This is a genomic window from Streptomyces sp. NPDC050988, assembly GCF_044456225.1.
Lineage (GTDB): Bacteria > Actinomycetota > Actinomycetes > Streptomycetales > Streptomycetaceae > Streptomyces.
This window is the reverse complement of sequence record NZ_JBITFQ010000006.1, coordinates 266,946-324,616: the sequence shown is the minus strand read 5'-3', so window position 1 is coordinate 324,616 and position 57,671 is coordinate 266,946. Positions and strand designations below refer to the sequence as shown.

Annotated in this window: 38 protein-coding genes, 3 tRNA genes and 1 pseudogene (1 of these 42 only partly in view); 22 read left to right on the top strand and 20 right to left on the bottom strand. The window is 69.6% G+C overall.

Features of this window, described 5'->3' with window-relative positions; all coding sequences use genetic code 11:
- Positions 1 to 840, top strand: the 3' portion of a protein-coding gene (locus tag ACIBEI_RS17175; RefSeq protein ID WP_398889452.1) for a sensor histidine kinase. 639 nt of this gene lie to the left of the window's left edge; only the last 840 of its 1,479 coding nucleotides appear in the window; its start codon lies beyond the left edge, outside the window; its stop codon occupies positions 838 to 840.
- A gap of 100 nt (positions 841 to 940) precedes the next feature.
- Here ACIBEI_RS17175 and nirD read toward each other — a convergent pair whose 3' ends face one another.
- Genes nirD through ACIBEI_RS17160 form a run of 3 tightly spaced genes read right to left on the bottom strand, consistent with a single transcriptional unit; the run spans position 941 to position 5,183 of the window.
- Complete coding sequence (gene nirD, locus ACIBEI_RS17170) at positions 941 to 1,300, bottom strand: nitrite reductase small subunit NirD (RefSeq protein ID WP_398889450.1); 360 nt, start codon at positions 1,298 to 1,300, stop codon at positions 941 to 943.
- Complete coding sequence (gene nirB / locus ACIBEI_RS17165) at positions 1,297 to 3,903, bottom strand: nitrite reductase large subunit NirB (protein ID WP_398889448.1); 2,607 nt, start codon at positions 3,901 to 3,903, stop codon at positions 1,297 to 1,299. Before nirB ends, nirD begins: the two co-directional genes overlap by 4 nt.
- Positions 3,903 to 5,183: an NAD(P)/FAD-dependent oxidoreductase gene (locus ACIBEI_RS17160; RefSeq protein ID WP_398889446.1), complete on the bottom strand. Its 1,281-nt coding sequence runs from the start codon at positions 5,181 to 5,183 to the stop codon at positions 3,903 to 3,905. The genes nirB and ACIBEI_RS17160 overlap by 1 nt, the downstream gene beginning before the upstream one ends.
- A 507-nt stretch (positions 5,184 to 5,690) precedes the next feature.
- On the opposite strand from ACIBEI_RS17160, the gene ACIBEI_RS17155 reads away from it, so the two are divergent.
- From ACIBEI_RS17155 to ACIBEI_RS17145, 3 genes are all read left to right on the top strand, one after another.
- The gene (locus ACIBEI_RS17155) at positions 5,691 to 6,989 is read left to right on the top strand and encodes a sensor histidine kinase (protein ID WP_398889444.1); all 1,299 of its coding nucleotides are present in this window, start codon (positions 5,691 to 5,693) and stop codon (positions 6,987 to 6,989) included.
- Between the two features lie 52 nt (positions 6,990 to 7,041).
- Positions 7,042 to 7,692, top strand: a complete 651-nt coding sequence (locus tag ACIBEI_RS17150; RefSeq protein WP_055616750.1) for a response regulator transcription factor — start codon at positions 7,042 to 7,044, stop codon at positions 7,690 to 7,692.
- A gap of 138 nt (positions 7,693 to 7,830) precedes the next feature.
- Positions 7,831 to 8,616 (top strand): sulfite exporter TauE/SafE family protein, encoded by a 786-nt coding sequence (locus ACIBEI_RS17145; protein WP_398889442.1) that lies wholly within the window; start codon positions 7,831 to 7,833, stop codon positions 8,614 to 8,616.
- A 31-nt stretch (positions 8,617 to 8,647) separates the two neighbouring features.
- Here the strand turns inward: ACIBEI_RS17145 and ACIBEI_RS17140 are convergent, their stop codons facing one another.
- A complete protein-coding gene (locus ACIBEI_RS17140) occupies positions 8,648 to 9,244 on the bottom strand; it encodes a class F sortase (RefSeq protein WP_398889611.1) in 597 nt (198 codons plus the stop codon).
- 198 nt (positions 9,245 to 9,442) lie between these two features.
- Positions 9,443 to 9,973 (bottom strand): hypothetical protein, encoded by a 531-nt coding sequence (locus ACIBEI_RS17135; RefSeq protein ID WP_398889440.1) that lies wholly within the window; start codon positions 9,971 to 9,973, stop codon positions 9,443 to 9,445.
- Positions 9,974 to 10,523: 550 nt separating this feature from the next.
- Here ACIBEI_RS17135 and ACIBEI_RS17130 point away from each other — a divergent pair.
- The 3 genes from ACIBEI_RS17130 to ACIBEI_RS17120 all read left to right on the top strand — a co-directional run bounded on the left by ACIBEI_RS17130 (position 10,524) and on the right by ACIBEI_RS17120 (position 22,010).
- A complete protein-coding gene (locus ACIBEI_RS17130) occupies positions 10,524 to 14,132 on the top strand; it encodes a LamG-like jellyroll fold domain-containing protein (protein ID WP_398889609.1) in 3,609 nt (1,202 codons plus the stop codon).
- A gap of 106 nt (positions 14,133 to 14,238) precedes the next feature.
- Positions 14,239 to 21,522, top strand: coding sequence for a ricin-type beta-trefoil lectin domain protein (locus tag ACIBEI_RS17125; protein ID WP_398889438.1), 7,284 nt, complete (start codon positions 14,239 to 14,241; stop codon positions 21,520 to 21,522).
- A 23-nt stretch (positions 21,523 to 21,545) separates the two neighbouring features.
- Positions 21,546 to 22,010, top strand: a complete 465-nt coding sequence (locus tag ACIBEI_RS17120) for a hypothetical protein (protein ID WP_398889436.1) — start codon at positions 21,546 to 21,548, stop codon at positions 22,008 to 22,010.
- A gap of 104 nt (positions 22,011 to 22,114) precedes the next feature.
- Here ACIBEI_RS17120 and ACIBEI_RS17115 read toward each other — a convergent pair.
- From ACIBEI_RS17115 to ACIBEI_RS17105, 3 genes and pseudogenes are all read right to left on the bottom strand, one after another.
- Positions 22,115 to 22,991: pseudogene (locus tag ACIBEI_RS17115) on the bottom strand (tyrosine-type recombinase/integrase); the annotation flags it as partial.
- A 491-nt stretch (positions 22,992 to 23,482) separates the two neighbouring features.
- Positions 23,483 to 23,728 carry a hypothetical protein gene (locus ACIBEI_RS17110; RefSeq protein ID WP_351695022.1) on the bottom strand — a complete coding sequence of 82 codons (246 nt, stop codon included), beginning with the start codon at positions 23,726 to 23,728 and terminating at the stop codon, positions 23,483 to 23,485.
- Positions 23,716 to 23,958 (bottom strand): hypothetical protein, encoded by a 243-nt coding sequence (locus ACIBEI_RS17105; RefSeq protein WP_398889434.1) that lies wholly within the window; start codon positions 23,956 to 23,958, stop codon positions 23,716 to 23,718. Before ACIBEI_RS17105 ends, ACIBEI_RS17110 begins: the two co-directional genes overlap by 13 nt.
- A gap of 283 nt (positions 23,959 to 24,241) precedes the next feature.
- Here ACIBEI_RS17105 and ACIBEI_RS17100 point away from each other — a divergent pair, with 283 nt between their 5' ends.
- The 4 genes from ACIBEI_RS17100 to ACIBEI_RS17085 all read left to right on the top strand — a co-directional run bounded on the left by ACIBEI_RS17100 (position 24,242) and on the right by ACIBEI_RS17085 (position 27,636).
- Positions 24,242 to 24,961, top strand: coding sequence for an XRE family transcriptional regulator (locus ACIBEI_RS17100; protein WP_398889607.1), 720 nt, complete (start codon positions 24,242 to 24,244; stop codon positions 24,959 to 24,961).
- A gap of 2 nt (positions 24,962 to 24,963) precedes the next feature.
- Positions 24,964 to 25,434 carry an NUDIX domain-containing protein gene (locus ACIBEI_RS17095; RefSeq protein ID WP_398889432.1) on the top strand — a complete coding sequence of 157 codons (471 nt, stop codon included), beginning with the start codon at positions 24,964 to 24,966 and terminating at the stop codon, positions 25,432 to 25,434.
- A 570-nt stretch (positions 25,435 to 26,004) separates the two neighbouring features.
- Positions 26,005 to 26,478 carry a hypothetical protein gene (locus tag ACIBEI_RS17090; RefSeq protein WP_398889430.1) on the top strand — a complete coding sequence of 158 codons (474 nt, stop codon included), beginning with the start codon at positions 26,005 to 26,007 and terminating at the stop codon, positions 26,476 to 26,478.
- 510 nt (positions 26,479 to 26,988) lie between these two features.
- Positions 26,989 to 27,636 (top strand): NADPH-dependent FMN reductase, encoded by a 648-nt coding sequence (locus tag ACIBEI_RS17085; RefSeq protein WP_398889428.1) that lies wholly within the window; start codon positions 26,989 to 26,991, stop codon positions 27,634 to 27,636.
- Between the two features lie 202 nt (positions 27,637 to 27,838).
- On the opposite strand, the gene ACIBEI_RS17080 is transcribed toward ACIBEI_RS17085, so the two are convergent.
- Both ACIBEI_RS17080 and ACIBEI_RS17075 read right to left on the bottom strand, forming a co-directional pair.
- A complete protein-coding gene (locus ACIBEI_RS17080; RefSeq protein WP_398889426.1) occupies positions 27,839 to 28,765 on the bottom strand; it encodes an aminoglycoside phosphotransferase family protein in 927 nt (308 codons plus the stop codon).
- A gap of 51 nt (positions 28,766 to 28,816) precedes the next feature.
- Positions 28,817 to 29,950 carry a protein kinase family protein gene (locus ACIBEI_RS17075; protein WP_398889424.1) on the bottom strand — a complete coding sequence of 378 codons (1,134 nt, stop codon included), beginning with the start codon at positions 29,948 to 29,950 and terminating at the stop codon, positions 28,817 to 28,819.
- 271 nt (positions 29,951 to 30,221) lie between these two features.
- On the opposite strand from ACIBEI_RS17075, the gene ACIBEI_RS17070 reads away from it, so the two are divergent.
- Positions 30,222 to 31,412: an AAA family ATPase gene (locus ACIBEI_RS17070; protein ID WP_398889422.1), complete on the top strand. Its 1,191-nt coding sequence runs from the start codon at positions 30,222 to 30,224 to the stop codon at positions 31,410 to 31,412.
- Between the two features lie 28 nt (positions 31,413 to 31,440).
- Entirely contained in the window at positions 31,441 to 33,246 is a 1,806-nt protein-coding gene (locus ACIBEI_RS17065) for a VWA domain-containing protein (protein ID WP_398889421.1), read from the top strand.
- A gap of 3 nt (positions 33,247 to 33,249) precedes the next feature.
- Here the strand turns inward: ACIBEI_RS17065 and ACIBEI_RS17060 are convergent, their stop codons facing one another.
- Both ACIBEI_RS17060 and ACIBEI_RS17055 read right to left on the bottom strand, forming a co-directional pair.
- Complete coding sequence (locus ACIBEI_RS17060) at positions 33,250 to 33,678, bottom strand: VOC family protein (RefSeq protein ID WP_398889419.1); 429 nt, start codon at positions 33,676 to 33,678, stop codon at positions 33,250 to 33,252.
- A 452-nt stretch (positions 33,679 to 34,130) separates the two neighbouring features.
- Complete coding sequence (locus ACIBEI_RS17055; protein ID WP_398889417.1) at positions 34,131 to 35,774, bottom strand: M4 family metallopeptidase; 1,644 nt, start codon at positions 35,772 to 35,774, stop codon at positions 34,131 to 34,133.
- Positions 35,775 to 36,066: 292 nt separating this feature from the next.
- Between ACIBEI_RS17055 and ACIBEI_RS17050 the strand changes: the two genes are divergently transcribed.
- Positions 36,067 to 36,480 (top strand): gamma-glutamylcyclotransferase family protein, encoded by a 414-nt coding sequence (locus ACIBEI_RS17050; RefSeq protein WP_398889415.1) that lies wholly within the window; start codon positions 36,067 to 36,069, stop codon positions 36,478 to 36,480.
- 122 nt (positions 36,481 to 36,602) lie between these two features.
- Here the strand turns inward: ACIBEI_RS17050 and ACIBEI_RS17045 are convergent, their stop codons facing one another.
- From ACIBEI_RS17045 to ACIBEI_RS17030, 4 genes are all read right to left on the bottom strand, one after another.
- Positions 36,603 to 38,291, bottom strand: coding sequence for a SpoIIE family protein phosphatase (locus tag ACIBEI_RS17045; RefSeq protein ID WP_398889413.1), 1,689 nt, complete (start codon positions 38,289 to 38,291; stop codon positions 36,603 to 36,605).
- 165 nt (positions 38,292 to 38,456) lie between these two features.
- Positions 38,457 to 40,622 carry a molybdopterin oxidoreductase family protein gene (locus tag ACIBEI_RS17040; protein ID WP_398889411.1) on the bottom strand — a complete coding sequence of 722 codons (2,166 nt, stop codon included), beginning with the start codon at positions 40,620 to 40,622 and terminating at the stop codon, positions 38,457 to 38,459.
- Positions 40,623 to 40,812: 190 nt separating this feature from the next.
- Complete coding sequence (locus tag ACIBEI_RS17035) at positions 40,813 to 41,109, bottom strand: hypothetical protein (RefSeq protein ID WP_398889410.1); 297 nt, start codon at positions 41,107 to 41,109, stop codon at positions 40,813 to 40,815.
- Positions 41,110 to 41,265: 156 nt separating this feature from the next.
- Positions 41,266 to 41,994: a vancomycin high temperature exclusion protein gene (locus ACIBEI_RS17030; protein WP_398889408.1), complete on the bottom strand. Its 729-nt coding sequence runs from the start codon at positions 41,992 to 41,994 to the stop codon at positions 41,266 to 41,268.
- A gap of 210 nt (positions 41,995 to 42,204) precedes the next feature.
- Between ACIBEI_RS17030 and ACIBEI_RS17025 the strand changes: the two genes are divergently transcribed.
- The 5 genes from ACIBEI_RS17025 (at position 42,205) to ACIBEI_RS17005 (ending at position 49,720) form a co-directional block, all read left to right on the top strand.
- A complete protein-coding gene (locus ACIBEI_RS17025; RefSeq protein ID WP_398889406.1) occupies positions 42,205 to 43,092 on the top strand; it encodes a sirohydrochlorin chelatase in 888 nt (295 codons plus the stop codon).
- A gap of 230 nt (positions 43,093 to 43,322) precedes the next feature.
- The gene (locus tag ACIBEI_RS17020) at positions 43,323 to 44,705 is read left to right on the top strand and encodes a deoxyguanosinetriphosphate triphosphohydrolase (protein ID WP_398889404.1); all 1,383 of its coding nucleotides are present in this window, start codon (positions 43,323 to 43,325) and stop codon (positions 44,703 to 44,705) included.
- A gap of 121 nt (positions 44,706 to 44,826) precedes the next feature.
- The gene (locus tag ACIBEI_RS17015; protein ID WP_398889402.1) at positions 44,827 to 46,092 is read left to right on the top strand and encodes an NAD(P)/FAD-dependent oxidoreductase; all 1,266 of its coding nucleotides are present in this window, start codon (positions 44,827 to 44,829) and stop codon (positions 46,090 to 46,092) included.
- Positions 46,093 to 46,138: 46 nt separating this feature from the next.
- On the top strand, positions 46,139 to 48,046 hold the full coding sequence (gene dnaG, locus ACIBEI_RS17010) for a DNA primase (RefSeq protein ID WP_398889400.1): 1,908 nt from the start codon (positions 46,139 to 46,141) through the stop codon (positions 48,044 to 48,046).
- Positions 48,047 to 48,424: 378 nt separating this feature from the next.
- Positions 48,425 to 49,720, top strand: coding sequence for an RNA polymerase sigma factor (locus tag ACIBEI_RS17005; RefSeq protein WP_398889398.1), 1,296 nt, complete (start codon positions 48,425 to 48,427; stop codon positions 49,718 to 49,720).
- 226 nt (positions 49,721 to 49,946) lie between these two features.
- On the opposite strand, the gene ACIBEI_RS17000 is transcribed toward ACIBEI_RS17005, so the two are convergent.
- The 4 genes from ACIBEI_RS17000 to ACIBEI_RS16985 form a co-directional block, all read right to left on the bottom strand.
- Entirely contained in the window at positions 49,947 to 51,875 is a 1,929-nt protein-coding gene (locus ACIBEI_RS17000; RefSeq protein ID WP_398889396.1) for an ABC transporter ATP-binding protein, read from the bottom strand.
- The gene (locus ACIBEI_RS16995) at positions 51,875 to 53,608 is read right to left on the bottom strand and encodes an ABC transporter ATP-binding protein (RefSeq protein ID WP_398889394.1); all 1,734 of its coding nucleotides are present in this window, start codon (positions 53,606 to 53,608) and stop codon (positions 51,875 to 51,877) included. Before ACIBEI_RS16995 ends, ACIBEI_RS17000 begins: the two co-directional genes overlap by 1 nt.
- 169 nt (positions 53,609 to 53,777) lie before the next feature.
- Positions 53,778 to 55,232 (bottom strand): FGGY family carbohydrate kinase, encoded by a 1,455-nt coding sequence (locus ACIBEI_RS16990; protein WP_398889392.1) that lies wholly within the window; start codon positions 55,230 to 55,232, stop codon positions 53,778 to 53,780.
- Between the two features lie 63 nt (positions 55,233 to 55,295).
- Positions 55,296 to 55,604, bottom strand: coding sequence for a YtxH domain-containing protein (locus ACIBEI_RS16985; RefSeq protein WP_200398320.1), 309 nt, complete (start codon positions 55,602 to 55,604; stop codon positions 55,296 to 55,298).
- Positions 55,605 to 55,769: 165 nt separating this feature from the next.
- Here ACIBEI_RS16985 and ACIBEI_RS16980 point away from each other — a divergent pair.
- The 3 genes from ACIBEI_RS16980 (at position 55,770) to ACIBEI_RS16970 (ending at position 56,165) form a co-directional block, all read left to right on the top strand.
- A tRNA-Asn gene (locus tag ACIBEI_RS16980) sits at positions 55,770 to 55,842 on the top strand.
- A 6-nt stretch (positions 55,843 to 55,848) separates the two neighbouring features.
- A tRNA-Asn gene (locus ACIBEI_RS16975) sits at positions 55,849 to 55,921 on the top strand.
- A gap of 167 nt (positions 55,922 to 56,088) precedes the next feature.
- Positions 56,089 to 56,165, top strand: a tRNA-Ile gene (locus ACIBEI_RS16970).
- Positions 56,166 to 57,671 lie beyond the last annotated feature (1,506 nt).

The following is a 57,671-nucleotide window of genomic DNA, read 5'->3' as shown; positions in this document are numbered from 1 at the left end:
GTGGCGATCACCAAGGGGCCGCCGGAGGTACGGAGTCTCGCGGCGACCTTCAACCGTACGGCCGCCCGTCTCGAACACCTCCTCGCCTCCCAGCGCGCCTTCGCGGGCGAGGCCTCGCACCAGCTCAAGACGCCCCTCGCCGCGTTGCGGCTGCGGCTGGAGAACCTGGAGTCCGACATCGCCCTGCACGCCCGGAGCAACCTGACCGCCGCGATGACCGAGACCGACCGGCTCGCCAGGATGGTCGAGGGGCTGCTGGCGATGGCCCGGCTCGACGAGAGTGCGGCGGTACGCGAACAGGTGGACCTGGACCGGGTCTGCGCGGAGCGGCACCGGGCCTGGGCGCCGATGTTCGAGCAGCACGGCGTGCAACTCGTGCTGCTCGGCGACTACGGCGGTCCTGTCCTCGCTCTGCCCGGCGCGGTCGAGCAGATCCTGGACAACCTGTTGTCCAACTCCCTGCGGGTTTCGCCCCGTTACTCCACCGTCTCCATCGACCTGCGCAGGCCCGAGACCCACGAACGCCGCTTCGGCCACCGTCCGGCGGGTCCGGCCCGCGTCGAACTCCACGTCACCGACGAGGGTCCCGGCATGACCGAGGAGCAGCGCCGGCGCGCCTTCGACCGCTTCTGGCGCGCCCCCGACGCGCCGAAGGGTGGTACGGGTCTTGGGCTGGCCCTCGTCCAGCGCCTTGCCCATGCGAGTGGGGGTGACGTCCTCCTGCGTGCCGGTGCCTCGGCCTCTGGCGGGCTTGACGCGGTGGTTCGGTTGCCGCCCGTCGTTGGTGGCCCGGCGGTGCCCCCGAGACCGCTGGAGAGCGCGGCTCAACGGGTGTTCTGAGGGCTCCCGCGGGAGGGTGTGAAGTGCGGGTTCGCTGTGGCTGGTCGCGCAGTTCCCCGCGCCCCTTTGGGGCGTTACAGCGCCCGCACCTCGTACGGCGTTACAGCGCCCGCACCTCGTACGTCGCCACCCTCACCGTCTCGTCGTCCAGGCACTCGCCCGACTCCAGGTCGAAGCGCTGCTTGAGGAGTGGTGAGGCGACGAAGGGGCGGCCCTGATGCGTGCCCGTCAGCCCGCGGGAGAGGACGGCCGCGCCGGAGAACGGGTCGCGGTTGTCGATCGCGTACATCCGGCCCGTGCGGTCGAGGAAGAGCGCGACCTGGTGGCCGTCCGGGAGCAGCGCCGCCACCCCGCGGCCGGGCATCAGTACGGCCAGGTCGCAGACCGTGAACCAGCCGTCTGTCAGCTGGAGTTGGACCTTGGTGGCCGTCGTCGTGGTCGTCTCGGGGGCCAGGGTCATCGCTGGGCGCTTCCTTCCAGGGGGCGCGTGCCGATGGTCAGCAGCGGCAGGTCGGGCTTGATCTGGTCGCGCTCGGGGACGAAGCCGACGACCGGGTCGGGGGTGTCCGGCGCGTTCACGAAGGAGACGAAGCGGGAGAGCTTCTCCGGGTCGTTGATGGTCTCGGCCCACTCGTCGCGGTAGGCCGCGACATGCGCCGTCATCAGGGACTCCAGCTCCTCGCAGATGCCGAGCGAGTCCTCCACGACCACCTCGCGGATGTGGTCGAGGCCGCCGGGGATCCGCTCCAGCCAGGTCGAGGTGCGCTCAAGACGGTCGGCCGTGCGGATGTAGAACATCAGGAAACGGTCGATCAGGCGGATCAGTTCGGCGTCCGAGAGGTCCTGGGCGAGGAGGTCCGCGTGGCGCGGGGTCGCGCCGCCGTTGCCGCCGACGTACAGGTTCCAGCCGCTCGCGGTGGCGATGATGCCGAAGTCCTTCGACTGGGCCTCGGCGCACTCGCGGGCGCAGCCGGAGACGGCCGACTTGAGCTTGTGCGGGGACCGCAGACCCCGGTAGCGCAGCTCCAGGTCGATCGCCATGCGCACGGAGTCCTGGACGCCGTAGCGGCACCAGGTCTGCCCCACGCAGGACTTGACCGTCCGCAGCGACTTTCCGTACGCGTGCCCGGACTCGAAGCCCGCGTCCACCAACCGGGCCCAGATCAGCGGCAGTTGCTCGACGCGCGCGCCGAACATGTCGATCCGCTGACCGCCGGTGATCTTCGTGTAGAGGCCGAAGTCCCGGGCCACCTCGCCGATCACGATGAGCTTCTCGGGGGTGATCTCGCCGCCGGGGATGCGCGGCACGATCGAATAGGAGCCGTTCTTCTGCAGGTTGGCGAGGAAGTGGTCGTTGGTGTCCTGGAGCGAGGCCTGCTCGCCGTCCAGGACATAGCCGTTGGCGCCGATCGTGGGCGCCAGCGAGGCGATGATCGAGCCGACCGTGGGCTTGCAGATCTCGCAGCCGTCGCCGCCGCGCGCGTTCTCGCGGCCGTAGCGGTCCAGGAGTTGGCGGTACGAGGTGATGCGCAGGGCGAGGACGATCTCGTACAGCTCCTCGCGGGTCTGGGAGAAGCAGCCGCACAGGCCCTTGTCGACCTCGACGCCGCTCGCCTCCAGTTCGGAGGTGACCAGCTGGCCGAGGACCTTGACGCAACTGCCGCAGCCCGTACCGGCCTTGGTGCACTTCTTCACCTCGGGCACCGTCGTGCACTGGTGGTCGGTGACCGCGTCGCGGATCGCGCCCTTGGTGACGTTGTGGCAGGAGCAGATGATCGCCTCGTCCGGCAGCGCGGACGGGCCGAGCTGGACGGGCGCGCCGGCGCCGGCCGGGAGGACGAGCTGCTCCGGGGAGATCGGCGGGACCGAGCCGGTGAACGCGCGCAGCGTGCCGTACGCCTCCGCGTCGCCGACCAGGATGCCGCCGAGCAGTTCGCCGTTCCGGCCGATGACCAGCTTCTTGTACGTGCCGGAGCGGGAGTCGGAGTAGACGACGTCGAGGCAGTCCTCGGCGGTGCCGTGCGCGTCGCCGAAGGACGCCACGTCCACGCCGAGCAGCTTCAGCTTGGTGGACAGGTCGGCGCCCGTGAAGGACGCCTCGTCGGCGGCGATCGTCGCGGCGGCCGTCTCGGCCTGCTCGTAGCCGGGCGCGACCAGGCCGTACACCCGGCCGTCCGCCGCGAGCGCGCACTCGCCGATCGCGAACACATGTGGGTCGTTGACGGTCCGGCACTGCTCGTCGACCGTGATGCCGCCGCGCTCGCCGACCGTCAGACCGCAGTCGCGGGCGAGCTGGTCGCGGGGGCGGACACCGGCCGAGAAGACCACCAGGTCGGTGGCGAGTTCGGAACCGTCGGACAGCTTCATGCCGGTCACGGCGCCCGAGGCGTCCGTGACGATCTCCTGCGTGCCCACACCGGTGTGGACGCTCAGGCCCATGTCCTCGATGGTGCGCAGCAGGGCCGCGCCACCGCCGTCGTCGACCTGCACCGGCATCAGGCGCGGCGCGAACTCCACGATGTGGGAGGTGAGTCCGAGCCCCTTGAGCGCACCGGCCGCCTCCAGACCGAGCAGACCGCCGCCGACCACGGCACCGGTCGTCGCCTTGGCCTTCGCGTACTCCTCGATCGCGAGGAGGTCCTCGATCGTGCGGTAGACGAAGCAGCCCTCGGCGTCCTTGTTCGGGACCGGCGGCACGAAGGGGTACGAGCCGGTGGCGAGGACCAGCGTGTCGTAGTCGACCGTCAGGCCGGAGCGGGCCGTCACCCGCTTCGCGGCCCGGTCGACCGTCTCGGCCGGGTCGCCGATGTGCAGCTCGATCCCGTGGTCCTTGATGAACTCCATGTCCGTCATGGACAGTTCCTCGGGCGTGGTCCCCGAGAAGTACGAGGTCAGCTGCACGCGGTCGTACGCGGGGCGTGGCTCCTCGCACAGCACGACCACGCGGTGCGTGGCGGTCAGGCCGCGCTCGGCGAGCGCTTCGAGGAAGCGCTGGCCGACCATGCCGTGGCCGACGAGCACGATCGTGGGGGTGGCCTCCGTGGCCTCCGGGGTGGCGGTCATCAGGAGCCTCCATCGTTGGTGAGCAGGTGGAGCAGGGGGCCGCCGTCGGAGGGCAGCGGCTCTGCTCCCTCCCAGGCGCGGGCGAGCGCGCCGACGGTGCCGAGCTCGCCGACGAGCACCCCGCCGACCAGGCGGTCGTCGCGGACGACGACCTTGCGGTACGTGCCGCGGGTGGCGTCGGTGAGCTGGATGACGTCGTCGCCGGGAAGCGGGGTGTGCTCCCCGAAGGCGGCGAGGTCGAGAGGGGTGCCGGAGGCGAGGGCGGGGCGGGCGAGGGTGAGACGGGTGAGGGCGCGGGTGCCGGTGTAGCCCGCGGGGGCTCCGGGCGAGCCCGTACCCGGATCCGTGCCCGAGTTCGTCCCCCGGTCCGCCGCGGCCAGCAACTCGGCCAGGACATCGGCCTGTTCGAGGGCGGGCGCGGCCAGACCGTAGACGTTTCCGTCGTGCTGGGCGCAGTCGCCGATCGCCCGGATGTGCGGGTCGGAGGTGCGCAGCTGGTCGTCGACGATGACGCCCTTGTGCACGGCGAGGCCCGAGTCCTGGGCGAGGCCCACCCTCGGGTGCACCCCGCAGGCCAGTACCACCAGGTCGGCGTCGAGCGCGTACCCGTCGGCCATCTCGACCGAGCGGACCGCACCGCCGACGCAGCGCACATCGCGCACCCGGCACTCGGTGTGCACCTCGACGCCGAGGTCCTTGAGATGCCGGAGCACCAACTTGGACGCGGACGGGTCGAGCTGACGCTCCATCAGCCGCTCGGACTGCTGGGCCAGCACCACCTGCGCACCGCGCTCGGCGAGCGCCCGGGCCGCCGAGACACCGAGCAGTCCGCCGCCGATGACGACGGCCCGGGTGTCCGGCCGTACGGCCTTGGACAGGCCCAGGCAGTCGTCCATCGTGCGGAACGCGTGGACGCCCGCGGGCAGTTCGTGCCGGTCCGGGCCGAACAGGCCGCGCAGGGGCGGAAGAACCGGGTTCGAACCGGTGGCCAGGACCAGCGTGTCGTATGCGATCACCGAGCTGTCGGCGAAGTGCACCTGCCGCTCCGCGCGGTCGATGTGCACCGCCCGGCCGCGGGTCAGCCGCTCGGGCGTCGGCAGGGCGATGACCTCTGGGGCGTACCGCCCGGCCAGGACCTCCGCGAGCAGGACCCGGTTGTACGGGGTGTGCTCCTCGTCGCCGACGAGCACGGCGGACATGCCGAGCTCTCCGAGCCTGCGGGCGAGCCGTACGCCCGCGAGGCCGGCGCCGATCACCACCACACGCGTATTCGAGGTCATGTATCGCAGCGTGCGGTGCCGGTGTTACCCGGTCGCATCACCTCTGTTTCCCGCGGGGAACGCTGCCCTCAGCGGGGCCGGGGCGCGGATGTGAGGGTTTTCGGCGGGCGGGACGTGGGCGATGTGAGGTCGCCCGGAACGGGGCCGGGGTGCGGCTATCCCCACCTCCGGGTTCCGTGCGAGCACCATCGACCGCGGGGCCGGGGCGGGGAAGTCTTGAGGCACCGGGCCACCCGGGCGCGGATCGCGCCCGGAGCCCTCGCACGGACAGGCCCGCGCGGGCAGGCACGCACGGACACGTACGGGCGCCGACACGGACACACACGGTCACATGCGGATACAGGGGGAGCGAACCATGGACACCGCCCAGCAGCTCGGCCGTGCCCCCGCCGCGTTCCAGCCGCGCCTCGCGACGACGCTTCTCGCATGACCGTAGCTATACGTGACCGTAGGTCCACGTGATGCCCGACCCCGGGTTCACGTGGACCCCGACCGTAGGTTGACGACATGCGCCGACCGACCGCCGCGCTCGCGCTCGACGTCCTGAGGCGTCCGATCGCCGCCTTCACGCCGAAGGCCCTCGCCGTACTCCTCTACGCGCTGATCGCGCTCCCGTTCGCCCTCGTCGGCTTCGTGCTCACGCTCGTGGGGCTGGTCGTCGGCGGGGCGCTGTCCGTCACCACGCTGGGGCTGTGGGTGCTGGCACTGACCGTGCGGGGCGCGCTCGCGCTCGGTACGGCACAACGAGCCCTGGCGCGGCGGCTGTTGGGCCTGGAGATCGAGGAGCCGCCGACACCTCCCGCACGGGGCGTACTCGGCAGACGGCGGGCCCTGCTCCTCGGCCGGGCCGGCTGGCGGGCCGTCGGCTGCGCTCTGGGCACACCCGTCACGGCCGTCCTCGGATACGTGGCGGTCCTGGGCGCGTACGCCTACGGGGCCCAGACCGCCCTGCACCCGCTGCTCAAGCGCTGGAACCACCACACCGTGCGCGACGGCGACTCCGTCCGGCACGTGTCGCTCGAAGTCCTCGGCGTCCAACTCGACTCCTGGCCACGGTGGTTGATCCCGATGACGGCCGGGCTCGTCCTCCTCGCCGCCGCCCCCTGGCTGCTGCGGCACGCTCTCGCCCCGCACCGCGCGCTGCTCGCCGCCACGCTCGGCCCGAGCGACGCGGAGCGCCGCATCCGCACGCTGGAGGAGACGCGCGCCCAGGCCGTGGACGACGCGGCGGCGACCCTCCGCCGTATCGAGCGCGACCTGCACGACGGCACCCAGGCCCGGCTCGTCGGGCTCGCGATGCATCTGACGATGATCAGGGAGCTGGTCGGAGCGGACGCCGACCGCGAACGGCTCCTCGCCGTCGTCGACACCGCGCAGGGCAACGCCAAGCAGGCCATCGCCGACCTGCGCCACCTCGTCAAGGGCATCCACCCTCCCGTACTGGACCAGGGCCTGGACACGGCCCTCGCCACCCTCGCGGCCGACAGCGCCCTGCCCGTGGAGGTCGTCACGGACATCGAGGCCCGCCCCGCGCCCGCCGTCGAGTCCATCGCCTACTTCTGCGCCGCGGAACTCCTCGCCAACGCGGCGAAACACAGCGGGGCGGCCGGCGCCACGGTGACGGTGGCCGCCCGCGCCGGGCTGCTGCGGCTCACCGTCCACGACGGCGGACGCGGCGGCGCGGCGATCGGCGCGGGCTCCGGGCTCACCGGCCTGCTGACCCGCGTACGGACCGTCGACGGCACGCTCACCTGCGACAGCCCGCCGGGAGGCCCTACGGTGGTCACGGTCGAGCTGCCGTACTGAGCCGCCGTACTGAGCTGCGTTTTCAAGCTGCCCAACTGATCACGGGGGCCATATGCGCGTCGTCATCGCCGAGGACTCCGCCCTGCTGCGCGACGGGCTGGCCCAGCTCCTCCAGCTGCGGGGCGTCGACGTCGCCGCGGCCGTCGGGGACGCCGACGCGCTGCTCGCCGCCGTGGCCGAGCACCGCCCGGACGCCGCAGTCGTCGACATCCGGCTGCCGCCGACCCAGACCGACGAGGGCCTGCGGGCCGCCGTACGCCTGCGCGCGGACCACCCCGGCACCGGGGTGCTGATCTTCTCCCAGTACGTCGAGACGAAGTACGCGGCCCAGCTCCTGGGCACCAACCCGGGCGGCGTCGGCTACCTGCTCAAGGAACGCGTCGTCGACATCGGGGAGTTCGTGGACGCGCTGGAACGGGTCGCCGCCGGCGGCACCGCCCTCGACCCGGAGGTCGTCGCCCAGCTCTTCGGCGCGAGCCGTCGCGCCAACGCCCTGGACGCCCTCACGCCCCGCGAACGCGAGGTGCTCGCGCTGATGGCCGAGGGCCGCACGAACCACGCCGTCGCCACGTCCTTCGGCGTCTCGGAACGGGCCGTCGAGAAGCACATCGCCAACATCTTCACCAAGCTCGGCCTGCTGCCCTCCGACACGGGGAACCGACGGGTGCTGGCGGTCCTGCGCTACTTGGAGACGGCGGGCTGAGGGCCTGGAGGCGGCGGGCGGGGGCGCCTGAGACAGCGAGCAGGAGCGCCCATACCCGCCGGCCCCGAACCTCTGAAGATCCTCAAGGTTCACAGGATTCGTGGACGGCACATCTACCTCGTCCATAGTGTCGCGATCATGCCCGACATATCGCTGACCATGGTCGTCGTCCTGTGCCTGACCGCTCTCGCGGCGGGCTGGATCGACGCGGTGGTGGGCGGCGGCGGGCTCCTGCTGCTCCCCGTACTGCTCCTCGGGCTGCCGAACTCGGGCTCGGCCGCCCAGTACGCGCTCGGCACCAACAAGGCCGTGGCGATCGTCGGCACCACGGGCGCGGCGGTGACGTACGCGCGCAAGGCGCCCGTGGACGTCGGCACGGCCGTACGGATCGGTCTCGCGGCTCTCGCCGGATCCTCGGGCGGCGCGCTCGTCGCCGCCGGGATGAGCACCGACGTGCTGAAGCCGGTGGTCATGGTCGTCCTGCTCGGCGTCGGCGCCTTCGTGATCCTGCGGCCCGCCTTCGGTACGGCGCCGTCGACCGCGCCCGTCTCCCCACGCCGCGTCCTCGCCGCGATCGGCCTCGCGGGCCTCGGCATCGGCTTCTACGACGGACTCGTCGGCCCCGGCACGGGAACGTTCCTGGTGCTCGCCCTGACCGCGCTGCTCCACCTCGACCTGGTGACCGCCTCCGCCACCGCGAAGATCGTCAACTGCTGCACGAACGCGGGCGCGCTCGCGATGTTCGCCTGGCAGGGCACGGTGTACTGGCAGCTGGCCGCCCTGATGGCCGTCTTCAACCTCGTCGGCGGAATGGTCGGGGCGCACACCGCGCTCAAGAAGGGCAGCGGGTTCGTCCGGATCGTGCTGCTGACGGTGGTCTTCGCACTGGTGGCGAACCTGGCGTACCAGCAGTGGCTGGCATAGCGGCCGACGTGGACGCAGGCCCGACCGGCTTCTACCGGCTGCCCGTCAGATGGGCGAAGACGACTACGTTCCCCTGGTAGCCCGTCGCCTCCGAGTAGCCGCCGCCGCAGGTGATGACCCGCAGCTCCGGGCGCCGCGCGGCCCCGTACACCTTCTCGTCCGGGAAGTCCCGGGTGTCGTACACCTCGACCGCGTCGACCGAGAAGAGGGCGACCCTGCCGTCGCGGCGCTCGACCTCGATGGTGCTGTCCTTCTCCAAGGCGCCCAGGCGGTAGAAGACGGCGGGCCCCTCGGCGTTGTCGACATGGCCGGCGACGATCGCGGTGCCCGTCTCGCCCGGCGCGGTACCGGCCTCGTACCAGCCGGCGAGGTTCGCCCGGTCGGCCGGCGGCACGTCGAGGCTGCCCTGTGGGGTGAGGCCGAGGCCCAGGAGCGGGGCGTCCACCCGGATCGAGGGGATACGGACGCGTTCGGGCGGGGCGGGCGGCAGCGCGGCGGCGGCGGGCCGGTCCACATGAGCGCCCGCGCGCCCCTGCGCGGCCGAGGGCTGCGGCGGGGCGTGCGTCGCGGCCCCACTGCGCAGCAGCCAGGCACCGGAGAGGAGGGCGACGAGGGTGACGGCGACCATCGACACGGTGGTGAGCCGGTGCACGTACGTCTCCTCTTCTGCGGGGGTGGGGGTTCCCGGGGTCCTCGAATCCGCTGGGCCCCTGGTCCCCTGTTCGTATGGGCGCCCGGTCCCGCGTCCCCCTCCGGGACGCGAGGGGCGTCGGGCCCGGAGGGGGAGGGGACGGCGGTACCGGCGGACGGACAGCGGAGGTGTCCGTCAGATCCCGTCGCCTCTCGCCCGGCGATGCAGGAGCCAGGTACCGCCCGCGGCGGCGACGGCCAGGGCCGCCACTCCCGCCGCGGTCTGCACGGGGTCGGGGCCCAGTGCGCCGCCGACCCCCGTCTTCACGCTTCCTCTCGGGTGGACCTGCTGGCCGCTCTCCTCGGTGGAGGTGAGCGTGACCACCAGGTCGCCCGTCATCCGCTTGCCGCTCGAACAGCGCGCGACGATCTCGTACGTGCCGGGCTGGGCGGACGGCGGCACCCGGAACAGCCCGACCGCGTCGCCCTCGTGCGCGCTGGGCAGCAGCGTGAAGGCACCCGCGCCGACGGCACCTGCGTCACCCGACACCGCGTCCGCCGCACCGCACGCCGCCGTGTTCACCGTGACCTCGGCGCCGGGCGCGACCGTGGCCGGGTACAGCTCGATGGACCCGGCTCCGGCTCCGGCGCCGTACGCGGGGGCGGCGGCGAGCGCCACCGCGGCGACGGCGAGCGCGGTACCGGTCAGCGGACGGGCTGTGCGCATCGTTGCTTGCTCCTCCGAGAGGGCACGACCCGCGGCACCCCCATGTGCCGCTGCGTCGGTCACGCCCCTGCCCTACCGAGGAAAGTGGCAGTCGGGGTCGTACGCCTCCTGATGAGACGTCAGAAATGACGTGAACGGGTGTCAGACTGGAGTTCCTGGCGGCGTGGGCAGCTCCGTTTCAGCAGGTCACGGATATGTCGTCGGTAAACCGCCGGATCAAACCCGAAGGGCGCGGGCCGCGCCTGTGAACGGGTGACCGCCTTGTCGAAAACGGTCGCGGTGCGGGTGAAGGGCGTTCGCCCGGGCGTGAACGTGCGGGTAGACATCCTTTGCCCCTAAAGCCTCTTTGGTCACAGTGTGATCACGAGATGTTCACTTTCTCGTGGACTTGGTGATTCTTGTACCGAGAAATTGTCATGTCTTGGTCGCTGGTCTGGGGTGGGTTGTGGGGTTGGGGTGGGGGGCACACCGTGCTGGCGGTGTGGAGAGAAGACCTGGGCGAGCGGTGGTCACCGCTCTTGCTATTGCGCTGCTGCTGGGCGCCACATCTGTGACAGGGGCGCTGCCGGTTGCGCAGGCGGTCGCGGACCTGCCGGAAGCAGCTCTGTCGGAAGGGCAGAAAGCGCTGGCCGAGGCCGAGGCATCGGGGACGCGGGTCGAGGTGACGGGCGAGCGCTCGGAGCGCACGACCGTCTACGGCAATCCGGACGGCTACACGTTCACCCTGGAAGAGTCCGCGGTCCCGGTACGGGTGCCCAAGCCGGGTGGCGGCTGGCAGGTGCCCGATGCCACGTTGGAGGTGCGGTCCGACGGAGCGGTCGCACCGAAGGCGGCCGCGGTGGAGATGGAGTTCTCCGGTGGCGGTGAGAGCGACCCGCTTGTGAAGATCACCGAGCGGGGGCGATCACTCCAACTGGGCTGGAGGGGCAAACTGCCCACACCGGAGCTGCACGGCGCGAGTGCGCTCTACCAGGAGGTGCTTCCAGGGGTCGACCTGAAGGTGACGGCCTCAACGGAGGGTTTCCGGCATGTGCTGGTCGTCAAGACGCCGGAAGCGGCTGCAAGCGACGAACTGAGGCAGATCGACTACTCCCTCAAGGCTCGCGACCTGGACATCCTTGAAGGAAAGGCCGGCAATCTCACTGCGGTTGACGATGACGGCAACCGAGTCTTCCGCGCTCCGCCCGCTCAGATGTGGGACTCCGCCGGTGCGGCCGCCGGGACACAGTCGATGTCTTTGACTGCATCGGCTGCCGGGGCCACAGAAGCAGGGGCTGCAGATCCTGCGAAGAACAGTGACTCTTCGGAGGAAGGCGTTGAGCCGGGCCCCAGTGACACCGTGGTCAGAATGGACGTTGACGTCACGGAGGACGCGCTGTCCGTGGTGCCGGACGTGAACATGCTCTCCAAGACTGATGCTTCTGCGTTCCCGCTGTACATCGACCCCAACATCACCTGGAGCGAGTCGGAGCGCACGCTGCTGCGCGACGACGGGTATGAGTCGTACGGCTGGGGCAACGGAGACGACGGCCTGGGCAAGGGGGTCGGCGAGTGCGGTGTCTGGAACAACTACTACTGCGGGCCGGGCTATGTGCAACGCCTCTACTTCGAGTTCTCCCCGGCCAGTCTGAAGGGCAAGAGAGTCCTGGACGCCTCATTCAAGGTGACCGAACCCTGGGCGTTCCAGTGCGACCCGCGCTGGGTGGACCTGGTCCGTACGAAGGACAACATCTCCTCCTCGACGACGTGGACCTCGCGTCCGATGGGCTGGGACCTCATGGGGGACCGATACGTCTCTGCCGGGCGAGGCTCATTGTGCGATCCGGACTCGCCGGACGCGCCTATCGAGTTCAACGACAACCCTGACGAGTCCAACGAGAATCTCACGCCTACCGTCCGGGACTTCGCGGCCGGCAAATTCTCCCGCTTCACCCTGATGATCAAGGCGCATGACGAGTCCGACACCGGCGCGTGGAAGCGCTTCAAGAACGATGCGGTGCTGTCGGTGGACTTCGTCGGTCTGCCGGACAAGCCGACCGGTATCGGAGTGAACATCGGTAACAAGCCGGTATGCGAGACCAGTTCTTCGGATCCCCTGATCGCGTCCTCTCTCGAGCCTCAGTTGATGGCTACGGCACAGACCAAGTCCGGCGGTGAGAAGGACGCACAACTGAGGGTGTACTTCGACCTTGATCAGCGGAACAGCGATGGAACATGGTCGGACGCCGCTGCGGGGACGGGAGACTTGAGCCCCTCCACGGGCTATACCGGTGATGGGAAGACGGTCACCAAGAACTGGTCGAAGCTCACCGAGGGCACGCTCTATCGATACAGGGCGTGGGTGCGCTCGTACTACAACGGCGGGAGTTACCTCTCCGGCCCGTCGAACGCTTCGACGACAGGATGGTGTTACTTCAAGCCCGACCCGACCCGCCCGAAGGCCCCCACGATCACCGTCGGTTCGCCGTACAGCGAGTGCACTCCCAGCGTCTGTTCGGCGGGTGGCGGTCCGGGTGTGAAGGGCACGTTCACCTTCGGTCCTGCAACGGGCGACAACAACGTCGCCTACCAGTACAAGCTGTCGTCGGAAGACGCGTGGTCGTCCGCGATCACCGGCTCGACCGTGACGAGGGATATCGTCCCTGAACGGTCCGGTACGTACTCACTGTATGTGCGTGCCAAGGACAGCCTCGGCTGGGGCGCACAGAATGTCGTGGACTTCCTGGTGGCCGCAGGCGAGCCCACAGTCGGGCGCTGGCATTTCGACGAGTCCAGCGGCGCCGCGCTGGACTCCGCGACCACCGACGGGAATGACGACGCCTCGCTGGGCGGTGACGCAGCAAGAGACGACCGCGGGCGCCGCGGCCTGGTCACCCACGACGCCGAGGGCCAACCGCTGGAGAGCGCCGTCACCGACAAGGGGTTGGTTCTCAACGGCAGCAGCGGATACGCGGCCACCGATGGCCAGGTGCTGGAGACCCGCTCGTCGTACACGGTGGCGGCCTGGGTCCGTGTCGATCCGACGGCGAATCACACGTTGACGGTGCTCAGCCAGAGCCCGACGGCGAGTCCCTGGACACAGAAGTTCAGTCCCTTCTACCTGTCCTACGGGGTGGATGGCAGCGACTACTGGAGCATGCGGGTGCTGTCCACCGATCACACGTATCACGAGGTCAAGTCCAGCCATTCCTCTTCGCGTGGAGTCTGGACCCACGTGGCCGGTGTCCATGACGTCACCACCAGGACGATCAGTCTCTACGTGAACGGCGTTTTCCAGGGCAGTACGGATGCCGGGACCTCATGGGAGGCGGATGGACCGTTGCAGATCGGCCGCGTGCTCCATGCCGACACGTACAAGGATTTCATGCACGGCTCCATCGACGAGCCGGCGGTGTGGCAGCGTGCACTGACGCCGAAGGAGATCCGTGACGAGGCCCGGCTGCTGATCTCGGACAAGTACGCGGGCGCGGAACTGGTCGCGGACTTCTCAGCGGCTCGCGGGAGCGGCACCACCGTCGCGGATACGACGTCCGGCTACGGCAAGACACTCACGCTGGCGGGGGGTGCTTCGCTCGACGGCGAGAACATTGCCCTCGACGGCGTTGACGACGCGGCTGCGGCCGGAGGCCCGCTTGTTGACGACAGTTCGTCGTTCACAGCCACCACTCTGGTGAAACTGGATGCGGCCAAACTCCTGTCCAAGGACATCGGTTACACGGGACAAGTCATCGGGCAGCGCACCACAGACGGCTCGGCGTGGGGCATGTGGTACGAGCTGACCGGCAAGGACACCGTTCTCGATGAGGAGACGATGGAGGAGGTCACAGCTCCGGTCGGCAGCTGGCACTTCGGTCGCCTGAACGCCGACGGCACCTTTTCCTCGGTGGTCTCCGACGAAGTCGCCGCCATGGACACCTCGGTGCGGCTGACCGGCGTTCACGACTCCGTCGACGGGACGATCAGCCTCTATCTCGGGTACGAGCGGAACGGCGACCTCACGGCGTACACCGCGAAGGTCGGCAGCGGTGACTTCGCGGTCGGAAAGGCCTTTGCCAGCGGTGCGTGGAAGCACTTCCTGCCTGGACGAATTGCCGAAGTACGGCTGTGGTCCGGGGCGATGGCGAGCTCCGACCAGATCGAGGTCCGCGTAGGCGACTGACGACAAGCGTGGGCGGGTCGCGAGCGGCACCCGCCCACATCCAGGGCATGGCTGGTCGAAGGCAGGCCTATGGCTTGCGGGGCATTCGGGTGGGGATGGGCAATCAATGGGCTTTGGCATAGGCACCTCAATGCGGCGTCGCGGTGAGGCGGGGCGTCGTTTCACACGCTCCCTGGTACCGGCGCTGGCGCTGTCGTTGCTGGCGGCGGGAGGCCTGGCACCCGTTGCGCAGGCAGAGGACGGGAAGGGCCTGGGCCGGCCGGACGTGCCTGACCAGCGCGTGAGTAAAGTCGAGAAGTTCGATGGCCCCGGGGCGAAGCAGGCACGCGAGAAGGTAGCGAAGGCAAAGAAAGCCGACGCCGAACGGTCCAGACGGGCCCAGGCCGAGCAGAAGACCGGCTGGCCCAAGCAGGGCGAGGCGGTCGTCGAACTGCAGGCCAAGAGGCGTGCACAGGCTGAGCCTGGCGGTCTGCCTGTCAGTATCCGGGGCGCGGGAGGAAAACACAGCGCGGGAGCCGGCACTACGGCACGGATCACGGTCCTCGACCGAAAGGCCGCGAAGAAAGCAGGCATCACAGGGGTGCTGCTGACCGCGGAGGCGGACCGTACTGGCACGGCCCAACTGAGCGTCGACTACAGCGGTTTCGCGTCGGCGGTTGGTGGTGCATGGTCCCAACGGCTGCGGCTGGTGCGCTTGCCTGCCTGTGTTCTGACGACGCCGGAGAAGCCGAAGTGCCGTATCCAGTCACCGCTCAAGTCGGACAACGACTTCGCTGATCAGACGCTGTCGGCAGACGTAGCATTGGCCGAGGCCGAGAGTGGGCTGTCCTCGCAGTCAGCGCGCAGCGCTGCCGCCGCCTCGGACACGACAGTCCTCGCAGTCACCGCCGCCGGCGCGGGAGCGGGCCCGTCGCCCAACGGATCCGGCGACTACTCGGCGACCGAACTGTCGGCCTCTTCCGCATGGCAGGCAGGTGGCAGCTCGGGCTCCTTCACCTGGTCCCACGACTTCTTCCTTCCGCCTGCCGCGGCTGGCCCCCCACCCGAGATATCGCTGTCCTACGATTCCGGCAGTATCGACGGACGCACCGCGACCACCAACAACCAGGGCACGGCGGTCGGCGAAGGGTTCTCCCTGACCGAGTCCTACATCGAGCGCACCTACGGCTCCTGCGACGACGACGGACATGGCGACGTCTTCGACCGGTGCTGGAAATACGACAACGCTCAGTTGGTCATCGACGGCAAGTCCACCCGCCTAGTGAAGAAGTCCGGCACCTGGGACAGCACGTGGCGGCTGGAGAACGACGACGCCTCCACCGTGACCCGCTCCACGGACGCGGCCAATGGCGACAACAACGGTGAGCGCTGGACCGTGATCACCGGTGAGGGAACCAAATACGTCTTCGGTCTCAACAAACTCGACGGAGCCGGCGACCAACGCACCAACTCCACCTGGACCGTCCCCGTCTTCGGCGACGACTCCGATGAGCCCGGATATGGCAACGGAGACGCCTTCGCCGACCGGTCGGAGACGCAGGCCTGGCGGTGGAACCTCGACTATGTGGAGGACACCCACGGCAACGCCACCACGTACTGGTACGAGAAGGAGTCCAACCACTACAAGAAGAACAAGTCCACCACCGCGAACGCCTCATACACCCGTGGTGGCTATCTGAAGGAGATCAAGTACGGCCTGCGTAAGGGAGAGTTGTTCACCGACGACGCAGATGCCAAGGTCACCTTCGGCCACGCTGAGCGCTGCACGGCGGACGACTGCTCGTCCTTGACCGAGGACACGGCCAAGAACTGGCCGGACGTGCCCTTCGACGCCCTCTGCAGCAACGGCGACGACGAATGCAACTCGGCGGGCCCTTCGTTCTTCAGCCGCAAGCGGCTGACCGGCGTCAACACCTTCTCCTGGAACACGTCCACCGGCGCCTACGACGCGGTCGACTCCTGGGCGCTCAATCAGACGTATCGAGATGGCGGCGACATCGGGGACACCTCCGACCACGTTCTCACCCTGGATTCGATCAAGCGAACCGGCAAGACCGGCGATACGAACATCGCTGTGAACCCGATCTCATTCACCTATCAGTGGCGCAAGAACCGGGTGGACGGCACCACCGACAACATCTTGCCGCTGACCCACCCACGCATCTCCACAGTCACCTCGGAGACCGGGGGGATCACCGCGGTGACGCTGTCTTCGCCAGAATGTGTTCGCAGCGAGGTGATCGACGCGGCGGAGGACACCAACACCCGATCCTGCTATCCGCAGTACTGGAACATCAATGGCGCTGAGAACGCGTCCGTGGACTGGTTCCACAAGTACCGGGTACTTGCCGTCGGAGTCTCGGACCCGGCTGCGAACAACGATGCGGTGGAGCACGCATACGACTACAGCGGCGCGGCCTGGCACTACAGCGACGACCCGTTCACACCGGAGAACGAACGGACCTGGTCCGACTGGCGTGGCTACAGGCAGGTCACCGTCCACGCCGGTGCGACCCAGACCACGCGGTCCAAGACCGTCTCCCTCTACCTGCAGGGTATGGACGGCGACAGCAAGAAGGACGGCACCACCCGCTCGGTAAGCATCGCCCCGTTGGCTGCTCCAGCTCTTGGCATCGCAGGCATCACCGACAGCGACCAGTACGCCGGCCAGTTGCGCCAGCAGGTCACGTACGACGGCGCGAGCCCGATCACCTCGGTGGTCAATGACTTCTGGTCGAAGCAGACGGTCACCCAGAGCGTGCCCGATGCCGCCGACCACGTGGCCCGCTACGTTCGCACCGACAAAACAACCACACACACTTATCTGACCGGGCCGAAGACCTGGCGCGCTCGTGCCGTCGCCACCACCTATGACGACTACGGCATGGCGACCTTCGTTGATGACTCCGGTGAGGCAGGCAAGGGAGGCGACCAGACCTGCACTCGCACGTGGTACGCCCGCAATGCCGATGCGGGAATCACCAGTCTGGTCTCCCGCTCCCGCACGGTCGGTCAGTCCTGCTCGGTCACCGACGCCGGCCTGAACCTCCCAGCCACGTCTGCGACACGGGGCGATGTGCTGGCGGACACGGCCACCGTCTACGACAACCCGGCCGCCACTACCTGGGTCGCCACCCAGACGCCCACCAAGGGCGCGGCTTCCTGGACCGGCCGTGCCACGGGCTACGCCACCGCGGCGGCCTCCGACGGACAACGTCCGCCCTCCGGTTGGCAGACCACGGCAAAGACGGAGTACGACACGCTCGGACGACAAGTGTCCGTCACAAATGCGGACGACAAGACGGCGACCACGGAGTACACCCCTGCGGCTGCGGGCCCTCTGTCCAAGACCATCGTCACCAACCCCAAGACGCACAAGATCACCAGTTTCCTGGACGCTGCGCGTGGGGTCGCCCTGCGCGTCTATGACGCGAACCTGAAGAAGACCGAATTCGCCTATGACGCGCTGGGGCGCCTGACCGCGGTCTGGCTGCCCAACCGCAACAGGGCCGGCGGATACAGCGCCAACACCACGTACGACTACCGGCTCAGCGCCACCACACCGTCCTGGGTGTCGAGCTCGACCCTGAAGAAAGACGGCACGACGTACAACACTGCCTACCAGCTCTACGACTCACTTCTGCGTCCCCTGCAGACACAGACACCCACCCCGCAAGGCGGTCGCCTACTTACCGACACCCGCTACGACACCCGCGGACTGGCCTACGAGACGTACGCGGACATCTTTGACACGAGCTCAACGCCAGACGGTACGTACAACCGTGCCGAGTCAGGCGAGTCCCCTGCGCAAGCCAGGGCCGTCCATGACGGTGCGGGACGCCTGTCCACGACCACCGTGCAGGTGTACGGCGTGGAGAAGTGGTCGACGACCACCAGCTACACCGGCGACTCGACCGCTTCCACCGCTCTTCAGGGTGGCTCGGCCACCCGGACCATCACCGATGCGCGCGGACGCACCATCGAGACCCGCCAGTATGCCGGCGAGAGTCCGGCTGACGCCGCCTTCGGCACCGGTCCAGGGTCCCCGTACGCGGCAACCCAGTTCACCCATGCGCTGGACGATCAGCAGGCCTCCATCACCGGCCCGGACAAGACCAAGTGGACGTACGGCTACGACCTGTTCGGCCGCCAGATCACCGTCGACGACCCCGACAAGGGCAGGACGGACATTGAGTACGACGTCCTTGACCGAGTAGCCAAGAGCACCGACTCTCGCGGCAAGAGCATCCTGACCGCTTACGACGAACTGGGCCGAAGCACGGGCACCTGGGCCGGGTCGAAGACGGACGCCAACCAGCTCACCGACTACACCTACGACTCCGTCCTCAAGGGTCAGGCGGTCTCCTCCACGCGGTACGTCGGTGGCAAGGGCGGTCAGGCATACACGACCACGGTCACGGAATTCGACAGCCTGTCCCGCCCGGTCGGCACCAAGCTCGACCTTCCGGCCGGTGATCCACTCGTCAAGGCCGGCGCCCCCGCCACGCTGACGCACAGCAGCCACTACAACCTCGACGGAACCCTGCAGAACACCCAGGAACCGGCTCTCGGAGGGCTGTCCTCGGAGATCGTAGAGTACGGCTACAACGCCCTCGGCCAGGTGACGTCCATCGGTGGCTCGACCGGCTACCTACTGGACACCGAATACTCCGCGCTGGGCCAGGCGATCCTGCTGACTGTGGGCACCGCCAACACGGAGGAGCACAAGAAGTCCTACATCTCCAACAAGTACGAAGAAGGGACGAGCCGACTGCTCCGCAGCTACGTCCGAGACCAGACTCACTCGTACACACTGCAGGATCTGAACTACAGCTATGACCAGGTCGGCAACGTCACTTCCATCGCTGACACCGCAGACCTGGGTGGCACCAGCGCCGCCGAGACCCAGTGCTTCGCCTATGACGGCTACAGCCGGCTCGCGGAAGCCTGGACGCCGTCCTCGCAGAAGTGCTCCGACGCTCGCGGAGCCGACAACCTGTCCGGCCCAGCGCCGTACTGGACCGGCTACACCTACAACGATGCCGGTCAACGCACCAGCGAGACCCAGCACAAGACGGGCGGCAACACCAAGACCACCTACTGCTACGACGACGCACGCCCACACGCCCTGCGCGGCACGACCACCAAGGCCGACTGTGCGAACCCGGCCAACACGTACCGGTACGACACCAGCGGCAACACCACGGTGCGCAGTGTCGGGGGGACCACGCAGACCCTCGACTGGAACGCCGAGGGCAAGGTCACCAAGGCAACGGGCCTTGATTCAACGGCGGGAGCCATCAAGGGGCTGGCCGGCAAGTGTGTGGATGTCCAGAGCAGCCAGACCGCGGACGGCACCCCCATCCAGCTCTACACCTGCAATGATTCCCAGGCCCAGGAATGGGACCGTGCGGGCGACACGCTCAAAGCCTTGGGTAAGTGCGCCACCGTCAATGGGACCAAGGTCGAACTGTCCACCTGTGATGGAAGCCAGGCCCAGGCCTTCGTCCAACGGGCGGACGATGCGTCCCTCTACCACCCGGCGACCGGTAAGTGCCTGGACGTACCGTCCTCCGACGACACCGACGGTACCGACCTGCAGATCTACGGGTGCAACGGCACTGGGGCTCAGCAGTGGACACCGTCCGCGACGACCACCTATCTGTACGACGCGAACGGCGAGTTGCTCATCCGCAACACACAGGACGGTGAGCGTGTCCTGTACGCCGGAGCGACGGAGCTCCACCTCACTGCCGACAACACCCTTTGGGCTCAGCGGTACTACGGCTCTGCAGCAGTCCGCACCAACCAGAACGGCACCAACAAGCTCACCTACCTGGCCGGTGACCACCACGGCACGTCCAGCCTGGCCATCAGCGCCGACGCCTCCCAGACGGTCACCAAACGCCACATGACCCCGTTCGGAGCGGAACGCGGCACGCCCAGCGGGGGGTCCTGGCCCGACGACAAGACCTTCCTGGGCAAGACCAACGACACGACAACTGCACTCGTCCACGTCGGGGCCCGCGAATACGACTCTGCCATTGGACAGTTCATCAGCGTCGACCCTCTGTTGGAGACGGACAAGCCTCAAACTCTCAACGGCTACAGCTACGCTGCCAACAGTCCCGTCAGCTTCACCGACCCCACGGGACTTGGGCTCGCGTGTGGTACCGGCCCCAACCAAAACGCATGTCCCACACGCCCTGACGGCACCCAGGGCAATGGACGCCCTGGCGAAGCCGTCGATCAGAGCAAGCCGAAGCCGGTTCGCCCCTGCAACATCAATTGCGGTGGGACTCCACCGATCAGCAACACCCAGCCCGTACCGCAGCCCAGCCCGGGGCCTGCCCCGGTACTCGGCCCCTACAAGCAGGTGAATGATCCCGCGCTGAAAACGGTGAAATTCGCCTTGTCCTTCTTCCTGCCGGATGTTGAGGCCTGGAAGGGGTGCAAAGAAGACCCGGGTATCTCCATGGACTGCGGGTCTGCCCTGGGGGATGTACCGCTCTTCAAAGCGTTGAAGCTTCTGAAGCTCGCCAAGGTCAAGAAGGCGGACGATGCCGTAGACGCCGGAAAGAAGGCGGACAACGACATCAAGGGCAAGGCTCCTGCGAACTGTAAATGCTTCTTGGCCGGCACCGATGTCCTCATGGCCGACGGCACCACGAAGGACATCGAGGACATCGAGCTCGGTGACAAGGTACTGGCCACCGACCCCGAGACCGGCGAAGCCGGCCCCCGAGAAGTGACCCGCCTTATCCGCACCGAGGACGACAAGCACTTCAACGAGCTCTCCATAGCCACCGAAGACGGCATCCAGGAGCTCACGGCGACCCATGAGCACCCTTTCTGGTCTCCGTCCGAGCAGAGCTGGATCGAAGCGAGCAGCCTTACGCCGGGAATGACCCTGCTCACGGACGACGGTGACACGGTCATCGTCACCGGCAACCGCGCTTACACGCAGCACGCTCGCACGTACAATCTCACCGTTGATGATCTGCACACGTACTATGTGCTGGCGGGGGCTACGCCGGTCCTGGTTCACAATTCGAATGGGTTGTGCGGAACTGCGGCGCTGGACAATGGAGACTGGCAGCACATTGTCGACCGTCACCGGCCCGGAGGTGCACTGGTGGACGACGCGGCTGGAATCTTCACCGGTAAGGAGAAGCATGTTCGCCAGCGAATAGCCGACACAATCAATCGGGGAACGCCTAAGCCCAATACTCCGGATCCTGTTACAGGTGCGGCCCGCCCTGGTCAGATTTACGAGTGGGATTTCGGAACCCCTGTCGGGAGGGCTGGCTCGGCGAATGGTGGAGGCGAGCTAACTGGCGTCCGCGTAATCGTTAACGACGGAAAAGTCGTGACGGCATTTCCGTACTAGGTGAGCAGCGAGTGAGGAAAAGCGTGATTCATCTCTCCTTCTATCTCCCGGAGCCGGGTTCGGCCTGGATCAAGACCTGGGACGCCGCCAGGCAGGGCGATCCGGCTGCCGCCACGGAGATGGACCTCCGCTACAAGTACTTCGGGGTGAACTTCGAACTGGCGGTTGATGACGCCGAGATCGTCTCGAAGAAGAGATTTGTGACGCTCGTCGACCTGGCCTTGTCCCTTTCTGGTGCGGCGAAGCGAATCTCATTGGGTGAGGATGCTGCGTTCGGGTTTACGGAAAGCGATGAGGTTATTCACCTGCGCCAGAATGGTGATCTCATCGCGGTGAGCTCATCGAAGCGTCCCGTGCAGGCGTTCGTGGGGCGCGAGGAACTCGTGCGAGAGATTCTCATTTTTCTGAGAGCGGCACATTATCGGCTGATCGCTGAAATTCCCGGATTGTCTGCAAATCCAGTTATTCAGCGAATTCCTCCGGAGTAGGTCGCCTGTCTCGGAGGAAATGAAGAATGAAATGCAGAGGCCCCGCTGGAATGTTCCAGCGGGGCCTCTGCGGTCGTTTGACGGCAACGCTGACGGCAACGTCGGCGGACGACGGCTGCGGTGGGTGGGGCGTCAGGGTCGTCGGTGGGGCTGAGTGCGTCGCCGAGGGTGTCGATGGCCTGGCGTTGGAGGCGGAGTCGGACGTGGGCGTAGACGCCGGCTGTGACGCCGATGTGGGCGTGGCCGAGGAGTTCCTTGATGACGACGAGATCGACGCCTTGTTCCAGGAGGAGGGTGGCGGTCGAGTGGCGGAGGTCGTGGAAGCGGATCGTCCGGGCCCGGCCTTGTGGAGGAGGCGGCGGAAGCGGCGGGTGAGGTTGGTGGGGTCGAGCGGCTGGCCGTTCGGGGTGGTGAAGACGAGCCGGTTGTCCGTCCAGCCCGTTCCGGCCGCCTGGCACTCTTCCTGCTGCTGTTCCTGGTGGATCTTGAGGGAGCTGATGCATTTGGTGGGGAGGGCGATGCGGCGTTCGGAGGCGAGGGTCTTGGTGTTCAGGACAGTCAGGCCCTGGCTGCGGGAGCGGTGGATGGTGGCGGTGCCGCCGTTGAGGTCGAGGTCTTCCCAGTGGAGGCCGAGGAGTTCGCCTTTGCGGAGTCCGGTGCGCAGGGCGAGTTCGTACAGGGCATGAAGCCGGTTGTCGCCTGCCGACTGGAGGAACCGCCGGGCTTCGGCGGCGGTGAGCGGCTGGAAACGCCGGGGACGGGACGTGGTCGTCTTGAAGTTCCGGGCGACGTTGCGCGGCAGTTCGTCCTTGCAGACGCCGTATGCCAGGGCGGACTTGAGGACCGCGTGGACGTACGTCACGGTCAGCGGCGACGCCGCTTCGCACAGCACTGGCAGATGGCGCAGCAGGACCGCCGAACAGTGTCTTTTCTCTGGGCACAGCACTGGCAGGTGATGCGGAGTCCGTCAAGGGCGTCCCGCTGGCGCGGGCGGCCGCGCGCCGGCGGTCGGTGACCGCCGCCCGCTCCTGTCTGCCGCCCCGCTGGCGACGGATGCCGACCAGTCGGCGCGCAGAGCCCGGGAGCGTAAGCCGGACCACCAATCGGAAGCCCCGGTCCGACCGCTCAGCTGCAGACTGGCCGGGCACCTGAGAGGCTGCCCGGCGGGCTCGCGCAGTCCTGGACGCCCATGGTTGCTGCCTGGCTGGGGGCAGTGACGATGGAGACAACGAGGCTGATTCCGGTGCGGGGTTGAGCGAGACACACGTGGCGGGTGATCGGTCGTCGCGCCCGCCGTCGTGGCTGACTTTCTGTGGCTGAGGCCAAAGCCTCATGACCATGGGCCCGGCACGCACGTAAGGGCCCGTCCCTGCCGGGGCTGACGAGTGCGGGGGAGCCTCGATCGGCTGCGCCCGGCAGGGACGGGAGTCGGGTGGGTCAGCGCGGTGCGGCGCCTGGGCGAGCGAGGCGGGTCACGTCTGGCGCCAGGTCCGCCACGGGCGGGTGATGATCTCCCGGTAGGTGTGGTGGGACGGGTTCTGACCGCAGTGCCGCAGCACCCAGTCCTGCGGTTCGGTGAAGTCCTCGCTTGTCGGTGAGGTCTCTCCGTCCACGGCGCACTGCATCGCGTACAGGACCGGCTCCGCGTCCGGCTCGCGGTCGGGCTGGAGCGTCCAGGTCTCGTAGCGCAGGACCGAGCGAGGTGTCACCGTCCCCACCTCCGGTTGGCCGCGGCCAGCTTCGCGCTCAACTCCTCCGTCGGAGTCGGTGGACGTACGTCCTCGGGCGGCACGTCCCACTCCCGGCCACCGCGCGGTGGCCGAAGCTGCACGTAGGGCCCCGCATGTCCCATCACCACGCCCACCTTGCCGCTCCGCCGGTCGACCACCAGTGCGCCGGCATCGGGCGAGACGGTGTGCCCGTCGGCATCAGGGGTGGGGGCCGTCATCGTGACCACCCCGGCGAAGCGGCGCGCGACCGGGCGTCCAGTCGCCGGGCGGGAACACATGGGGTGGCGCTCATTCGCACGGTGACGCTCCTCGGCGGCGTTGATGCATACCCCCTGGGCTTGCTGGTGCCGCAGGGTCGACACCGATCCTCACGCCGGTCACCGGGACGAAGGAACCTCCACCAAACCCCACTTCGGGACGTCCTGCACTGTGTAGAACGTCCCTAGTGCCGTCCTGAGACGAAGGGGGAGACTCGTGCCGAACGAGAGACTACGAGCCGTCATGGCGGCGGGGGGCTGGACGTACGCCGCACTCGCTCAGCAGGTCGAGGTCGACCCCAAGTCGGTCGAGCGCTGGGTGAACCTCGGGCGTATCCCACGTCGTGCCACCGCCCTCCAAGCGGCCAAGGCCCTGGGAGAAGACGTGCACGCACTCTGGCCGGCGCTCCGCCAGGCCCGTCCCGCCCGCGCCATCAGCCCTGAGTTGGTGGCGCTCTACGAGCAGCGCGCCGACATCCCCGTCTCGGCGTTCACCGACCTGATGGCCCAGGCCCGGGAACGGATCGACATCCTCGTCTACGCGGCTGTCTTCCTCCACGAGGCGTACCCGCGGCTGAAAGAACTCCTCACCGAACGCGCCGCCGAAGGCTGCACCGTCCGCATCGCGATCGGGGACCCCGGCAGCGACAACGTCCAAGCCCGCGGCCAGGAGGAGCGGTTCGGCCACGGCATCGAATCCCGCTGCCGCCTCGCACTCATGCACTACAGGCCGCTCGCCGGCACCCCCGGCATCGAAGTCCGCACCCACGAAACCACGCTCTACAACTCCCTCTACCGCGCCGACGACCAGCAACTCGTCAACGCACACGTCTGGGGCGTCAACGCGTATGCCGCCCCCGTGTGGCATCTTCGCCGACACGAGACAGGCGGCATGTTCGACACCTACGCCGAGAGCTTCGACGCCGTGTGGACGACAGCAACCCCCGTACGAGAGGAAGGCTGACCGTGGCCCGCACCGAGTACTACGACGACCCCAGCGCGCCCGAGCCGAACAGCATGGTCGTCGCCGCATCCGCCGTCGTCACCGACGATCGCGGGCGCATCCTCCTCCAGCGCCGCCGCGACAACGGCCTGTGGGCTTTGCCCGGAGGCGGTATGGACCTTACCGACTCCCTGCCGGGCACGGCCGTTCGCGAGGTCAAGGAAGAGACCGGCCTCGATGTCGAGATCACCGGTCTGGTCGGCACTTACACCGACCCGAAACACATCATTGCCTACACCGACGGCGAGGTCCGACGCCAGTTCAACGTCTGCTTCACCGCCCGCATCACCAGCGGCCAACTGGCAATCTCCGACGAGTCCACCGAACTCCGGTTCGTGCCGCCGGAAGAGATCGAGCAGTTGCCGATGCACCACACCCAACGACTCAGGCTCCAGCATTTCCTGGAACAGCGCGAGAAGCCGTACCTGGGCTGAACCGTCTGACGGCAGTAGCGACGGCAACAACCCCGCACAACCACGGACACCCACGCACTTCACCGGACCAGCAAACTGCGCTTGACCTGCGAAAAAGCAGGTGGAGGGGTCCGCGTAGCACACGTACTATGTGATGGCTGGGGCAACACCGGTACTCGTTCACAACAGCAATTGTGGCATTGGTCGTGATCTGATCGGTGACGAGAGGTCGGGGCATATTCTTGATAATCACGGGTACCCCGGGACACCAGGCAAGGATGCATTCCCGGATGGGTGGTCTGATGACCAAACTCTGGATTCTGTTGCTGACGTAGTGACAAGTTCAAATAGTCAAAGGGCCTGGTACAAGGGATCTGCCAAGCATGCCGAGATAACTCTGCGGACCAAGGCGGGAGACCCTGCGGTTCAGAATGTGATCGGAACTGTGGGAGGGGTGAGAATCCTGGTGCGTTACGAACCTCTCACGGGAAAGTTTCTCACGGCATTCCCGGATTGAAGAAGCGGATCGATCGATGTGAATGCTGGTCTATTTGATACGGGCGGAGGGTCATGGAGGGAGACAGAAATCTGATGGAAATATTGCGCCGACTGGATGATCCCGAATGGCTAGAGTTTCCATCTGGCTACAGTGGCACTGAAGCCGCAGCTTTATTTAGTCGCCTGGTCGGGCAGATCGATTCTCACTTCTCGACGCGTTGTGAAATCGATCGAGATATTCAGGACTCCGCTCAGTATGGCCGAATTGATGTTCCGGGAGAAGTCGCAGTTTGCGGGACGAGGATCGTTGTCCTAGTGAGCAGGTTCAAGCCGCTGGCTATGGTGGCCGCAGATAATCCTGGTGCCTTCTTCGGTACGGACGATGCGCGCGCCGAAGGTGAACTCGACGCGAGTGACCTTGAAAAGGTAGGGCGAGCTCTTTCCGGACTGGGGTACGTCGTGATTCCGGAAGAACTTCTTACGAACCGCTATGACGGAGCTGCGCGCCTGCTTTTTCACGGTTCCGGCGAGCCTAGTTGGTGGGACCGGTTCTTCGGTTCCTTCTAATCGACCTAAAGTGTCGAGTTCCGTATGTTTGGGGCATTGTTGCGCGCACGGAAATTCTTCAATCGGCTGGTGAGAAGGAGTTTTCAATAATAAACGTCAGCCCCGCCGAGTTGTGCTTGGCTGGGCTGATGGTGAGTCACGGCGGCGGTGAGCGGTTGGGGTTCGCCGTGGTCCGTGGCGGTCTGCCGCGGTGTGTGCCGGGTAGCCGCCGAGGGTGGTGGCCTGGATTTGGGGGCGGCGTTGGATGTGGGCGCGGCCGAGGAGTTCCTTGGTGGCGTGGAGGAGTTCGACGTCACGCACTCGCGGTCACCGCCTCTCCGGGAGTGCCGCTATCGACCAGCGCGGTGAGGCGTTCGGGGTGAGGAGGGGGACCGATGCCGCCCAAGGCCCAGTGAGTGAGCGCGAGCGTGGTGGCTTCGGGCGTAGGGAGTGTCGATGCAAGGTGATGCATCTGGCTCGCCAGGACTACGGCTTGACCTCAATTTTGGTTGAGGTATGAGGCTGGGCCGCATGAACTCCACCACAGAGGTTCCAGTCCCCCTCCCCGCGCCCGTCTCCCTCCCGGAGCCCGTCTCTCCCCCTGAACCCCTGAAGATCGCCGTGATCGTCGGGAGCAACAGGGAGGGCCGGTTCGGGCCGGTCGTCGCGGAGTGGCTGCTGGGCCGGATCCGGGACCGGGCCGACCTCGCGGTGGACGTCGTCGACACCGCCGACGTACACCTGCCGACGGCCCTCTCCCACTCCCCGTCCGCCGAGGTGACCGCCGAGCTGGGCAAGGTCACCCCCCACCTGGCCGCCGCCGACGCCTTCGTCGTCCTCACCCCCGAGTACAACCACTCCTTCCCCGCGTCCCTCAAGGCCCTCATCGACTGGCACTTCCACGAGTGGCGCGCCAAGCCCGTCGCCTTCGTCTCCTACGGCGGCCTCTCGGGCGGCCTGCGCGCCGTCGAGCAGCTCCGCCAGGTCTTCGCCGAACTCCACGCCGTCACCGTCCGCGACACGGTGTCCTTCCACAACGCGGGCGCGTCCTTCGACGACCAGGGCCGCCACAAGGACCCCTCGGCCCCGGACGCGGCGGCAAAGGTGATGCTGGACCAGCTGGCGTGGTGGGGGCTGGCGCTGCGGGAGGCGAAGTCGGTCCGGCCGTACGGGGGGTGACCGGAACCGAGCCGCCTCAGGGCACGGCCCTGGCACGGCCTGAGCGCCCGGCTCCGGCACAGCGTCAGTGCCTGGCTCCTGGCACGGCCTGAGCACCCCGCCCCGGCATGGCCTCAGCGCCCGGCCTTGGCACGGCCCCGGCCTTGGCTCCAGCCCCGGCGCCGGCACGGCCCCGCCCCGGACTCGGCCCCGGCCTTTCGTCTCAACCCCCCGCCCGGGCCCCGTACTCGCCCAGCGCCTCCGCCACCGCCCGGTGTGCCACGGCGGCGAGTACGGGATTGGTGATCCGGTAGTGGTGCTCCGCCACCAGGCCGAAGCACAGGGCCCAGCCGCGGCCCCGGGCCCAGGTCGCGTCGTCGACGTCGGCCGCCTCGCGGAACAGGCCGCGGGTCTCGGAGGTGAAGACGGCCCAGGCAGCGAGTACGTCGGCCGCCGGGTCGCCGACGCCGAGGCCGCCGAAGTCGATGACCGCGCTGAGACGGCCTCCGTGGGCGAGCAGATTGCCCGGCAGGAGGTCGCCGTGGAGCCAGACCGGGTCGCCGCCCCACCGGGGGAGCCGCAGGGCCTCTTCCCAGGTGGCGGTCGCGAGGTCCGCGTCCAGCGTGCCGGCCGCGCCCAGGTCGCGGATCGCGGCACGGACGTCGTCCTCACCGTCGTCGGTGAGGGGCCCGCCACGCCAGGACGGCGGCCCACCGGTGGCGTCGACCTTCCGCAGCGCCGCGACGAACCGGCCCAACTCGACGGCGGCGTCGGCGAGTTCGGTGTGCCCGGTGAGAGGCGCGTCGTAGACATTGTCGCCGTCCAGCCAGCGGAACACACCCCACGGCAGCGCGTACCCCTCACCGGGCGCCCCCTTGGCGAGCGGTACCGGCACGGCCAGCGGGAGGTGCGGCGCCAGCCGCGGCAGCCACCGCTGCTCCTTGTCCACCTGCCGGGCCCCACCGGGCAGCCGCGGCAGCCGTACGACCATGTCGTCGCCCAGCCGGTACATGGCGTTGTCGGTCCCGGCGGAACGGACCTCCCGGACGGGCAGTTCCGCCCACTCGGGGAACTGCTCCGCCACCAGCCGGCCGACGAGTGCGGCGTCGATGTCGAGTTCGTCGGCGTGCATCTTCGTCTTCGGCGGCATGGGGCTCCGTAGTCGGTCGTAATCAGTCGTGGGGCAGTCGTAGGGCAGCCGTCAGGAGGCGAACAGGCCGTGGTCGACGCCGATCCGGTGCAGCTCCTCCGACGGATACGGGGTCCGCCTGCTCTCGTCCTGGAGCGTGCGGCTGAAGTCCGCGAACACCGTGGCCAGCGGGGCGTATCGCGTCACGATCGCCGCGGCGGCATCGGGGAGTTCGGCGGGGTTGGCGCCTTGGGCGCAGGCGCGGATCATCTCTTCGCGCTCGTCCCTCCCGTACGCGTAGACGGCGGTGATCAGCCATTTCACCAGGTAGGTCATCGTGTAGCAGCGGTCGTACGTCCGGTGCCGCTCGAAGAAGCGGGTGTGTTCCGGGGAGAGGCCGAAACCGGAGGACAGGGCCAGGCCGTAGTCGGCGAAGTACAGGCGCCGGCCGTCGGTCAGGATGTTCTCGAAGTGGGCGTCGAAGTGGATGAGCCCGCGCGAGTTCATGAAGGACGTGCCCGCGTGCAGGGCCTCGTCCACCCAGGAGCACGCCCGGTCCGCCGACTCGCCGCCCTCCTCGATCCGTTCGCCGAGCCAGTCGTGGAGGGTCCCCGGGACGTACTCCAGGAAGAGGGTGAGGCTCGCCGAGGCCTCCCGGAGCCCTTCGAGCCGCTTGCGTACTTCCGGGCTGCCGTCCCAGAACGCGACGACCTGGTCGACGTCGGCCAACTCCTCGGGGAGGGCCGGTGCGTCACCCGAGCCGTCCGGATTGCCCGAGCCGCTCGCGTAGTCCGGCAGTACGCGCCAGTGGTACGTCAGCGGAAAGCCCTGGAAGTCGTTCGCGAGCACCCAGTTCGTGGTCATCTCGTGCACGGCCAGTTCCTGCCAGGCGCCGAAGCCGGGCCCGCCGATGCCGTAGTGGCAGATGGCGGGCAGCCCGTAGACGTTCGCGGTCGAGCCGACGTTCTCCGGCAGCGTGTCCGCCGGGGTCAGGGGCACGCGTTTGACGAAGACCTGGGTGCCGTCGACGTCCAGGAGCGCCGACCGTCCGCCGATGCCGGAACCGAGCGGCGCCGCCCCGTGCACGAGGCCGTTCAGTTCGGCGTCGCCGTACTTGGCCAGAGCCGCGGAGACGGCGCTGTACGTGGCCAGGCGCGCACCGTGCGACCTGCTGGATGTGTCACCGCGGTACCGGGATTCGGGCATTGGTTCAGAGTTTCACAGGAGCATGACCGGGGGCACCGGAATTCGCCACGGGATGATCTCGGAGCCAGGACGGCTCTATCTTGCTTGGGGAAAGGGCGGAGGGGCCGGTCTCGCCGGCCCAACAGGGCCGCACAGGCAAGGAGTTGGATGTATGGGTGCGCAGGGCGGGCCGGACGCGACGGACACAGCGGACACAGCGGACGCAGGTGATGCATCGGAGGCATCGCACGCATCGGACGCACCGTCGGACGCATCGCACCCATCGGATGCATTGGACGCACCGGACACCGCCAAGAGGCTGCGGGCGATCGGCGACGAGCTGTCGGACCGTTTCTACGAACGGGCCGACGTCGTGCGGACGTTGCTGGTGACGCTGCTCGCCGGACAGCACTCGCTGGTGCTCGGCCCGCCCGGGACGGCGAAGTCCGAGCTGGCCCGGGAGCTCACGGGCAGGTTCGAGGGGGCGGCGTACTGGGAGATCCTGCTGTCGAAGTTCACCGCGCCGACGCGGATGTTCGGCCCCATCGACGTCGCCGCGCTGGCCCGGGGCGAGTACCGCCAGGTCTACGACGGCCGCGCCACGACCGCGCACATCGCGTTCATCGACGAGATCTTCAAGTGCTCCACGGCGGCGCTGAACGAGACGCTGGGCTTCCTCAACGAGCGGATCTACCACCCCGAGAGCGGCGGCGAGCCGATCCGATGCCCCCTGATCGGGGCCATCACGGCGAGCAACGAACTGCCCAGCGGGGAGGACACAGCCGCGATCTACGACCGGCTGCTCGTGCGCATCGAGGTCGGCTACCTGGCGGACCCCTCGAACTTCGCCGCGCTGGTCCGCTCCGCCGTCGGCCGCCCGGCTGCACCGACCCGGACCACGGTCGAACTGGCCGCGTTGCAGCACGCCGTGACGGAAGCCGTCCCGGCCGTGGACGTCCCCGACGCGATCGTGGACGCGGTGTGCACGCTGCGGGCCGCCCTGCGCCGCAAGGAACTCGTCGCCTCCGACCGCCGCTGGCGGCAGGCGGTGGGCCTGCTCCAGGCGTCCGCGTACCTCGACGGCCGCCCGGCGGTCGCCGAGACCGACCTGCCGGTGCTGACCCACGTCCTGTGGGACTCCCCGGCCGAGCGCCCGACCGTCGAGCGCGAGGTGCTGCAACTGGTCAACCCCGACGCCAAGGAGGCGCTCGACCTCGCCGACGACATCGAGGAGCTGGAGGCCCAACTCGACGCCATGGCAGGGCAGTCCCGCGAGGCACTGAGCGAGTGGGTCATCAAGAAGGCCCACAACAAGCTCGCCATGGCGGGCAAGCGGCTGGAGACGCTCCGCGAGGAGGCCGCGGGCGCCGGCCGCTCCACCGCCGCCATCGACCGGGTCACCGGCCGCCAGCGAGCCGTCCGCGCCCGCGTCCTCACCGAGGCCCTCGGCATGGACGCGAGCATGGTGCAGGCGCAGCTCTGAACGCCGGGGAGGGATCAGGACGACGACCATGGGTGAGACGCCGAGTGAGACGACGGGCGGGACACCGGGCACGCTCGACGAGCTGGCCCGCCGGGCCGGGAAGTGGCTGAGCCTGTCCGCCGCCGCTCCCGAGCGGCACGCCGCGGCCGTGGTCGCGGACCGGTTCGACCGGATCACCTGGCGCGACACCTACGAGCAGTCGGCCGCACTGCGCGAGCTGGCGGAGGAGCTGAGCGGGCACTACGACCACGCCTACGGCCGCACCCACGACGACGCCTACGGCCGCACCCACGACGACGCCTACGGCCGCACCCACGGCGACGCCTACGGCCGCGCTTCCGCCCGCTCCCACGACCACACCTCCGCCCGCCCCTGCGACCACACCACGGATCTCCTGACCGACGTGTTCCTGGCCGCCTACAAGGTCAACCCGCGCCTGCGCGAGCGCGCGGAGATGAGCCCCTCCCGACTGCTCAACCATCAGGTCGTCACGTCACTGGCGGAGTCACCGGAGTTCACCGAACTGCGCCGCGAGACGGCCGGAGACCCCTACGCCGCCGCCATGGCCGTACTAGCCCAGGCCACCGCGCTGCGCCGGATGCTGGACCACTCCAGGGACGCCCAGGACAAGGCCGAGCAGGCGAGAAAGGCCCAGCAGAACACCGAACGCGCGGCGACCGCCGTCGCCGAGGCGCTCCAACAGGCAGCCGACGAGCCCGACGAGCCCGAAGGGGCCGAGGGGGCCGACGAGGACGGCGCCCCGCCAACCCCGGCCGCCGCCGACGCCGTACAACAGAGGATCGAGGCAGCCGAAGCCTCCGAAGCCGCCGCCCAGCAAGCAGCTCAGGGTGCAGACCAGGCCCTCGCGGCGGCAGCCCCCGGCATCCGGGTCGCCGCGCGGAACGCCGCGGCGAACGCCGCCGAGGGCGCCCGCGCCGAGGCCGCGCTGATGCGGGCATGGGGTGTCGGCCCCGGCGAACTGGAGCGGATGCCGTTCGACCAACGGGCCCGGCTGGCCGAGCGGTTGCGCACCAGTCGGCTCGCCGAGTGGGCCGAACTCATCGGCCGCTTCCGGCAGATGGCGGGCGCCGAGCGTGCCCGCAAGGTGGAGAACGCCACCGGCGAGCTGGTCGGCGTCACGCTAGGCAACGACCTCTCCCGCGTCATCCCCTCCGAGCTGGCCAACCTCGGACTGCCCGCGCTGCGTGCGGTGTTCGCCGCGCGCTACGCCGCCGGGGAGCTGATGCTCTACGACAGCCAGGGCGAGCAGGCCACGGGCCGGGGCGCGATCATCGCGTGCGTGGACACCTCGCACTCCATGTACGAGGCGGGGCCCGGCGGAATCACCCGGGAGGCGTGGGCCAAGGCGTGCGCCCTGGCGCTGCTCGACCAGGCCCGGCACGCGGGGCGTGACTTCGTCGGCATCCTGTTCTCCGCCGCCGACAAGCTCAAGGTCTTCCGCTTCCCGGCCGACCGGCCCGCCGACGTCGCCCAGGTCCTCGACTTCGCGGAGACCTTCCTCGGCGGCGGCACCAGCTACCAGAGGCCGCTGTCGGCGGCCGGTGCCTTGCTGGAGGAGGAGTTCAACGACGCCGCCCGTATGCGCGGCGACATCGTGATGCTCACCGACGACGACTGCGGCGTCACCGAGGAATGGATGCGCGGCTGGAACGACGCCAAGCACCGGTTGGGCTTCCGGGTCTTCGGCGTGGCCATCGGTGCCTCGCGCGTCGCGGAGGCCGACTCGGTGCTGGACGCCCTGTGCGACAACCTCCGCGCCGTCGAGGACCTCACCGACGTCCACGCCGCCGCCGATCTCTTCCGTGTGATCTGACCGTCAGGGACGGGCGTAGGGCCGGGTCATGATCTCCATGTTGTGGCCGTCCGGGTCGGCGAAGTAGGCCCCGCGGCCGCCGAACAGGTCGTTGGTCCGGCCGGGTTCGGTGTGGCGGGGGTCCGCGTAGTACGTGACCCCGAGGACCTCCAGGCGGGCGATCATGGCGTCGAAGCGGGCGTCGGGCACGAGGAACGCGTAGTGCTGGGGCTGGATCGGTCCGTCCCTGAACTCGTAGTAGTCGAGGGTCACGCCGTTGTCGAGGTCGACGGGCAGGAACGGCCCGAAGGGGGCGCTGACCTTCAGCTCCAGGACCGCGGCGAGGAACTCGGCCGACAGGTGCCGGTCCGTCGCGTAGACGACGGTGTGGTTCAACTGGGCTGTGGTCGTGGGCAGTTCGGGGGTGTTCGGGTGCTGCTGGTCATGTGACATCAGTGAGGTGTCTCCGGGTCTTCGAGTGCGCGCGTCGACGGGCGTGTGTGGACGCGCAGGGACGCTCTGGGAGATGGCGCGTCGCCCGCTCGGGCGGGGCGCCTGCCGCAAAGACACGGAGAAAGGGCGGGGCTCTGGCCCGCCTCGCGCTCACGCCGAGGCCGGGAACCCCACTCGTGCATGGCCCAAGGCCGACCCGGCAGTCACCCGACCGACCCTAGTGGCGGGGTGGGGCCGGGGCAACGCGGTTTCTCGGCCGAGCACGAGCCCGAGCCCGGACGGGTGCGGGCGCCGGGCCTCGGTGGCGCGGACGGCGGCGTGGGGCGGCGCTCGCGGCTCCCACCTCCTGCCGTGTCGCCCAGGCCGCCGCCCAGCCGCGGCCTTCGCCCCGCCCCGCGCCGCCCCGGGCCACCGCACAGGCGCAGCCCTCGCCCCGCCCCACGCCTCCGGCGTCAGTTCACCGACACCGCCGACCAGGCCGCCCCCACCGCCCGGTACTCCGTGCTCCCCGCCCCGTACAGATCCTTCGCCGCGCTCAGCGTGGCGACCCGCGCGCCCGTGTACTTCGTCGACGACGTCATGTAGACCGTGAGCGCCCGGTACCAGATCGCGCCGAGCTTGGCCTTGCCGATGCCGGTCACCTTCGCGCCGTTGCAGGTCGTGCCGTTGTGGGCGACGCCGCCGATGGTCTTCGGGCCGCTGCCTTCCGCGAGCAGGTACGCGAAGTGGTTGGCGACGCCGGAGGAGTAGTGGACGTCCAGGTCACCGACCGTGGAGGTCCAGCAGTCCGCGGAGTTGCCGTCCTTGGAGGGCTGGTCCATGTAGCGCAGGGCGGAGCGGCCGAAGCCGGACTTCACGATCTTCTCGCCGATCCGCCAGTCCCCGGGGTCGGCGGGGTTCTTGGCGTAGAACTCCACCAGCGTGCCGAAGATGTCCGACGTCGCCTCGTTCAGACCGCCGGGCTCGCCCGAGTACGTCAGCGCGGCCGTCTTGGACGTCACGCCGTGGGACATCTCGTGCCCGGCCACGTCCAGGGACACCAGCGGTCCGAAGGTCTTCCCGTCACCGTCCCCGTACGTCATGCAGAAGCAACTGTCGTCCCAGAAGGCGTTGTTGTACGCGCTGCCGTAGTGCACCCGGTTGAACGAGCCCTTGCCGTCGCCCGCGATGCCGGTGCGCTTGTGGACGTTCTTGTAGTAGTCCCAGGTGGTGTCGGTGCCGTACTGCGCGTCCACCGCCGCCGAGGCACGGCTCGAAGTCGCCCCGGTTCCCCAGTGGTTGTCGGCGTCGGTGAGGACGGGCGCGGGGGCGCGCTGGTAACAGATGATGAGGATGCAGGAGTCGGTCTTGTTCTTGGTGTCGCCCGTGTACGTGTTTCCCCGTGTGGGGTCGGAGAGTTGGTACGTCGAACCGGACCGCGTCGTCTCCAGCGGGACCTTGCCGCTGTAGAGGGAACGGCCGTCCCCGGTCGCGGTCTCGATGCTGTCCCAGGCGTCGATCTGCTTGCCGGTCACCGCGTCCGTGAGGACCACGCGGGCGACCGGGTTGCCGAGCGAGTCCTTGCCCCCGGCCTCGGTGCGCCAGGCCAGCCTGGGAGTGCCGTGCAGGGCGTCAACCACCAACTGGGGCTTGGCGGTTATCTTGCGGAGCGTCTCGCCGACGTTCGCCAGACGCAGTGCGGCGGCGGCCAGGTCGGCGGCCTTCGGGGCGGACACCGACGGCGTGATGCTCGCGAGGGAGAGCGGACGCGTGGTGGCCCGGTCGGTGGACCGGTAGTCGCCGGCTGCCGTCAGGTGGACCACGAAGTCGCCGCCCAGTACGGGGAGTTGGCGGTAGGTCCGGTCGTAGCGCACATGCTGGGTGCCGTCCGCGTCGACGACCACGTCACGGGCCCTGGTGCCCTGCGCGGAGGTGAGGCCCAGCCGGGCGGCCTGGTCGGCGAGCACCGCCGCCGCGTTGCCGAGGACGGTGTCCCGGGTCGGTTCGTCGGCCGTCACCGCGCTCGGGGCCAGCGCCCCCGCCAGCAGAGTGGTGGCCGCCGCCGATATACCGACGGTGGCGAGGCGCGAGCCTCGGATGTGCCGTGTCCGACTCATCGAACTCCTCGGGAAGGCACGCGAAACGCGTGGTGGTGGGGGGAGTGGGGAGTGGCTGGTGGGGGGTGTCCGCACAGTTCTAGGTGGCCCGGACCTGGCATGTCCATAGCGGACTGCCGGGGGATGTGTGGGGATGTGTGAGGGGTGAGAATCGTTTCTGCAAAGGCCAAAGGCCAAAGGTCCGGGCACGCCGGGAGAGGCAGGTGGGAACGAGCCCGGAGACGCTGGGCAGAGCGAGCCCGGAGACGCTGGGGGAGCAAGCCCGGAGACACCGGGGAGAGGAGACCACCGGGTGAGCGGCCGACTGCCCTTCTTCGTCTACGGGACCCTGCGCCCCGGCGAGCACAACCACGACCTCTTCCTGCGCGGCCGTACGCGCTCGGAGGTGCCGGGACGACTCACCGGCGCGGTGCTCTACGACGGGCCGGGCTACCCGTACGCCGTCGAGGAACCCGGCGGCGTGGTGTGCGGAGAACTCGTCACGGCCGACCCCGACCAGTACGGCCAACTCCTCGGCACCCTCGACCGGTTGGAGGAGTACGCCCCGGGCGACCCCGCCAACCTCTACGAGCGCGTGGCCAGAGAGGTGACCCGCGAGGACGGCACGGACGTACGGGCCTGGGTGTACGTGGCGGCCCCGTCGGTCGCGGCGGCGCTGCGGGCGAGGGGCAGGCGCATCGACGGGGGCGACTGGCGGACGCGCTGAGGCGGGGGATCACATGATGCGGAGCGGCCGCCCACCCACGCGACCGGACTTGCGACCGGACTTGCGACCGGACTTGCGACCGGACTTGCGACCGGGCTTGCGACCGGGCTTGCGACGGCACTCTAGGGACGCAGCCGCGCCGCCATCACCGCCACGTCGTCCTCCGCCGTGCCGCCCGGGACGAGGCCCGCCAAGAGGACGGCCAACTGGTCCTCCAGGGAGCCGTCGCTGGGGAGGCGCTGTCGGGTGAGGCGGCCCAGCCACTCGTCGACGTCCTGTTCCCTGCGCTCGACCAGGCCGTCGGTGTAGAGGAGCAGGGTCCGGTCGGGAGCGCAGCAGCCGGTGACCATCTCGTAGCCGCCGAACCCGGTGCCCAGGGGCGGACCCACCGGCACGGGGAACAGGCTGACCCTGCCGTCGGCGTCCAGGATCGCGGGCGGCAGATGCCCGGCGCTGGTGTAGAGGCACTCGCCGTTCTCCGGATCGGCCAGAACCAGCAGACAGGTGGCGGGACGGTCGGTGCCGGAGCGGGTGATCAGCTCGTCCAGGCGTTCCAGCACGGCGTGCGGCGGCAGATCGTCGGCGGCCACGACCCGGAGCATCGCCCGGTAGTGACTCATGGCAACCGCGGCCTCGATGCCGTGGCCCATCACATCGCCCATGACCAGCAGCGTGCGCCCGCGGGACAGCGGCATGATGTCGTACCAGTCACCGCCCACCAACGCGCTGTCCCCGGCGGGCAGATAGCGCGAGGCCACCTCGATCCCGGGGTGGGGACAGGGCCCTTCGGCGAGCAGCGCGCGCTGCAGCTCCACCGCGATGCCGTGCTCGCGGGCATAGCGCTGGGCGTTGTCGAGGCCGATCGCGGCGCGCCCCACCAGGTCCTGGGCCATCACGACGTCCTGGTCCTCGAAGGGCGGTGAGTCCCCGACCCTGACGAGCACGACCACTCCCATCAGATTGCCGCGTGCGGTCAGCGGCACGACCAGGTCGGAGTGGACACCGACCGCGCGATGGGCCGGGAAATGCTCCATGTCGGGTATGGAACGGCTCAGTTCCTCGGCGCTGAGCTGGTTCTCCACCACGGGACGGCCGCTGTCCAGGCAGCGCTGGACGCTCGACCCGTGCCGGTAGTGCAACTGCTCGCCCACGGTCGCGCTGATCTCCACCAGATAGTCCTGGAGATGGGGCACGGCCGCGACCCCCGCCATCCGCAGCAGGACCGGACCGTGCCGCTCGGTCGGCGGACGGTGTTCGGGGAGGTGCTCGGAGCCGTGCGGGGCCGGGTACATCATCACCGCGGCCATGTCGGTGAGCTCCGAGGAGAGGAAGTCGGCCAGCTCGGCGCAGGTGTCGTCGACGCGGAGCGTGGTGCCGATGCGGGTGGCGGCGCGGTCCAGCAGAGCCAGCCGTTTCCGCACCCGCTCCAGCTCCCTGTGCTGATGGCGCACGCCGTTGATCACCATGATGACCACGGCAACGCCCACGACGTCCCCATCGGCCTCAAGGCGGTGGTACGCGCCACGCCAGCTGTGGTGCTCCAGGCCCGCCCCGGAGAGCGTCACGCCGTCGTTGATGCCCTCGCGGGACCGCCCGTCGGCCAGCACCTCACGCAGTACGCCCTTGCCGCGACCCGTGAACGGCAGTACTTCCTCGACGGCCCGGCCCAGGTGCTCATCGGCGGGCTTCCCGCTGAGGCGGGCCAGCGCCGGGTTGACGTACAGATAGCGGAGTTCGGGATCGAGGATGCCGACACAGGCGGGGGTCGCGTCCAGCACCCCCAGCAACAGTCCGTCGCCCAGGCGGTCCATGAACCCATCCTGAACCGAGGCACGCACCCGCGCATGTCGGAGATACCCCGGGGCGGCATGCTCTGGGAGGGGCTGCGCCCCTCCAGGGGCGCGGGGCTGTGTCGATATGCGGCTCCGCCGCGTGGGCGCGATCAGCCACAGCCGGCCCGCAGCGGACTGACAAGCTCAGCCCACCCGCTCAACCCTCTCCACCCGCACCGCACAGGCCTTGAACTCCGGCATGCGCGAGGTCGGGTCGAGCGCCGGATTGGTCAACGTGTTGGACCGTCCCTCGCCCGGCCAGTGGAACGGCATGAACACGGTGTCGGGCCGGATGGAGGTGGTGATCCGCGCGGGCGCGACCGCGCGTCCGCGCCGCGACACCACGGCCAGCGGCTCCCCCTCCACGGCCCCGACCCGCTCGGCCAGCCGGGGATGCAACTCCACGAACGAACTCGGCGCGGCGGCGTTCAGCTCGTCCACACGCCGGGTCTGCGCACCGGACTGGTACTGCGACACCACCCGCCCGGTGGTCAGCAACACCGGATACTCCTCGTCCGGCTCCTCGGCCGGCGGCCGATGGTTCACGGCGACGAACCGCGCACGCCCGTCAGGGGTGGCGAACCGGTCGAGAAAAAGGCGCGGGGTGCCGGGATGGGCCCCGGGCTCCTCGACACCACCCTCCCGGCCTCCGGCGGAGCCACCCGCCGAGCCACTCCCGGAGCCGTCCGCCGAGCCGTCCGCCGGACACGGCCAGAACACCCCGTTCTCCTCCGCCAGACGGCGATACGTGATGCCCGAGTAGTCGGCGGGCCCGCCCGCGCTGGCCCGGCGCAGTTCCTCGAAGACCTCCTCCGGGTCCGTGGGGAATCCCTTCTCCACGCCCAGCCGGTCGGCCAGTTCGTGCATCACGTGCAGATCGCTGTGGACGCCCTCCGGAGGAGTGATCGCCTGCTTGCGCAGCAGGACCCGCCCCTCCAGATTGGTCGTCGTGCCGCTCTCCTCGGCCCACTGAGTGACGGGCAGGACGACGTCCGCGAGTTCGGCCGTCTCGGACAGCACCACGTCGGCGACCGCGAGGAAGTCGAGGGACTTCAGCCGCTCCTCGATATGGGCGGCTCGGGGCGCGGACACCACCGGGTTCGAGGCCATCAGCAGCAGCGCGCGGATGTCCGTACCCATGGCGTCGAGCAGCTCGTACGCGCTGCGGCCGGGCCCCGGCAGCGAGTCGGGGTCGACGCCCCAGACCTCGGCCACATGGCGGCGGGCCGCGGGATCGTCGAGCTTGCGGTAGCCGGGCAACTGGTCGGCCTTCTGGCCGTGTTCACGCCCGCCCTGTCCGTTGCCCTGCCCGGTGAGGCAGCCGTATCCGGAGTGGGGCCGCCCCGGACGCCCGGTCGCCAGACAGAGGTTGATCCACGCGCCGACGGTGTCCGTGCCCTTGGAGTGCTGCTCGGGCCCGCGCGCGGTGAGCACCATCGCGGACTCCGGCTCGCAGAACAGCCGCACGGTCTCCCGGAGTTCGGGGACGGAGACGCCCGTGATCCGCTCCACGTACTCCGGCCAGTGCGCCATCGCGGCGGCCCGCGCCTCCTCCCAGCCGCTGGTGCGCTCCTGGATGTACGCCTCGTCCGTACGCCCTTCCGCCACCACCAGGTGCAACAGCCCGAGGGCCAGGGCGAGATCCGTGCCCGGGCGGGGCGCGAGGTGCAGGTCGGCCTGCTCGGCGGTCCGGGTGCGGCGCGGGTCGATGACGACCAACGTGCCGCCGTTCTCCTTGAGTTCGGTGAGATAGCGGAGCGCCGGCGGCATGGTCTCGGCGAGGTTGGAACCGACCAGGATGACGCACCCCGTCTTCGGGATGTCCTCCAGGGGGAAGGGCAGTCCCCGGTCCAGGCCGAAGGCCTTGATACCGCCGGCCGCCGCCGACGACATGCAGAAGCGGCCGTTGTAGTCGATCTGCGAGGTGCCGAGCACGACCCGGGCGAACTTCCCGAGCGTGTACGCCTTCTCGTTGGTCAGCCCGCCCCCGCCGAACACCCCGCACGCGTCCGGGCCATGCTCCGTACGCGTGCGGGACAGCTCCTCGGCGATCCGGTCGAGCGCCTCGTCCCAGCCGGCCGGCTCCAGCACTCCAGCCCTCCGGATCAGGGGCGAGGTCAGCCGCACCCCGGGGGAGAGCAGCGCGGGCGCCGTACGGCCCTTGCCGCAGAGGGCGCCCCGGTTCACCGGGAAGTCCGGGCGCTCCGTCACCTCGACCGGACTGCCGCCGCCGTCCGGCGTGGGCGTCAGATTCATCCCGCACTGCAAGGCGCAGTACGGGCAGTGGGTGGGCGTGGCGGTGGTCTGCATACCGGTCAGCGTGCGTCGGCCGTGTTACGCGGCGGGACGCTCCCCGTTACACGGCAGGCACGGGGACCTCCCCGCCGGAACCGGCGGGACGTGAGGACGTCCCGCCGGCCCCGCTCAGAAGCGGCGCCCACTCAGCCGCCGGTTCGTCGCTGGTCCCGCCGCCGGCCCAGCCGCCGGTTCATCGGCCGGCTCAGCACACGTACGCGTAGTACGGGACGTCGCCCGGGTCCAGACCGATGCGCCCGACTCCGCCGGGGCCGATCTGGATACAGCGCGGGTCGAAGCCGTCGACTTCGACAGTGGCGGAGATCGTGTAGTTGCACACGTTGTGGATGTCGGCCCAACCGTCGCCGTAGGCACCGAGCTTGGCGCACCCCGGCTCCTTCGCCACCTCGTCGTCGTCCGCCACGGCGGTCGTCATGGCGGCCGGAGCCGAGAACAACGCGGCCGCCATGGCGGCGACGAAGGCGGTACGCAGACCAGTCATCATGTGTCCTTTCTCTTGGGCCCGTTCGGATCTGAGCCCCTCAAAAAGACACTATCCGTAATCAGTTGATTACGGAGCGCTGCGTAATCGCTTTCACGCGGCAGGGTGACAGGCGCGCGTCAAACCTGGCGACACGCGTGATCTGCGTCTCGTCGGCTATCGGCCGGCCGCCGCCAACGCCCTTTCCACGCCCGGCTCTTGGGGCCCGAGAAAGTGGGGGTCCGGTTCGAAGACCGCGTCCAGAAGCGCCTTCCCCGCCGCGAAGACCTCCCGGGCGCCCCCGTAGTACCAGGTCGCGTCGTGCACGGCGTCCACCCCGACCCCGTACGACGTGACGCCCGCCTCCTGGCAGAGCGCGACCGCCCGCCGGATGTGGAAGCCCTGGCTGATCAGTACGGCCCTGTCGACGCCGAAGATCTTCTTGGCCCGTACGCAGGAGTCCCAGGTGTCGAAGCCCGCGTAGTCGCTGACGATCCGCGCGTCGGGCACGCCACGCTCCGTGAGGTACGTACGCATGGCGTCCGGCTCGTCGTAGTCCTCGCGGCTGTTGTCGCCGGTGACCAGAACCACCTCCACGCGCCCGTCCCGGTACAGCTCGGCCGCCGCGTCCAGCCGGTGCGCGAGGTACGGCGACGGCTCGCCGCGCCACAGCCCCGCCCCGAAGACGACCGCCACCTCGGTGCGCGGCACGTCCGCCGTGGTCCGCAGCCGGTCGCCCGTGACCACATACATCCACGTCGACGGAAGCAGTGCGAGGACGCACCCGGCCATCACCGCCTGCACGGCCCGGCGCTGCCCCGTCCGGGTCCGCGGCAGACGCGGTCTCGGCAGGCGCGGTCTCGGCAGGCGCGGCCACGGCGGCTTCGGCAGCTTCGGACGACGCATCGGACGGTCCCTCCCCAGGTGGCCTCGCCCCTGAGGACGCCCAATACGGTGATCCGGTTCGCCCGGCGCACCGTGACCGGCTTCACCCGGGGAGCCGTAACCGCAGGTCACCGCGCCTCACAGTCCCCGGGCACCCCACCGTGAACCGCCGGAAAACACCCGTCATTCCGGCGCAACGGGGCGGCAACCTCCGACCCGCACCATCGGTGCATGACGGCGTCGAACCCTCTTCGCGACGAGTCCAAGCCCCGCCCCGGCGGCCAGCCGCTGCGTGGCGCCCACCTCGACAGTACGGCGCAACTCATGAACCGGATCACCAGCCAGCTCGGCCTCGTGTCCCTCGACGGCACCCGGCGCCCCGCCCCGCCCGCGCTCGTCCTCGTGGGCCACGGCAGCCGTGACCCGCGCGCCCTGAGCACCATCCGGACCCTCCTGGACCGGATCCGTGACCTGCGCCCCGGCCTGCCCGTGCACCTGGGACACATCGAGCTGAACGAGCCCCTGCTCCCCGACACGCTCGCGGATCTCGGCACCGGCGACGCCGTCCTCGTACCGCTGCTGCTCAGCCGCGGCTACCACGTCAAGCAGGACATCCCCGAGGCCGCGGCCGCCGCCCGGGCGAACACCCGCGTCGCCGGGCCGCTCGGCCCGCATCCGCTCCTCGTGGAGACGCTGTACGAGCGCCTGACCGAGGCCGGCTGGCGGGCGCCCCGGGACGAGGCGGAGCGCAGGGCGAGCGGGGTCGTGCTCGCCGCCGCCGGATCCCGCGACCCCGACGCGGCCGTCGACACCCGCCGCACCGCGGGCCTCCTGGCCGAGCGGCTCGGCGTCCCCGTCGTCCCCGCGTACGCCTCCGCCGCGACCCCCACCGTCCCCGAAGCCGTACGCGCCCTCACCGCCCGGGGCCGCCACCGCGTCGCCGTAGCCTCCTACTTCACGGCACCCGGCCGCTTCTCCACCGAGTGCGCGGCCGCCGCCCCCTGGATCGCCTCGGCCCCCCTCGGCGCCCACCCGTCAATGGCCCGCCTGATCCTTCACCGCTACGACCAGGCGATGGCGACCGCGATCACCGAGACACCGGCCCTGGCCTCGGCGTAGGCGCTCCGCTTGGGCCGGTGTGTCGGCTGCGGGTCCGTCGTGGCTGGTCGCGCAGTTCCCCGCGCCCCTAAAAGCATCGGCACCGACCGTGCCCCGAAGGGGCGCGGGGAACTGCGCGATCAGCCCAACTCAACCCGCACCCGCACCCGCAAACGAACAACCCCCGGCAGACGCGCAGGCGCACAACACCCCCGCCCCAATTGTCAGCCGCTCCGCTTACTGTTCAAGACATGGAAGGCACCAGCACCGGCACCACCCAAAACCCGTACGACCACCACATCGCACCCCCCGGCTACGACCCCACGTCAGTGGAACGCTGGGCCACAGAGCCGGACAAACGCCCCGGCCGCACCGCCTTCCAGCGTGACCGCGCGCGCGTACTGCACTCCTCGGCCCTGCGCCGCCTCGCCGGCAAGACCCAGGTCGTCACCCCCGGCACCCGGAGCCAGGTCTGGGACGCGAGCCCCCGCACCCGCCTGACCCACTCCCTGGAGTGCGCCCAGGTCGGCCGCGAGCTGGGCGCCGCCCTCGGCTGCGACCCCGACCTCGTCGAGGCGGCCTGTCTCTCCCACGACCTGGGCCACCCGCCCTTCGGGCACAACGGAGAGCAGGCACTGAACGAGTTCGCGGAGGACTGCGGCGGCTTCGAGGGCAACGCGCAGTCGCTCAGACTGCTCACCCGCATCGAACCCAAGCGCTTCGTGAGAAGCGAGACCGTGACATCGGCCTCCCCCGCGCGCGAACGCGACTTGCGCGGGGGCACCCCCATCACTGCGGGCGGCGACCTCGTCAGCGTCGGCCTCAACCTCACCCGCGCCGCCCTGGACGCGGCCACGAAGTACCCCTGGCCGCGCGGCGCCCACCCGACCGACCCGAAGTCCCCCAAGTTCGGGGTCTACGACGACGACCGCCCCGTCTTCGACTGGGTCCGCGAGGGCGCCCCCGGCACCCGCACCACCTTCGAGGCCCAGGTCATGGACTGGGCCGACGACGTGGCGTATTCGGTGCACGACGTCGAGGACGGCCTGCACGCGGGCCACATCGACCCCAACTGCCTGCACGCGGAGCCCGAGCGGCAGGAGATCTTCGCGGTGGCCGTCGGGCGGTACGTCCCGGTGGACACCGACCCCGCCGAGCTGGGCGAGGCCCTCGACCGCCTCCTGGACCAGGAGTGGTGGCCGCACGGCTACGACGGCTCCGCGGTCGCGCAGGCCCGGCTGAAGGACGCCACCAGCCAGCTCATCGGCCGGTTCTGCCTCGCCGCGGAGGGCGCGACGCGCGCGGCGTACGGCACGGGCCGGCTCACCCGGTACGCGGCCGAGCTGGTCGTCCCGCACGCGGCCCGCCTGGAGTGCGCGGTCCTCAAGGCCGTCGCCGACCGGTACGTCATGCAGCGCGCCGAGCAGGAGCGGCTCCGCGCCGACCAGCGGATCGTCGTCGCCGAGCTGGCGGAGGCGCTCACCGCCCGCGCACCGGACGGCCTGGACCCGCAGTTTCGAGCCCTGTTCGACCAGGCGTCGGACGACCGTGCCCGCAAGCGGGTGATCGTCGACCAGATCGCGTCCCTGACGGACGCCTCCGCGCGATCACTGCATGCGAGGCTCACGGGGTAGCTGTGGCGTCCGGACGGGAAGGGCGTGACCCTGCGTGGCCTGATCGGGCCACTCCCTCTTCCCCCATCACGCTCCGTGCGGGACGCTCGCATGTGGCGACATCCTTACGAGGAGGCATCAAGTGGTCGACGCAGATCAGACATTCGTCATCGTCGGAGGCGGGCTGGCCGGCGCGAAGGCGGCCGAGACGCTCCGGGCGGAGGGCTTCACCGGGCGCGTGATACTGATCTGCGACGAGCGCGACCACCCGTACGAACGCCCGCCGCTCTCCAAGGGCTATCTGCTCGGCAAGGAGGAGCGCGACAGCGTCTTCGTCCACGAGCCCGCCTGGTACGCGCGCAACGACGTCGAGCTGCACCTCGGCCAGACCGTCGACGCCATCGACCGGACAGCCAGGACCGTCCGCTTCGGTGACGACGGCACGCTCGTCCACTACGACAAGCTGCTGCTCGTGACCGGCTCCGAACCGCGCCGCCTCGACATCCCGGGCACCGACCTCGCGGGCGTCCACCACCTGCGGCGCCTCGCCCACGCGGAGCGCCTCAAGCACGTACTCACCGCCCTCGGCCGGGACAACGGCCACCTCGTCATCGCGGGCGCGGGCTGGATCGGCCTGGAAGTCGCCGCCGCAGCCCGTGAGTACGGCGCCGAGGTCACCGTCGTCGAGCCCGGGCCGACCCCGCTGCACTCGGTCCTCGGCCCCGAGCTGGGCCAGCTCTTCGCCGAACTGCACCGCGAGCACGGCGTCCGCTTCCACTTCGGCGCCCGGCTCACCGAGATCACCGGCCAGGACGGCATGGTCCTGGCGGCCCGCACGGACGACGGCGAGGAGCACCCCGCGCACGACGTCCTGGCCGCCATCGGCGCCGCCCCGCGCACCGGCCTCGCCGAGGCCGCCGGCCTCACGATGGCCGACCGCGCGCACGGCGGCGGCATCGCGGTCGACGAACGGCTGCGCACCTCCGACCCCGACATCTACGCGGCCGGTGACGTGGCAGCCTTCCACCACGCGCTGTTCGACACCCGCCTGCGCGTCGAGCACTGGGCGAACGCCCTGAACGGCGGCCCGGCGGCGGCCCGCGCGATGCTGGGCCGCGAGCTGACGTACGACAGGGTGCCCTATTTCTTCTCCGACCAGTACGACGTGGGGCTCGAGTACTCGGGCTGGGCGCCCCCGGGCACGTACGACCAAGTGGTGATCCGGGGAGACGCGGGCAAGCGGGAGTTCATCGCCTTCTGGGTGAAGCAGGGACGGGTGCTGGCCGGGATGAACGTGAATGTGTGGGACGTCACGGACCCGATCCAGCAACTGATCCGGAGCCGGACACAGGTGGACTCCGAGGCACTCGCGGACCCGCACGTTCCGCTGGACAGTCTGGTCCCATGACCGACGGCGGCGCTCGACTGTCACACCGTCCCCGTAGAATCCAGGCGTGGCTGGAAGGATCAACGACGAGGACGTGAAGGCGGTTCGGGACGCGGTCCCGATCGACGCCGTGGTCTCCGAGTACCTCCAGCTGCGCAACGCGGGCGGCGGAAACCTCAAGGGTCTCTGCCCCTTCCACGACGAGAAGTCGCCCTCCTTCCAGGTCAGCCCGAGCAAGGGGCTCTTCCACTGCTTCGGCTGCCAGGAGGGCGGCGACACCATCACGTTCGTGATGAAGGTCGACCACCTCACCTTCTCGGAGTCGGTCGAGCGCCTCGCCGGCCAGGCCGGCATCACGCTGCGCTACGAGGAGGGTGGCTACAACCCCTCCCACCAGCGCGGCGAGCGCATCCGCCTGGTCGAGGCCCACAAGGTCGCCGCCCAGTTCTACATCGAGCAGCTCGACACCAGCTCCGAGGCCGACACGGGCCGCAAATTCCTCGCCGAGCGCGGTTTCGACCAGGCCGCGGCCACCCACTTCGGCGTCGGCTACAGCCCCCAGGGCTGGGACCACCTCACGCGCCACCTCCGCGGCAAGGGCTTCTCCGACAAGGAGATCCTCCTCTCCGGCCTCTCCCAGGAGGGCCGCCGCGGCCCCATCGACCGCTTCCGAGGCCGCCTCATGTGGCCGATCCGCGACATCGGCGGCGAGGTCGTCGGCTTCGGCGCCCGAAAGCTGTACGAGTCGGACAACGGCCCGAAGTACCTCAACACACCCGACACACCGATCTACCGCAAGTCCCAGGTTCTCTACGGCATCGACCTCGCCAAGAAGGACATCGCCAAGAGCAGCCGGGCCGTCGTGGTCGAGGGCTACACGGACGTGATGGCCTGCCACCTCGCCGGCATCACCACCGCCATCGCGACCTGCGGCACGGCCTTCGGCGGCGACCACATCAAGATTCTCCGACGGCTCCTGATGGACAACGGCTCGGCGCGCGTGATCTTCACCTTCGACGGCGACTCGGCCGGCCAGAAGGCAGCACTGCGCGCCTTCGAGGACGACCAGAAGTTCGCAGCCGAGACGTACATCGCGATCGCCCCGGACGGCATGGACCCCTGCGAGCTGCGCCTCGCGAAGGGCGACGCGGCGGTCGCCGACCTCGTCGAACCGCGCACCCCGCTCTTCGAGTTCGCCCTCCGCCAGATCATCCTGCGCTACGACCTGGAGACCCCCGCGGGCCGCGCCGCCGCCCTCGACGAGGCGGCCCCGATCGTCGCCCGCATCAAGAACAGCGGCGCCCAGCACGAGGTCGCCGTCCAGCTCGCCGGCATGCTCGGCATCCTCGACACGCAGTTCGTCGTCAAGCGCGTCGCCCAGCTGGCCCGCTGGGCCCGCGACCGCGGCGGCAAGGGCCCCGCGCCCACGAGCACCGGCCGCCCCCCGCAGAGTTACGAGAACACCGGACCCAGGCCGTCCTCGGGCCCCGCCCTGACCCTCCGCAACCCCGTGTTCGCCACCGAGCGCGAACTCCTCAAGCTCGCCCTCCAGCGCCCCGAACTGGTCTCCCCGGCCTTCGACGCGTACGGCGTGGACGAGTTCACCGCCCCGCCGTACGCGGCCGTCCGCGAGACGATCATCGAGGCGGGCGGCGCGGAGTACGGCGTCCAGGATCCGCAGGAGTACCTGATCCGCGTCCGCGAGGCCGCCTCGGACGACGCGGTCCGCGCCATGGTCACCGAGCTGGCCGTCGAGGCCATCATGCGCAAGACCGTCGACGAGCACTACGCGGGCGAACAGCTGGTCACGGTCCGTCGCCGCGCCGTCGAGCGCCGCGTCCGGGACGTCCAGGGCACCCTCGCCCGCGCCAGCGCCCAGGGCGACCCGGCCCAGCTGGCCGCCGTGCAGAACGAGTTGTGGGTGCTCCAGCAGTACGACCAGGCGCTGCGCGAGAAGGGCGCGAGCGCGCTCTGAGGCGGGCGCACTTCTCGGGCCTTCGCGGGCCTTCTCGGGCCTTCTTGTGCACGGGCCGATTCGGCGGCGTACGACGGGGAACCCGGCAACGTGACCATCGGCTGTGAAGGCATCCGGCGCGAGCCGCGAGATGTACGTCAGCTCGAGACCGGCGCCGGCCGCCCAGTGGCGCAGCCGTTCAGACCCGGCAGCACTGTCACGGCGGGCCGTCACGCGTGCCCCGCGATCGGAACCGGAGACTCGGGGATCGTGCCAGATCAGGGCACGCACGGGCACACGAGTTTTCCGCGAGGGTAACCACGCGGTCACGGACCGGACTCAAAAAGTCACCGCACGCCCCTCGTGGCGACGATGTGTCGTACTCCACACTGGGTTCCGGTGCCTGAGTCCTCGGAGCGCGGCCGACCCGAACGCGACGGGTCCATTGTCCCCGCGGTTCCGCTCAATGACTTCGGGAGGGACAGCGGCAAGGCCGTCGGCCCCATCCCTGACGTACCGCTGCCGCACGCCTCAGCAGCGACATTCCTGGAGGTCGCCCCCGTGCAGACCCAGACCCTCACCCAGACCGACAACACCGGCGACACGGACGCGGATTCCGACGTCATCGGTGCCGTACCCGCGCAGAGCCGTGTCGCGCACCACCCCGAGACGGCGGCGGAGCCGGAGAGCTCGCCGGCCGAGCCCGACGAGCCGCCCGTCACCCTCGTGGAGACCGAGGCGCCGGAGCCGGTGGAAGTGCCCCGCGGGCGTACGGACACCGGCGGGCCCTCGTCCGACCTGTTCCGCCAGTACCTGCGGGAGATCGGCCGGATCCCGCTGCTCACCGCGGCGGAGGAGGTGGAGCTGGCGCGCCGGGTCGAGGCGGGCCTCTTCGCGGAGGAGAGGCTGCGGCTGGCTTCCGACCTGGACAGCCAACTCGCCCTGGACCTCGACAAGTTGGTGGTCATGGGCCGGATGGCCAAGCGCCGGCTCATCGAGGCGAACCTCCGGCTGGTCGTCTCCGTCGCCAAGCGGTACGTGGGGCGCGGGCTGACCATGCTCGATCTGGTCCAGGAGGGAAACCTGGGCCTGATCAGGGCGGTCGAGAAGTTCGACTACGCCCGTGGGTACAAGTTCTCGACATACGCGACCTGGTGGATCCGCCAGGCCATGTCCCGTGCCCTCGCCGACCAGGCCCGGACGATCCGGGTGCCCGTCCACGTGGTCGAGCTGATCAACCGGGTGGTCCGGGTGCAGCGGCGGATGCTGCAGGAACGGGGGTACGAGCCGACGCCCGAGGAGGTCGCGGCGCACCTCGACCTCCCCAGCGAACGGGTCAGCGAGGTCCTGCGCCTTGCCCAGGAGCCGGTGTCCCTCCACGCTCCTGTGGGCGAGGAGGACGATGTGGCTCTCGGGGACCTGATCGAGGACGGGGACGCGACGAGTCCTGTGGAGTCGGCGGCGTTCCTGCTCCTTCGCGAGCACCTGGAGGCGGTGCTCTCCACGCTCGGCGAACGTGAGCGGAAGGTGGTCCAGCTCCGCTACGGCCTCGCGGACGGACGCCCCCGCACGCTGGAAGAGATAGGCCGCATCTTCGGCGTCACCCGCGAGCGCATCCGCCAGATCGAGTCCAAGACGTTGAACAAACTCCGGGACCACGCCTTCGCGGACCAACTGAGGGGTTACTTGGACTGACGGGTTCTTTTCTCGCCCCCGCCGCCCCTACCCATTCCCGTCACTACTCGGGGGCCAGCCCCCGAACCCCCGCTCCTCAAACGCCGGAGGGGCTGATTTTCAGCCCGTCCGGCGTTTGAGGACGAGGCCGTTCAGGCCGATAAGCGGGGGTCTGGGGGCGGAGCCCCCAGGGACGGGACGGGTAGGGGCGGCGGGGGCGAAAAAAGTCCGCCGGCCCCCGAGGGGCTCAGTCCACATCCACCACGGCCTCCGCGAACTGCGCCTTGTACAGGCGCGCATACGCCCCCTCCGCCGCCAGCAGCTCCGCATGCGCACCCTGCTCCACGATCGACCCGTTCTCCATCACGAGAATGGTGTCGGCATCCCGGATCGTCGACAGACGATGCGCGATGACGAACGACGTCCGCCCATGCGCGAGCTTCGCCATCGCCTTCTGGATCAACACCTCGGTACGCGTGTCCACCGAACTCGTCGCCTCGTCCAGCACCAGAATCACCGGATCGGACAGGAACGCCCGAGCGATCGTGATGAGCTGCTTCTCACCGGCGCTCACCCCCGACCCCTCGTCGTCGATGACGGTGTCGTACCCGTCGGGCAGCGTACGGACGAAGCGGTCCGCGTGCGCCGCCCGAGCCGCCTCCTCGATCTCCCCACGGGTGACCTCACGCGACGCCCCGTACGCGATGTTCTCCGCGATCGTCCCGCCGAACAGCCAGGTGTCCTGCAGCACCATGCCGATCCCGGCCCGCAGTTCGTCCCGGGACATCTTCGCGATGTCGACCCCGTCGAGGGTGATGCGCCCGCCCGTGACCTCGTAGAACCGCATCAGCAGGTTCACGAGCGTGGTTTTGCCGGCGCCCGTGGGCCCCACGATCGCGACCGTGTGCCCCGGCTCCACCTTCAGCGACAGGTCCTCGATGAGCGGCTTCTCCGGGTCGTACCGGAAGGAGACGCCCTCCAGTGCCACCCGGCCCCGGAGTTCCTCAGGGCGTGCCCCGGTCACCGGGTCCGCCTCCTGCTCCTCCGCGTCCAGCAGCTCGAAGATCCGCTCGGCCGAAGCGACCCCGGACTGCACGAGGTTCGCCATCGAGGCGACCTGGGTGAGCGGCATGGAGAACTGCCGGGAGTACTGGATGAAGGCCTGGACGTCGCCGATCGAGAGGGCGCCCGAGGCGACGCGCAGTCCGCCGACCACGGCCACCAGCACATAGTTCAGGTTCGACACGAACATCATCAGCGGCTGCATGACCCCGCTGTTGAACTGCGCCCGGAACCCGGCCTCGTACAGCTTCTCGTTCTCCTCGGCGAACTGCGCCGCCGACTCGTCCTGCCGCCCGAAGACCTTGACGAGGTTGTGGCCGGTGTACATCTCCTCGATGTGCGCGTTGAGCTTGCCGGTGGTCCGCCACTGCTGCACGAAGTGCGGCTGCGACCGCTTGCCCACCCGGGTGGCGACGAAGAACGACAGCGGCACGGTGACCAGCGCGACGAGCGCGAGCAGCCACGACACCCAGAACATCATCGCCAGCACACCGATGATCGTCAGCAGCGAGTTGACCAGCTGGCCCATCGACTGCTGAAGGGTCTGTCCGATGTTGTCGATGTCGTTCGTGGCGCGGCTGAGCACCTCACCGCGCTGCCGCTTGTCGAAGTACGACAACGGCAGCCGCGACAGCTTCGTCTGCACGTCCTCGCGCATGTTGTACATCGTCTTGTTGACGGCGCGGTTCACCAGCCGCGTCGCCACGGTCATCAGCAGACCGGCGACCAGGAACGCCACGAGCGCGAGCCCCAGCACCTCGCCGACGGCGCCGAAGTCGATGCCCTCGCCCGGGGTGAAGTCCGTCCCGGAGAGCATGTCGGCCATGCCGCCGTCGCCGCGCTCCCGCATCGCCGCGAGGGCCTCGGCCTTGGTCTGACCGGTGGGCATCTCCCGCCCGACGACCCCGGCGAAGACGAGGTCGGTGGCCCGGCCCAGGATCTTCGGCCCGAGGACCGAGAGGCCGACGCTGAGAACCACGGCGACGAGCATCACGTACAACGTGGTGCGTTCCGGCTTGAAATGCGCCAGCAGCCGCTTCCCGGACTTCTTGAAGTCCATCGAGTGATGGTCGGGGCCCGTCCCGGCCATCATCCGCCCCATGGGCCCGGCCATCAGGCTGCCTCCGCTTCCGTCAGCTGGGAGAGCACGATCTCCCGGTATGTTTCGTTGTCCGCCATCAGCTCGTGGTGGCGGCCCGCCCCGACGACCCGGCCCTCGTCGAGGACCACGATCCGGTCGGCGTCCCGAATGGTCGACACCCGCTGGGCGACGATCACGACCGTCGCCTCGGCCGTCTCCTGCGCGAGCGCCCTCCGCAACGCCGCGTCCGTCGCGTAGTCGAGCGCCGAGAAGGAGTCGTCGAAGAGGTAGATCTCGGGGCCCTGCACAAGGGTCCGGGCGATGGCGAGCCGCTGCCGCTGACCGCCCGACACGTTCGTGCCGCCCTGCGCGATCGGCGCGTCCAGACCGTTCTCGAGACCCTCCACGAAGCCCTTGGCCTGCGCCACCTCCAGCGCGTGCCACAGCTCCTCGTCGGTCGCGTCCGGATTCCCGTACCGGAGATTGGTCGCCACCGTGCCCGCGAAGAGATACGGCTTCTGCGGTACGAGGCCCACGGTGCGCGCGAGCAGCCGCGGCTCGACCGTGCGTACGTCGACGCCGTCCACCAGCACCTCGCCGTCGGTGGCGTCGAACAGCCGGGGGACCAGACCGAGGAGCGTGGACTTGCCGCTGCCGGTCGAGCCGATCACGGCCGTGATTTCGCCCGGCCGGGCCACCAGGTCGATGGTCCTGAGCACCGGCTCCTCGGCGCCCGGGTAGCGGAACCCGGCGCCCCGGATCTCCAGATGCCCGTGCCGCCGCAGCTCCAGGACCGGCGCCTTCGGCGGAACCACACTGCTGGAAGTGTCCAGAACCTCCTGGATGCGCTCGGCACACACCTCCGCGCGCGGCACCATCATGAACATGAAGGTGGCCATCATCACGGACATCACGATCTGCATCAGGTAGGCGAGGAACGCGGTCAGCGCGCCGATCTGCATCCCGCCGCTGTCGATCCGGTGGGCGCCGAACCACACCACCGCGACCGACGAGACGTTCACCACCGTCATGACGATCGGAAACATCAGCGCCAGCATGCGCCCGGTGCCGAGGGACACCTCGGTGAGGTCGGCGTTCGCCTTCCGGAAGCGCTCCTCCTCGTAGCCGTCGCGCACGAAGGCCCGGATGACGCGGTTGCCGGTGATCTGCTCGCGCAGCACCCGGTTCACCGTGTCGAGCCGCACCTGCATCGTGCGGAACAGCGGCCGCAGTCGGCGCACGATGAGGCTCACCGAGATCCCGAGCACAGGCACGACGGCGAGCAGCACCCCGGACAGCGGTACGTCGAGACCGAGCGCGAGGACGATGCCGCCCACGCACATGATCGGCGCCGACACCAGCAGGGTGAACGTCATCAGCGTGAGCATCTGCACCTGCTGCACGTCGTTCGTCGTGCGGGTGATCAGCGACGGCGCCCCGAAGTGACCGACCTCACGCGCGGAGAACGACTGCACCCGGTCGAAGACGCCGGCCCGGATGTCCCGTCCGACCGCGGAGGCCGTACGGGCGCCGTAGTAGACGGCCCCGATGTTGCAGACGACCTGGGCCAGCGAGATCCCGATCATCAGGGCGCCGAAGGACAGGATGTAGCCCGTGTCGCCCTCGACGACACCGTTGTCGATGATGTCCGCGTTGAGCGTGGGCAGGTAGAGCGTGGCGCAGGTCTGCAGGAACTGCAGCAGTACGAGCAGGCCGATGGGTTTCTTGTAGGGCGTGAGATAGGTACGCAGGAGTCGTATGAGCACGCTGGGTCTCTCGGGGTCGGCGGCGGGGCGGTTGGTTGCCCTTGGCCCCTATCGTCGAACACTCCACCCGTGTTACCTCAACTGATTAAGCCAAGAGAGGTCCAAGAGCCGACCGTGCCTCGGTCCGCGGCCGTAGGCCGTTCGGGTCGGCCGGGCTCCGGGAGAGGCCTCAGGGCCGGAAGGCGCCCGGGTGCGTCTGGTTCCGTACCGACACGTACTGCTGCCGCACGGCCTGGCCCACCGCCAGCTCCTCGCCGGGTTCCAGGATCTGCGCGGCCGCGCCCTGCCAGACGGGCGGCAGCCCCGGCTGGATCGTGCCCTGCGAGGTCCCGAGCGCCCAGGCCGCCTGCCGGGCGGCGCCGAGCGCCGCGTAGTCCGCGGGCTGCGGCACCACGATCTGCGTACCGAGCAGCGCGGGCGCGCAGGCCTGCACCGCGCTCAGCTCGGCGGCCTGGCCCAGCAGGAAGATCCGCCGCACCTCCACGCCCCGCTTGCGCAGCACGTCCAGCGCGTCCGCGAGCCCGCACAGCATGCCCTCGAAGGCGGCCCGCGCCAGGTGCTCGGGCTTCATGGACTCCCGCCGCAGCCCGGCCAGAGTCCCCGCCGTGTGCGGCAGGTTGGGGGTCCGCTCGCCCTCCAGATAGGGCAGCAGCACGAGCCCGTGGGAGCCCGGGGTGGACTTCATCGCCAGGTCCGACAGGGCCTCCAGGTCCGGCACGCCGAGCAGTTCGGCGGCCCCGCGCAGGGCCCGTACGGCATTGAGCGTGGTGACGACCGGCAGGTGCATCCCGGTCGCATCCGCAAGGGAGGTGATCATTCCGGAGGAGTCGACGAGCGCCTCGTGGTGCACCGCCATCACGGAACCGGAAGCGCCGAGCGACACCACCGCGTCCCCGAGCCCGATGCCCAGACCGAACGCCGCGGCCATCGTCTCGCCCGTCCCCGCCGAGATCAGCAGCCCCTCGGGCGTCGTCCCCGCGGCCTCCCACGGCCCCAGCACATCGGGCAGCAGCGCCTGGTGCCCGAGCGCCAGCTCCACGAGATCGGGCCGGTACGCACCGGTCGCCGCCGACCAGTAGCCGGTCCCGGAGGCCCCGCCCCGGTCGGTGGTCCGGCGGGCCGGGCGGCCGAGCAACTGCCACACCAGCCAGTCGTGCGCCTGGAGCAGCACGCTGGTGCGCAGCGCCGCCTCGGGTTCGTTCTTCGCGAGCCAGCGCAGCTTCGTCACCGGCTGCGCCGCCTGCGGCACACAGCCCACGGCCTGCGCCCAGGCCTCGCGCCCGCCGAGGGCGTCGACCAGGTCGGCGGCCGCGACCTGCGCCCGCTTGTCACCGCCGACCATCGCCGGGCGCACCGTGTTGCCCTGGGTGTCCACCGGCACGAGCCCGTTCTGCTGAGCGGACACGCCAATGGCCTGAACGCCTTCGAGGAGCCCACCGCCCGCGGCCTCGCCCAGGGACAGCAGCCAGGCCTGTGGGTCGACGTCCGAGGGCCGGCCACCCTCGGACATGCCGTCCATCGGATGCGGGGCATACCCCTGCCTGAGCACGGCTCCGCTGTCCGCGTCGCAGACAACGATGCGAGTGAAATCGGGCGAACTGTCCAACCCGGCGACTATCCCCATGGCGGAAATTCTGCCGTACGACCGGAGCAGGCCGTACCGGTCCGGCGGAGGCGGCCGTACCGGTTACGTGTTGCTGGTGCCCCAGTCGTCATCGGTTCGCGTGCCGTTCGTGTTGCGCTCCCGCAGGTGGCGGACCCTGTCGGCCACCGAGTCGGGGACCCGGTCACCGACCTTCTCGCTCACCACGTGATACGCCTTGCCGGCGAACTCGCGCCCCTGCTGGGCCGCGGACTCGGCGGTGTTGCGCACCGCCGGGTTCTGAGCGACCTGCTGGGCGGTCTTCCTCAGCTGCTCGTAGCGCTCGCGCCCGGCACGCGTGCCGAGCACGTATCCCAGGGCCAGTCCGGCGACGAACGTGAGCCGGTAGCGCATGGCGGCCACCCTTCTCTTGTGAGTCGGTACCTTGCGGCGGCGTCGGTCGCAGGCGGCGCTTACCGATTGGCGGAGCACCCCCCTGCTTGCGCTAATGTATGTGTCGCAGCGAGCGCACGCCCCCTGGCGAATACCCAGGGAGGTACGTTCGATGCAACGAGGCGATCCCCTGTAGCTCAATTGGCAGAGCAGCCGGCTGTTAACCGGCAGGTTACTGGTTCGAGTCCAGTCGGGGGAGCTTCGGTCTTCCGTAGCTCAATTGGCAGAGCAGCCGGCTGTTAACCGGCAGGTTACTGGTTCGAGTCCAGTCGGGAGAGCAGGCGAACGAGGACCCCGTCGGGGTCCTTTTTCATGTCCTCGGGAACCGCTCCGCCCCAGGTGGGGTCCTTCAGGGCAGGCGAAGTCGACCATCCGAAGCAGGAGATCGTATGAGCGGCTATGCTGCGGCAGACGGCGCGCACAAATGTGCGCGACGCGCCGTAATGGGGCGGTAGCTCAGCCGGTTAGAGCAGCGGACTCATAATCCGTCGGCCGTGGGTTCGAGTCCCACCCGCCCCACCAGGCGCTACGCGTGAAGAATCGATCCGACCAGCAACTTCGCTGGAGGATCGGGGGACTTGAGGGATCGTGGCGGCCCTCCTCGATGATGGTTTCAGGGCATCGGGCAGAGAATGAGGCCGCCGAACCCTCCAAGTCGGACATCGTGGGTCATTGCTGGACTTGGCGGAGCCATCTGGCGCGTACCGCGCATCGACCTCGCGACCGCGATGTGCGGTCCCACTCCTGCCGGACCTGGTCCGCACGCGGCTCTTCGGTGGCGGTCGTCTCCGCCTGGGCAGGCGATGACCCCGGCGGTTTGGGCCAGGGCGAACTGGGCGTCGACCGGGGAGATGCGGCACGGCGTCTCGATCGGGTGAGCGGTGGCGTTCGGGGCGTACTTGGGTGCGGTTCGGTTCGGTTCGGTGCAGTGAGGTGCGGTTCGGTTCGGTGCGTGAGGTGCCGTGCGGCTGTGGATGCGCAGTCGGCCTCTGGTTCTCGTCGATGGCTGTGAGGCGGGAGCCTGTTGCGTCGCTGTGGGCGACGGGGACTCGATGCCGGGACCGGTAGGGGGTGTCCGGACTTGGCGTCGTGGGCGGGGCTGCGGATGGCGGTGAGGGCGTTGGTCTCGGTGGCGGCGATGTGGCGGTGGTACCACCTCGGAGTCACGACAGGGGGGTGCACCAACCCGACGACGACTTCGGTGGTGTGGGGAATCGGGCGGTCGTAGCGGGGACGGGCGGGCGTCGCGGACGGTGACGCGGTGGCCGAGGAAGCTTCTGCTCGGTTGAGAGCGGTGGTGATGCCGAAGGCGGCCGGAGGTCGGTATCTGGGGCGGGGCTGGGCTGGGCGGTGTGGGTGTGGCCGAGGACCGAGGGTCGAGAGCTTGCTGGCGCTGGCGCTGGGGCAAGCGCAGGGCTCGGGCAGGGGCGGGCTCTCCGTCGACATCGCTCCTGACGGTGCGTCCGGCTCTCGGCACGGCGTTGGCCCTTGCCACGACCGTTCGGTCCGGGATCTCGCTGCCCGGGGTGCAGTAGTACGCGAGTACGCGCCGCCGTCGAAGAGAAGGCTCGGGGCGCGGACGAGGAGGTCGGCGGCCCGTCGGTGACCTGCGCCATGGCGGCGGGCCACGGCGGCCGCTCTGCCCGCACTGCTTCGGTATGTGCGGCCGGTCAGATGGGGAGGTGGGTCAGGCGGGGCAGATCCCCCGGCCCTCCGCGCTGGACCCTCCGGCTTCGCCGACGACGGTGAGGTTCGCCCGGCCGCCCACCACCGTGCGCAGGCGCCGCCCCGCTTCAATTCCCTGTCGCCGACTTCCGCCGAAGCGACTCGGTCCGTTGCTCGCGAGCGGCATGCGGGCCGGTGCGGTGCGGTGAAGCCGGGGCGATCCACCGATGGTGGGCCTTTGCCCGGGTCTCCACCCGGGGAGCGTGGGGGGGGGGGGGGGGGGGGGGGGGGCGCGGGGCCGCCCGCCGCCCCCGCCCCCCCCCCCGCCCCCCCGCCCCCCCCCCGCCCCCGCCCCCCCCCCCG

What these genes read in the sequence shown, in the direction of transcription:
- nirD (WP_398889450.1), bottom strand. Translation starts at nt 1,300, where the DNA reads ATGACCCTGGCCCCCGAGACGACCACGACGACGGCCACCAAGGTCCAA.
- nirB (WP_398889448.1), bottom strand. Translation starts at nt 3,903, where the DNA reads ATGACCGCCACCCCGGAGGCCACGGAGGCCACCCCCACGATCGTGCTC.
- ACIBEI_RS17160 (WP_398889446.1), bottom strand. Translation starts at nt 5,183, where the DNA reads ATGACCTCGAATACGCGTGTGGTGGTGATCGGCGCCGGCCTCGCGGGC.
- ACIBEI_RS17155 (WP_398889444.1), top strand. Translation starts at nt 5,691, where the DNA reads ATGCGCCGACCGACCGCCGCGCTCGCGCTCGACGTCCTGAGGCGTCCG.
- ACIBEI_RS17150 (WP_055616750.1), top strand. Translation starts at nt 7,042, where the DNA reads ATGCGCGTCGTCATCGCCGAGGACTCCGCCCTGCTGCGCGACGGGCTG.
- ACIBEI_RS17145 (WP_398889442.1), top strand. Translation starts at nt 7,831, where the DNA reads ATGCCCGACATATCGCTGACCATGGTCGTCGTCCTGTGCCTGACCGCT.
- ACIBEI_RS17140 (WP_398889611.1), bottom strand. Translation starts at nt 9,244, where the DNA reads ATGGTCGCCGTCACCCTCGTCGCCCTCCTCTCCGGTGCCTGGCTGCTG.
- ACIBEI_RS17135 (WP_398889440.1), bottom strand. Translation starts at nt 9,973, where the DNA reads ATGCGCACAGCCCGTCCGCTGACCGGTACCGCGCTCGCCGTCGCCGCG.
- ACIBEI_RS17125 (WP_398889438.1), top strand. Translation starts at nt 14,239, where the DNA reads ATGGGCTTTGGCATAGGCACCTCAATGCGGCGTCGCGGTGAGGCGGGG.
- ACIBEI_RS17105 (WP_398889434.1), bottom strand. Translation starts at nt 23,958, where the DNA reads ATGACGGCCCCCACCCCTGATGCCGACGGGCACACCGTCTCGCCCGAT.
- ACIBEI_RS17100 (WP_398889607.1), top strand. Translation starts at nt 24,242, where the DNA reads ATGGCGGCGGGGGGCTGGACGTACGCCGCACTCGCTCAGCAGGTCGAG.
- ACIBEI_RS17090 (WP_398889430.1), top strand. Translation starts at nt 26,005, where the DNA reads ATGGAAATATTGCGCCGACTGGATGATCCCGAATGGCTAGAGTTTCCA.
- ACIBEI_RS17085 (WP_398889428.1), top strand. Translation starts at nt 26,989, where the DNA reads ATGAACTCCACCACAGAGGTTCCAGTCCCCCTCCCCGCGCCCGTCTCC.
- ACIBEI_RS17080 (WP_398889426.1), bottom strand. Translation starts at nt 28,765, where the DNA reads ATGCCGCCGAAGACGAAGATGCACGCCGACGAACTCGACATCGACGCC.
- ACIBEI_RS17075 (WP_398889424.1), bottom strand. Translation starts at nt 29,950, where the DNA reads ATGCCCGAATCCCGGTACCGCGGTGACACATCCAGCAGGTCGCACGGT.
- ACIBEI_RS17065 (WP_398889421.1), top strand. Translation starts at nt 31,441, where the DNA reads ATGGGTGAGACGCCGAGTGAGACGACGGGCGGGACACCGGGCACGCTC.
- ACIBEI_RS17060 (WP_398889419.1), bottom strand. Translation starts at nt 33,678, where the DNA reads ATGTCACATGACCAGCAGCACCCGAACACCCCCGAACTGCCCACGACC.
- ACIBEI_RS17055 (WP_398889417.1), bottom strand. Translation starts at nt 35,774, where the DNA reads ATGAGTCGGACACGGCACATCCGAGGCTCGCGCCTCGCCACCGTCGGT.
- ACIBEI_RS17045 (WP_398889413.1), bottom strand. Translation starts at nt 38,291, where the DNA reads ATGGACCGCCTGGGCGACGGACTGTTGCTGGGGGTGCTGGACGCGACC.
- ACIBEI_RS17040 (WP_398889411.1), bottom strand. Translation starts at nt 40,622, where the DNA reads ATGCAGACCACCGCCACGCCCACCCACTGCCCGTACTGCGCCTTGCAG.
- ACIBEI_RS17035 (WP_398889410.1), bottom strand. Translation starts at nt 41,109, where the DNA reads ATGACTGGTCTGCGTACCGCCTTCGTCGCCGCCATGGCGGCCGCGTTG.
- ACIBEI_RS17030 (WP_398889408.1), bottom strand. Translation starts at nt 41,994, where the DNA reads ATGCGTCGTCCGAAGCTGCCGAAGCCGCCGTGGCCGCGCCTGCCGAGA.
- ACIBEI_RS17025 (WP_398889406.1), top strand. Translation starts at nt 42,205, where the DNA reads ATGACGGCGTCGAACCCTCTTCGCGACGAGTCCAAGCCCCGCCCCGGC.
- ACIBEI_RS17020 (WP_398889404.1), top strand. Translation starts at nt 43,323, where the DNA reads ATGGAAGGCACCAGCACCGGCACCACCCAAAACCCGTACGACCACCAC.
- ACIBEI_RS17000 (WP_398889396.1), bottom strand. Translation starts at nt 51,875, where the DNA reads ATGGCCGGGCCCATGGGGCGGATGATGGCCGGGACGGGCCCCGACCAT.
- ACIBEI_RS16990 (WP_398889392.1), bottom strand. Translation starts at nt 55,232, where the DNA reads ATGGGGATAGTCGCCGGGTTGGACAGTTCGCCCGATTTCACTCGCATC.
- ACIBEI_RS16985 (WP_200398320.1), bottom strand. Translation starts at nt 55,604, where the DNA reads ATGCGCTACCGGCTCACGTTCGTCGCCGGACTGGCCCTGGGATACGTG.